General features: G+C 69.6%; 56 protein-coding genes and 3 pseudogenes (2 of these 59 running past the window's edge). 13 read left to right on the plus strand and 46 right to left on the minus strand.

The features are described 5' to 3' along the window. From MJQ72_RS30525 to MJQ72_RS30575, 11 genes and pseudogenes are all read right to left on the minus strand, one after another. Positions 1–247 carry the beginning of a serpin family protein gene (locus MJQ72_RS30525; RefSeq protein ID WP_240594502.1) on the minus strand. The gene continues 830 nt to the left of window position 1, outside the view, so only the first 247 of its 1,077 coding nucleotides appear in the window; it begins with the start codon at positions 245–247; its stop codon lies beyond the left edge, outside the window. Positions 248–522: 275 nt separating this feature from the next. Further along, positions 523–1,794, minus strand: coding sequence for a deoxyguanosinetriphosphate triphosphohydrolase (locus MJQ72_RS30530; protein ID WP_240594503.1), 1,272 nt, complete (start codon positions 1,792–1,794; stop codon positions 523–525). Positions 1,795–1,832: 38 nt separating this feature from the next. After that, positions 1,833–2,465, minus strand: coding sequence for a YdcF family protein (locus MJQ72_RS30535; RefSeq protein ID WP_240594504.1), 633 nt, complete (start codon positions 2,463–2,465; stop codon positions 1,833–1,835). Between the two features lie 32 nt (positions 2,466–2,497). Then, on the minus strand, positions 2,498–3,103 hold the full coding sequence (locus MJQ72_RS30540; RefSeq protein WP_240594505.1) for a response regulator transcription factor: 606 nt from the start codon (positions 3,101–3,103) through the stop codon (positions 2,498–2,500). Continuing rightward, positions 3,100–4,296 carry a sensor histidine kinase gene (locus MJQ72_RS30545; RefSeq protein WP_240594506.1) on the minus strand — a complete coding sequence of 399 codons (1,197 nt, stop codon included), beginning with the start codon at positions 4,294–4,296 and terminating at the stop codon, positions 3,100–3,102. Before MJQ72_RS30545 ends, MJQ72_RS30540 begins: the two co-directional genes overlap by 4 nt. A 15-nt stretch (positions 4,297–4,311) precedes the next feature. Then, complete coding sequence (locus MJQ72_RS30550) at positions 4,312–5,040, minus strand: ABC transporter permease (protein ID WP_240594507.1); 729 nt, start codon at positions 5,038–5,040, stop codon at positions 4,312–4,314. Further along, positions 5,037–5,959: pseudogene (locus MJQ72_RS30555) on the minus strand (ABC transporter ATP-binding protein). The gene MJQ72_RS30550 and the pseudogene MJQ72_RS30555 overlap by 4 nt, the downstream one beginning before the upstream one ends. A 168-nt stretch (positions 5,960–6,127) precedes the next feature. Continuing rightward, positions 6,128–7,516, minus strand: coding sequence for a glycine--tRNA ligase (locus tag MJQ72_RS30560; RefSeq protein ID WP_034316415.1), 1,389 nt, complete (start codon positions 7,514–7,516; stop codon positions 6,128–6,130). Between the two features lie 91 nt (positions 7,517–7,607). Then, entirely contained in the window at positions 7,608–8,270 is a 663-nt protein-coding gene (locus tag MJQ72_RS30565; protein WP_240594508.1) for a class F sortase, read from the minus strand. Between the two features lie 156 nt (positions 8,271–8,426). Next, complete coding sequence (locus MJQ72_RS30570; protein ID WP_240594509.1) at positions 8,427–9,056, minus strand: class F sortase; 630 nt, start codon at positions 9,054–9,056, stop codon at positions 8,427–8,429. An 8-nt stretch (positions 9,057–9,064) separates the two neighbouring features. Next, on the minus strand, positions 9,065–10,138 hold the full coding sequence (locus tag MJQ72_RS30575) for a hypothetical protein (protein ID WP_240594510.1): 1,074 nt from the start codon (positions 10,136–10,138) through the stop codon (positions 9,065–9,067). A 265-nt stretch (positions 10,139–10,403) separates the two neighbouring features. On the opposite strand from MJQ72_RS30575, the gene MJQ72_RS30580 reads away from it, so the two are divergent. Together MJQ72_RS30580 and MJQ72_RS30585 are read left to right on the plus strand one after the other, a co-directional pair. Continuing rightward, a complete protein-coding gene (locus MJQ72_RS30580) occupies positions 10,404–10,787 on the plus strand; it encodes a helix-turn-helix transcriptional regulator (RefSeq protein WP_240594511.1) in 384 nt (127 codons plus the stop codon). Between the two features lie 2 nt (positions 10,788–10,789). Next, a complete protein-coding gene (locus MJQ72_RS30585) occupies positions 10,790–11,203 on the plus strand; it encodes a Fur family transcriptional regulator (protein WP_034316411.1) in 414 nt (137 codons plus the stop codon). A 72-nt stretch (positions 11,204–11,275) separates the two neighbouring features. Here MJQ72_RS30585 and MJQ72_RS30590 read toward each other — a convergent pair whose 3' ends face one another. From MJQ72_RS30590 to MJQ72_RS30690, 21 genes are all read right to left on the minus strand, one after another. Continuing rightward, the gene (locus MJQ72_RS30590) at positions 11,276–12,001 is read right to left on the minus strand and encodes a TIGR03943 family putative permease subunit (RefSeq protein ID WP_240594512.1); all 726 of its coding nucleotides are present in this window, start codon (positions 11,999–12,001) and stop codon (positions 11,276–11,278) included. Next, on the minus strand, positions 11,998–13,014 hold the full coding sequence (locus tag MJQ72_RS30595; protein ID WP_240594513.1) for a permease: 1,017 nt from the start codon (positions 13,012–13,014) through the stop codon (positions 11,998–12,000). The genes MJQ72_RS30590 and MJQ72_RS30595 overlap by 4 nt, the downstream gene beginning before the upstream one ends. Before the next feature lie 37 nt (positions 13,015–13,051). Then, the gene (locus MJQ72_RS30600) at positions 13,052–13,474 is read right to left on the minus strand and encodes a hypothetical protein (protein ID WP_005158775.1); all 423 of its coding nucleotides are present in this window, start codon (positions 13,472–13,474) and stop codon (positions 13,052–13,054) included. Further along, positions 13,471–14,292 (minus strand): isoprenyl transferase, encoded by an 822-nt coding sequence (locus MJQ72_RS30605; protein ID WP_240594514.1) that lies wholly within the window; start codon positions 14,290–14,292, stop codon positions 13,471–13,473. The genes MJQ72_RS30600 and MJQ72_RS30605 overlap by 4 nt, the downstream gene beginning before the upstream one ends. 40 nt (positions 14,293–14,332) lie before the next feature. Beyond that, positions 14,333–15,094, minus strand: coding sequence for a DNA repair protein RecO (recO, locus tag MJQ72_RS30610; RefSeq protein ID WP_240594515.1), 762 nt, complete (start codon positions 15,092–15,094; stop codon positions 14,333–14,335). 49 nt (positions 15,095–15,143) lie between these two features. Continuing rightward, entirely contained in the window at positions 15,144–15,575 is a 432-nt protein-coding gene (locus MJQ72_RS30615; protein ID WP_125793224.1) for a CD225/dispanin family protein, read from the minus strand. A 38-nt stretch (positions 15,576–15,613) separates the two neighbouring features. Continuing rightward, a complete protein-coding gene (locus MJQ72_RS30620) occupies positions 15,614–16,087 on the minus strand; it encodes a CD225/dispanin family protein (protein WP_240594516.1) in 474 nt (157 codons plus the stop codon). A gap of 56 nt (positions 16,088–16,143) precedes the next feature. After that, the gene (locus MJQ72_RS30625) at positions 16,144–17,427 is read right to left on the minus strand and encodes an RDD family protein (protein ID WP_240594517.1); all 1,284 of its coding nucleotides are present in this window, start codon (positions 17,425–17,427) and stop codon (positions 16,144–16,146) included. A gap of 120 nt (positions 17,428–17,547) precedes the next feature. Continuing rightward, the gene (locus tag MJQ72_RS30630; protein ID WP_126729486.1) at positions 17,548–18,000 is read right to left on the minus strand and encodes a DUF2752 domain-containing protein; all 453 of its coding nucleotides are present in this window, start codon (positions 17,998–18,000) and stop codon (positions 17,548–17,550) included. Continuing rightward, a complete protein-coding gene (locus MJQ72_RS30635; protein ID WP_007034859.1) occupies positions 17,997–18,347 on the minus strand; it encodes a CD225/dispanin family protein in 351 nt (116 codons plus the stop codon). The genes MJQ72_RS30630 and MJQ72_RS30635 overlap by 4 nt, the downstream gene beginning before the upstream one ends. Before the next feature lie 25 nt (positions 18,348–18,372). Beyond that, the gene (locus MJQ72_RS30640) at positions 18,373–18,714 is read right to left on the minus strand and encodes a CD225/dispanin family protein (protein WP_007034858.1); all 342 of its coding nucleotides are present in this window, start codon (positions 18,712–18,714) and stop codon (positions 18,373–18,375) included. A 156-nt stretch (positions 18,715–18,870) separates the two neighbouring features. Next, positions 18,871–19,770, minus strand: a complete 900-nt coding sequence (gene era, locus MJQ72_RS30645) for a GTPase Era (RefSeq protein WP_016332464.1) — start codon at positions 19,768–19,770, stop codon at positions 18,871–18,873. Further along, positions 19,770–20,096, minus strand: coding sequence for a cytidine deaminase (locus tag MJQ72_RS30650; RefSeq protein WP_240594518.1), 327 nt, complete (start codon positions 20,094–20,096; stop codon positions 19,770–19,772). The genes era and MJQ72_RS30650 overlap by 1 nt, the downstream gene beginning before the upstream one ends. After that, complete coding sequence (locus MJQ72_RS30655; protein ID WP_240594519.1) at positions 20,089–21,441, minus strand: hemolysin family protein; 1,353 nt, start codon at positions 21,439–21,441, stop codon at positions 20,089–20,091. Before MJQ72_RS30655 ends, MJQ72_RS30650 begins: the two co-directional genes overlap by 8 nt. A 10-nt stretch (positions 21,442–21,451) precedes the next feature. Further along, positions 21,452–22,006 carry an rRNA maturation RNase YbeY gene (gene ybeY / locus MJQ72_RS30660; RefSeq protein ID WP_016332461.1) on the minus strand — a complete coding sequence of 185 codons (555 nt, stop codon included), beginning with the start codon at positions 22,004–22,006 and terminating at the stop codon, positions 21,452–21,454. After that, entirely contained in the window at positions 22,003–23,088 is a 1,086-nt protein-coding gene (locus tag MJQ72_RS30665; RefSeq protein WP_240594520.1) for a PhoH family protein, read from the minus strand. The genes ybeY and MJQ72_RS30665 overlap by 4 nt, the downstream gene beginning before the upstream one ends. Positions 23,089–23,202: 114 nt before the next feature. Then, positions 23,203–23,553 (minus strand): histidine triad nucleotide-binding protein, encoded by a 351-nt coding sequence (locus tag MJQ72_RS30670; RefSeq protein WP_240594521.1) that lies wholly within the window; start codon positions 23,551–23,553, stop codon positions 23,203–23,205. Positions 23,554–24,076: 523 nt separating this feature from the next. After that, positions 24,077–24,829, minus strand: coding sequence for a 16S rRNA (uracil(1498)-N(3))-methyltransferase (locus tag MJQ72_RS30675; protein ID WP_240594522.1), 753 nt, complete (start codon positions 24,827–24,829; stop codon positions 24,077–24,079). Between the two features lie 3 nt (positions 24,830–24,832). Beyond that, the gene (gene dnaJ, locus MJQ72_RS30680) at positions 24,833–25,996 is read right to left on the minus strand and encodes a molecular chaperone DnaJ (RefSeq protein WP_240594523.1); all 1,164 of its coding nucleotides are present in this window, start codon (positions 25,994–25,996) and stop codon (positions 24,833–24,835) included. Between the two features lie 42 nt (positions 25,997–26,038). Continuing rightward, entirely contained in the window at positions 26,039–27,064 is a 1,026-nt protein-coding gene (gene hrcA, locus MJQ72_RS30685; RefSeq protein ID WP_240594524.1) for a heat-inducible transcriptional repressor HrcA, read from the minus strand. Positions 27,065–27,147: 83 nt separating this feature from the next. Next, the gene (locus tag MJQ72_RS30690; RefSeq protein WP_240594525.1) at positions 27,148–27,756 is read right to left on the minus strand and encodes a DUF1707 domain-containing protein; all 609 of its coding nucleotides are present in this window, start codon (positions 27,754–27,756) and stop codon (positions 27,148–27,150) included. Between the two features lie 239 nt (positions 27,757–27,995). Here MJQ72_RS30690 and MJQ72_RS30695 point away from each other — a divergent pair, with 239 nt between their 5' ends. Beyond that, a complete protein-coding gene (locus tag MJQ72_RS30695) occupies positions 27,996–29,222 on the plus strand; it encodes a lipase family protein (RefSeq protein WP_240594526.1) in 1,227 nt (408 codons plus the stop codon). 62 nt (positions 29,223–29,284) lie between these two features. Here MJQ72_RS30695 and MJQ72_RS30700 read toward each other — a convergent pair. Beyond that, a pseudogene (locus MJQ72_RS30700) lies at positions 29,285–30,780 on the minus strand (CoA-acylating methylmalonate-semialdehyde dehydrogenase). A gap of 142 nt (positions 30,781–30,922) precedes the next feature. On the opposite strand from MJQ72_RS30700, the gene MJQ72_RS30705 reads away from it, so the two are divergent. Continuing rightward, positions 30,923–32,545, plus strand: a complete 1,623-nt coding sequence (locus tag MJQ72_RS30705) for a PucR family transcriptional regulator ligand-binding domain-containing protein (protein ID WP_240594527.1) — start codon at positions 30,923–30,925, stop codon at positions 32,543–32,545. Positions 32,546–32,604: 59 nt separating this feature from the next. Continuing rightward, positions 32,605–32,970: an SSI family serine proteinase inhibitor gene (locus MJQ72_RS30710; RefSeq protein ID WP_240594528.1), complete on the plus strand. Its 366-nt coding sequence runs from the start codon at positions 32,605–32,607 to the stop codon at positions 32,968–32,970. Positions 32,971–33,089: 119 nt separating this feature from the next. Here MJQ72_RS30710 and MJQ72_RS30715 read toward each other — a convergent pair whose 3' ends face one another. From MJQ72_RS30715 to MJQ72_RS30725, 3 genes are all read right to left on the minus strand, one after another. Next, complete coding sequence (locus MJQ72_RS30715; protein ID WP_240594529.1) at positions 33,090–34,643, minus strand: DUF4153 domain-containing protein; 1,554 nt, start codon at positions 34,641–34,643, stop codon at positions 33,090–33,092. Positions 34,644–34,773: 130 nt separating this feature from the next. Beyond that, positions 34,774–35,799 (minus strand): HAMP domain-containing sensor histidine kinase, encoded by a 1,026-nt coding sequence (locus MJQ72_RS30720; protein ID WP_240594530.1) that lies wholly within the window; start codon positions 35,797–35,799, stop codon positions 34,774–34,776. Then, a complete protein-coding gene (locus tag MJQ72_RS30725; RefSeq protein ID WP_038524060.1) occupies positions 35,796–36,479 on the minus strand; it encodes a response regulator transcription factor in 684 nt (227 codons plus the stop codon). Before MJQ72_RS30725 ends, MJQ72_RS30720 begins: the two co-directional genes overlap by 4 nt. A 241-nt stretch (positions 36,480–36,720) precedes the next feature. Here MJQ72_RS30725 and MJQ72_RS30730 point away from each other — a divergent pair, with 241 nt between their 5' ends. From MJQ72_RS30730 to MJQ72_RS30745, 4 genes and pseudogenes are all read left to right on the plus strand, one after another. After that, positions 36,721–38,292 (plus strand): NCS1 family nucleobase:cation symporter-1, encoded by a 1,572-nt coding sequence (locus MJQ72_RS30730; protein WP_240594531.1) that lies wholly within the window; start codon positions 36,721–36,723, stop codon positions 38,290–38,292. Then, positions 38,243–39,085 carry a nitrilase-related carbon-nitrogen hydrolase gene (locus MJQ72_RS30735; protein WP_240594532.1) on the plus strand — a complete coding sequence of 281 codons (843 nt, stop codon included), beginning with the start codon at positions 38,243–38,245 and terminating at the stop codon, positions 39,083–39,085. The genes MJQ72_RS30730 and MJQ72_RS30735 overlap by 50 nt, the downstream gene beginning before the upstream one ends. Then, positions 39,085–40,469: pseudogene (gene hydA, locus MJQ72_RS30740) on the plus strand (dihydropyrimidinase). The gene MJQ72_RS30735 and the pseudogene hydA overlap by 1 nt, the downstream one beginning before the upstream one ends. Positions 40,470–40,476: 7 nt before the next feature. Beyond that, the gene (locus MJQ72_RS30745; RefSeq protein ID WP_240601456.1) at positions 40,477–41,466 is read left to right on the plus strand and encodes a TIGR03842 family LLM class F420-dependent oxidoreductase; all 990 of its coding nucleotides are present in this window, start codon (positions 40,477–40,479) and stop codon (positions 41,464–41,466) included. A 53-nt stretch (positions 41,467–41,519) separates the two neighbouring features. Here the strand turns inward: MJQ72_RS30745 and MJQ72_RS30750 are convergent, their stop codons facing one another. Further along, entirely contained in the window at positions 41,520–43,007 is a 1,488-nt protein-coding gene (locus MJQ72_RS30750; protein WP_240594533.1) for an FAD-dependent monooxygenase, read from the minus strand. Between the two features lie 174 nt (positions 43,008–43,181). Between MJQ72_RS30750 and MJQ72_RS30755 the strand changes: the two genes are divergently transcribed. Continuing rightward, positions 43,182–44,639 (plus strand): alpha/beta hydrolase, encoded by a 1,458-nt coding sequence (locus tag MJQ72_RS30755; protein ID WP_240594534.1) that lies wholly within the window; start codon positions 43,182–43,184, stop codon positions 44,637–44,639. Between the two features lie 131 nt (positions 44,640–44,770). Here the strand turns inward: MJQ72_RS30755 and MJQ72_RS30760 are convergent, their stop codons facing one another. Genes MJQ72_RS30760 through MJQ72_RS30775 form a run of 4 tightly spaced genes read right to left on the minus strand, consistent with a single transcriptional unit; the run spans position 44,771 to position 47,612 of the window. After that, positions 44,771–46,006, minus strand: a complete 1,236-nt coding sequence (locus tag MJQ72_RS30760; RefSeq protein ID WP_240594535.1) for a serine hydrolase — start codon at positions 46,004–46,006, stop codon at positions 44,771–44,773. A gap of 10 nt (positions 46,007–46,016) precedes the next feature. Further along, entirely contained in the window at positions 46,017–46,817 is an 801-nt protein-coding gene (locus MJQ72_RS30765; protein ID WP_240594536.1) for a siderophore-interacting protein, read from the minus strand. A 28-nt stretch (positions 46,818–46,845) separates the two neighbouring features. Then, a complete protein-coding gene (locus MJQ72_RS30770; RefSeq protein ID WP_240594537.1) occupies positions 46,846–47,202 on the minus strand; it encodes a hypothetical protein in 357 nt (118 codons plus the stop codon). Next, complete coding sequence (locus MJQ72_RS30775; protein ID WP_240594538.1) at positions 47,199–47,612, minus strand: SgcJ/EcaC family oxidoreductase; 414 nt, start codon at positions 47,610–47,612, stop codon at positions 47,199–47,201. Before MJQ72_RS30775 ends, MJQ72_RS30770 begins: the two co-directional genes overlap by 4 nt. 112 nt (positions 47,613–47,724) lie before the next feature. On the opposite strand from MJQ72_RS30775, the gene MJQ72_RS30780 reads away from it, so the two are divergent. Beyond that, positions 47,725–48,402: a TetR/AcrR family transcriptional regulator gene (locus MJQ72_RS30780; RefSeq protein WP_240594539.1), complete on the plus strand. Its 678-nt coding sequence runs from the start codon at positions 47,725–47,727 to the stop codon at positions 48,400–48,402. A 25-nt stretch (positions 48,403–48,427) separates the two neighbouring features. Here the strand turns inward: MJQ72_RS30780 and MJQ72_RS30785 are convergent, their stop codons facing one another. Genes MJQ72_RS30785 through MJQ72_RS30805 form a run of 5 tightly spaced genes read right to left on the minus strand, consistent with a single transcriptional unit; the run spans position 48,428 to position 53,340 of the window. After that, positions 48,428–49,450: a GNAT family N-acetyltransferase gene (locus MJQ72_RS30785; protein WP_240594540.1), complete on the minus strand. Its 1,023-nt coding sequence runs from the start codon at positions 49,448–49,450 to the stop codon at positions 48,428–48,430. Then, entirely contained in the window at positions 49,444–50,487 is a 1,044-nt protein-coding gene (locus MJQ72_RS30790) for a GNAT family N-acetyltransferase (protein WP_240594541.1), read from the minus strand. The genes MJQ72_RS30785 and MJQ72_RS30790 overlap by 7 nt, the downstream gene beginning before the upstream one ends. Further along, positions 50,484–51,587, minus strand: a complete 1,104-nt coding sequence (locus tag MJQ72_RS30795; protein ID WP_396426886.1) for a hypothetical protein — start codon at positions 51,585–51,587, stop codon at positions 50,484–50,486. The genes MJQ72_RS30790 and MJQ72_RS30795 overlap by 4 nt, the downstream gene beginning before the upstream one ends. Then, the gene (locus MJQ72_RS30800) at positions 51,581–52,618 is read right to left on the minus strand and encodes a GNAT family N-acetyltransferase (RefSeq protein ID WP_240594543.1); all 1,038 of its coding nucleotides are present in this window, start codon (positions 52,616–52,618) and stop codon (positions 51,581–51,583) included. The genes MJQ72_RS30795 and MJQ72_RS30800 overlap by 7 nt, the downstream gene beginning before the upstream one ends. Then, positions 52,615–53,340: a hypothetical protein gene (locus tag MJQ72_RS30805; RefSeq protein WP_240594544.1), complete on the minus strand. Its 726-nt coding sequence runs from the start codon at positions 53,338–53,340 to the stop codon at positions 52,615–52,617. The genes MJQ72_RS30800 and MJQ72_RS30805 overlap by 4 nt, the downstream gene beginning before the upstream one ends. A gap of 321 nt (positions 53,341–53,661) precedes the next feature. On the opposite strand from MJQ72_RS30805, the gene MJQ72_RS44930 reads away from it, so the two are divergent. Then, positions 53,662–55,896 carry a glycosyltransferase gene (locus MJQ72_RS44930; protein WP_315860769.1) on the plus strand — a complete coding sequence of 745 codons (2,235 nt, stop codon included), beginning with the start codon at positions 53,662–53,664 and terminating at the stop codon, positions 55,894–55,896. Further along, positions 55,893–56,573, plus strand: the 5' portion of a protein-coding gene (locus tag MJQ72_RS30820) for a hypothetical protein (protein WP_240594545.1). Its footprint extends 597 nt past the window's final position; 681 of the gene's 1,278 nt are visible here — the first part of the coding sequence; its start codon is at positions 55,893–55,895; its stop codon lies beyond the right edge, outside the window. Before MJQ72_RS44930 ends, MJQ72_RS30820 begins: the two co-directional genes overlap by 4 nt.

Genomic DNA, 56,573 nt, shown 5'->3' on the forward strand with positions numbered 1-56,573 from the left:
TGTTCGCGACCGCGAGCTCGGGGCCGTCTTCGAGCAGGGACGAGGCCTTGCCCAGCAGGTCGGCTAGCTCGTCCGGGTCGCCGAGCAGCGCGATCAGTTCCTCCCGGGTCTTCCCCTTGGCGGCCTGGGTCACCAGGCCGAGCGCGCTCGCGATCGAGTACGGCGAGAAGCACGCGTTCTCCGCGCGGTTCGCCAGCACCCGATAGAGGTCCAGACCAAACCGGAGGTGGCTTTCGACAGCTCCCATGCCGCAGACCGTACCGTGCACGGGCCCGTCCGTCTCCTGTCCGAAGGTAGGTCCTCGTGAGTGGCAAGGACGGTTAGAACCGTCTTTACCACTCACGAGGACCTGTTTCGGTTCGGCGGTCGTGCGTGTGTGAGGGGACGGCGCGTGTGATCAGGTGGACGACACGCGTGACTGGACGGACGACACACGCGTAGCCGGAGCCGGCCCTCGAGCCGTCCGCCTGGACACGCATGTCGTCCGGCTGATCACCCGTGTCGTCCGGCTGATCACGCGCCTCAGCCGTGGCGGCCGGTGTGCCAGGCGTGCCACGCGTACGCCTGCGCGTCCGTGAGCGACGCGACCTGGTCGACGACCACGCGCAGGCGGGCCGCGTCGTCCGCGGCGGCCTCCCAGGCGGGCAGGAACAGGCCGTCCAGCGCGTCCGGCGCGCGGCGGCACAGCGCGCCGACCAGCTCGGCGAGCGTCTGACGCTGGCCGTCCTGCATCGCGAGGCGCCGTTTGTCGCTCATCACGTACCGCAGCGCGAGCGCCTTGAACAACGCGACCTCGGCCGCGACCTGCTCCGGGATGACCAGGCGCGCGGAGTAGCGGCTCAGTGGCCCCTCGCCGTACACCTCCCTCGTCGCGCCGACCACCGCCGTCGCGAACCGGCCGACCAGCTCACTCGTCAGCCGTTTCAACGCGACCTGTGCCTTGAGTGATCCGTCGAGCCCCGGTCCGGTGAGTTCGGCGACCACGGGCAGGTCGAGCAGTTCCTTCGCCGCACCTTCCAAAGTGGACTGAGACTGGTTCGAGAACCTTCGCGCCGCCTCGGCCACCGCCGCGCGTTCCTCCGCGTCGGCCAGCACCCGCAACGAGATCCGGCCCGCCAGCACCCCGTCCTCGACGTCGTGCACGGAATACGCGACGTCGTCGGACCAGTCCATGATCTGTGCTTCCAGACTGGTGCGGCGCTCCGGCGCACCGGCCCGGACCCAAGCGAAGACCTCGGCGTCGTCGGCGTACACGCCGTACTTCGGATTGCCTTCTTCACGGGGCCACGGATACTTCGTCGAGGCGTCGAGGCAGGCGCGGGTGAGGTTCAGCCCGCCGGCGGCCCCGCCTTCGAGCAGGACCTTGGGCTCCAGCCTGGTCAGGATCCGCAAGGTCTGCGCGTTGCCCTCGAAACCACCGCACGGCTGCGCGACCTCGTCGAGCGCGCGCTCGCCGTTGTGCCCGAACGGCGGGTGCCCGATGTCGTGCGCGAGACCGGCGGTGTCCACCAGATCCGGGTCCGCGCCCAGTTCGTCGGCGATGCCCCTGCCGATCTGGGCGACCTCCAGCGAATGCGTCAGCCGCGTGCGCGGTACGCCGCTGACCTCGGCACCTTCACCCGGGCCGACCACCTGGGTCTTGCCGGCCAGCCGCCGCAGGGCCGCCGAGTGCAGCACGCGTGCGCGATCACGGGCGAAGGCGCTCCGCCCGTCTTCCGCGCCCTCCAGCGCCGCGCCCTTGGGCCGCTCGGGCAGCAGGCGCGCCCTGTCGGCCTCGGTGTAGGTGTCGCTCACCAGCCAAGCTTAGGCGCGATCACCGACACTTATCGGGTTCAGACCTCCGCGGGGAACCTGGTGAGGCGGTAATACAGCAGCGCGCCGGTCTCACGGACGATGTAGCGCGCCTGCGTCTCGCGGGTCTGCACGATCGGGCCGCGGTGCGTGGGCGACGTCCAGGCGTCGAGCCCGAGGTCGTCGGCCATCACCCGCGCGCGGAACGAGTGCCAAGGGTCGCTGACCAGTACGGCGGTCTTCCAGCCCCGCTGCTGCACCTGTTCGGCGACCGCGCGGAGGCTGCGCAGGGTGTCGCTGCCCTCACCGACCGGCAGCGTCGCCGACACGGGCACACCCCGTTTGCGCAGCCATTGCGCGCCCGCTTGCCCCTCGGTGAAGTTGTCGTCGGCCTTCTTGCCGCCCGCGGTGACGATGACCTTGGCGACGCCCTGGTCGTACAGCGTCTTCGCCTTGGCCAGCCGGGCCTCGAAGATCCCCGACGGCCTGCCGTTGTACTGGGCCGCGCCGAGCACCACGATGACGTCGGCCCGGTCGCGCACGTCCTCCCGCGCCACCTGCCAGACCCGGAACGCCGTGCCGCCGATCAGCGCGACGACGATCAGCAGGAACCCCGCCAAGGTCCGGCGCACCCAGTTCGCGCGGGTGGGTTTGGTCCGTTCGGCGGTACTCACGGGGGTGATTCTCGCAGAGCGGCGGGACGATCTCAGAGCCAGCCGTGCTCTTCCGCGAGCCGTACCGCCTCGGCCCGCGTCCTCGCCCCGGTCTTGCCCATCGCGGCCGAAAGATGGTTGCGCACGGTGCCTTCGGAAAGGTGCAGCGCGCGGGCGATGTCGGCCACCGTGCTGCCGTCCTTGGCGGCCTTCAGGACGTCGTGTTCCCGTCCGGTGAGGGGGCTCGCGCCGGTGGCGAGCGATTCGGCGGCGAGCGCGGGATCGACCACCCGGAGCCCGCCGTGGACCCGGCGGACGGCGTCGACGAGCTGTTCGGGCGGGGCGTCCTTGACCACGAATCCCGCGGCCCCCGCCGCCATCGCCCGCGACAGGTAGCCGGGCCGCCCGAAGGTGGTGCAGATGATGATCCGGCACAGCGGAAGCGCGCCGTGCAGCTCGGCGGCGGCTTCGAGACCGTCCTTGCCCGGCATCTGGACGTCGAGCAGCGCGACGTCCGGGGCGGTCTCCTTCGCCCGCTGGAGCACTTCGTCGCCCGAGCCGACCTGGGCGACCACCTCGATGTCGGCTTCGAGGCCGAGCACGGTGGCCAGCGCCCCGCGCACCATCGCCTGGTCGTCGGCGAGCAGGACCCGGATCACGCGCAGCCTCCAGCGGGTTCGGAGAGCGGCGCGGGCACGCCACTCCGCAGCGCGGACTCGGGGACGTCCGCCCGGACGAGCCATCCTCCCCCAGGTGGCGTGGTGGCGGTCAAGGTCCCGCCGACCGCGTCCAGCCGTTCGGTGAGGCCGCGCAGGCCGTTCCCCGCCATCGCCTCGCCGCCTTCGCCGTCGTCCTCGACTTCCAGCCAGGTCTTGCCGAGACGGACCTTCACCCGCTTCGCCCCGGAATGCCGGATCACGTTCGTGACCGCTTCCCGCAGCACGTAGCCGAAAGTGCGCTGCAGGGCCGGGTCGACGTTGTCCACCGCGTGCGGCAGATCCGCGTCGATCTCGGCCGCCCGCAACGCCGCCCGCGCCCCGGCGACCTCCGCCGACAGCGACACCTCGCGATACTCGGAGACCGTGGCGCGGATGTCCGAAAGCGCGCTGCGGGTCAGGCCCTCGACCTCGCGGATCTCCTGCAGCGCACGGGAGTCGTCCTTGCCGCTCTCCAGGATCCGGCGGGCGAGCCCGGCCTTGACCGTGATGGTGGTGAGGCTGTGGCCGAGGATGTCGTGCAGATCCCGCGCCAGGCGCTCGCGTTCACCCGCCACCGCGAGCGTGGCGATCTCCCGGTTCGCCGCCTCCAGTTTCCGCACCGCGCGGACCAGGTTCGCCATGAAGAACATCGCCGCCGTGATCGAGGTGACCGCGACGATGTCCCCGAAGTCGTCCTTCCCGAGGACCAGGTGGACGGCCAGCACCAGCAGGAGCGCGCCACCGTCCAGGATCACCGCCCACGCCGGTGGCAGCGTGAAGGCCAGCACCGCCGTCGCGTAGATCAGGATGTACGGGTTGTTGCCGTGCAGGAACACCAGGGTGAGACCGATGAGCAGCATCACCACCGAGAAGACGTAGGTCAGCTTCCGGCGGGACGGCCGCAGGCTGAGCGGGAACAGCACGTAGCAGGAGCCGTAGAAGAGCAGGAGCGCGGCGATCACCAGCTCTTTCCCGGTCACCCCGTCGGTGGCCAGATCGACCGCCGCGGGGACGAGGCTAGGCCCGATGAAGGCGAGACCGAAGAGCACCCACCGCCTCGGCCGGGGACCGCGGCCGGTTCGCGGCGGCATGTCCGCCCACCAGTTCTCCCGGGTGTTCAAGCCCGTCTCGACCTTGCCCGGGTAGTCGCTCACCGGTTCACCCATCTCTCAGACCCGCGCACTGTCCTTACGGTAACGCCTGATCACCAGCGCCCCGAGGACCGCGGTCCACGCCGCCAGCACGCCGAGCGCGGCCGGGAGGCTCACCGTCAGCTGGTCGGTGACCACCGGGCGGACCAGCTGGATCAGCCAGTACGTCGGCGTCACCTGGGCGATGTCGGCCATCCACGACGGCATCCCGTCGATCGGGATCCACAGACCGCCCAGGAAACCCATGCCCATCATGACGATCATGTTCAGCGGCTGCATCGACTCCGGTGTGCCGAACTGGCCGAGCAGCAGGCCGAGCAGCACCAGCGGGATCGCACCGAGCCAGATACCGAGCACCAGCCGCAGCCAGCCCGCGGCGTCGAGGTGGACACCTTGGAACAGGACGCCGACCAGCGGGACGACGAGCAGTGACGGGAGCGCGACGAGCATCGCCGAGAGCGCCTTGCCGCCGAGATAGCCGGCGCCGGTCAGCGGGGTCAGCCGCAGCTGGCGCTGCCAGCCCGTGGACCGCTCGATGGCCAGTTTCGCGCCGCTCGTCATCGCGGCGGAGAAGGCGCCGAAGGCCATCATGTTGACCATGATCACGCCGGCGATGTTCACCTGACCCGAGGCGAAAACGTTGGCCTGCAACAGGAACATCAGTACCGGGAAGGCGACGGCGAAGAGCACGAACCGGGTGGAGCGGAAGGTGCGGACGATCTCGGTCTTGAGATAGGTCGGGTTCATCGGACGGTTTCCTCGGTGGCTTCGGTGGTCAGGGAAAGGAAGGCGCCTTCGAGGCCGACGGCGCTGATTTCGATGTCGCTCGCTTCGGGCACGCGGCTCAGCAGCGCCCGCAGCGTGGCGTCGGAATCCGAACTGGAGATCGCGGCGCGGCCGCCGCGGAATTCGTAACCGGTGACCGCGGGCAGCCCCGCGATCGCCGCCTCCCCCGCCGCGGGCACCACCGCGCGGATCGTGCGTCCCCGGCCAGCGCACGGACCTGCGCGACCGAACCGTCCGCGACGACCCGCCCCGACCTCATCAGCACCACACGGTCGGCGAACTCTTCGGCCTCTTCGAGATAGTGGGTGGCGAACAGGACCGTGCGGCCGGTGTTCGTGTACTCGTACATGGACTTCCAGAACTCGCGGCGCGTGCCGACGTCCATCGCGGCGGTCGGCTCGTCGAGGATCAGCAGATCGGGGTCGCTCACCAGCGCGACGGCGAACCGCACCCGCTGCTTCTGCCCGCCGGAAAGCCTGGTGGAGCGGCGGTTCGCGAGGTCCTCGATCCCGGCGCGGCGCAACGCCTCCCGTACCGACATCGGCTCGCGGTGCAGCGCCGCGACCATGCCGACGGTCTCGGCGACCGTGAGATCTTCGAGGAGCGCGCCGCCCTGCAGCATCGCGCCGATCATCCCGTCGCCGACCGCGTCCCCCGGCTCGCGGCCGAACACGGTCACCGTGCCGCTGTCGGGCACGCTCAGGCCCAGGATCATGTCGACGGTGGTGGATTTGCCCGCGCCGTTGGGGCCGAGGAGCGCGACCACCTCGCCCGGCGCGATCGTCAGTTCCACGCCGTCGACGGCGTGGACGTCGCCATAGTGCTTACGCAGCCCGGAAAGCCGTACCGCCGCCCCTGCGGTGATGTCTTGTTCTCGCATGCCTTGAGCTTGTCGCGCGGGGGCGCCGCGGACGTGGGCCGCGCGTCATGACCTGAGGGTGACAGTTGTCAGGGGTGGCCCGGCACCTCGCGGCGCAAGTACGTGAAGGCCCCCTTCACTGCGCTAGACGCAATGAAGGGGGCCTTCACGTACTTCCCAAAGCGGAACTCAGGCGCCGATCAGCCGGCCCGCCAGATAAGACTCCAGCTTGTCGATCGCGACCCGCTCCTGCGCCATGGTGTCGCGCTCCCGCACGGTCACCGCGTGGTCGTTGAGCGAATCGAAGTCGACGGTGACGCAGTACGGCGTCCCGATCTCGTCCTGGCGCCGGTAGCGGCGGCCGATCGCACCGGCGTCGTCGAAGTCGACGTTCCAGTGCTTGCGCAGCGCCGCCGCGACGTCGCGCGCCTTCGGCGTGAGATCGGCGTTGCGGGACAACGGGAGGACGGCGACCTTGAACGGCGCGAGCCGGTAGTCCAGCTTGAGCACCGCGCGGGTGTCGGTGCTGCCCTTGGCGTTCGGCACCTCTTCCTCGTGGTACGCGTCGACGAGGAACGCCATCATCGACCGGCCGACACCGGCCGCGGGCTCGATGACGAACGGGCGGAACCGCTGCTTCGTGGCCTGGTCGAAGAACGACAGGTCCACACCGGAGTGGTTCGAGTGCGTCGTGAGGTCGAAGTCGGTGCGGTTCGCGATGCCTTCGAGCTCGCCCCACTCCTGGCCCGCGTTGAACGCGAAGCGGTACTCGATGTCGACGGTGCGCTTCGAGTAGTGGGAGAGCTTTTCCTTCGGGTGCTCGTAAAGGCGGAGGTTGTCCGCCTTGATGCCGAGGTCCTTGTACCACTCGGTGCGCGCGTCGATCCAGTACTGGTGCCAGGTCTCGTCCTCGCCCGGCTCGACGAAGAACTCCATCTCCATCTGCTCGAACTCACGCGTGCGGAAGATGAAGTTGCCCGGCGTGATCTCGTTCCGGAACGACTTGCCGATCTGGCCGATGCCGAACGGCGGCTTCTTGCGCGCCGCGGTCTGCACGTTGAGGAAGTTGATGAAGATGCCCTGCGCGGTCTCCGGGCGGAGGTAGTGCACGCCTTCCTCGGACTCGACCGGGCCGAGGTAGGTCTTGAGCATCATGTTGAAGTCACGCGGCGCGGTGTACTGCCCGCGGGTGCCGCAGTTCGGGCACGGCACCTCGGACAGGTCGTCCTCGGACACCTCCTTGCCCGAACGCGCGGAGAAGTCCTCGGCCAGCTGGTCGGCGCGGAACCGCTTGTGACAGGAGAGACATTCGATCAGCGGGTCGGTGAAGACGTCCAGGTGACCCGACGCGACCCACACCTGGCGGGGCAGGATCACCGACGAGTCGAGGCCGACGACGTCGTCGCGGCTCTGCACGACGGTCTTCCACCACTGCCGCTTGATGTTGTCCTTGAGTTCGACACCGAGGGGCCCGTAGTCCCACGCCGACTTGGTACCGCCGTAGATCTCTCCACACGGGAAAACGAAGCCTCGACGCTTGCACAGGCTGACGACGGTCTCAATGGTGTTGGCGGGCACTCCACGCTCCGAAGCATGCGGGGACGGGTATGGGCTAGAAGGACAAGACTAACCGCCCGTCCCCGCACGACCTCCGGCGAGGTCGGACCGCTCAGGGCCTGCTGACCAACGAGGCGGTGACGACGCGGTTGTCCTCGTAACCGTCGGTCCCGCCGACGTACTCGCCACCGCAGGTGACCAGCACCAGCCGATGCGGCCCGTCCGGCCCGAACAGTTTCTCCGCCTGTTCGGCGAGTTTCGTCTTGTGCACGGTGACGATCTCGCCGATCTTGTACACCCACCTGCCGCCGTCGGTGTCGACGACGTTGACCTCCTGGCCGGTCTTGAGCCGCCACAATTCGTCGAACGGGCCCTTCTTCCCCTTCCAGTTCACATGCCCGGAGAGCAGGGAAGCGCCCTGGTCGGCGCCCAGTTTCGCGCCCCACCAGGTGGCTTCGTCGAGTCCCTCGGGGATGGGGAGGGTCCCGTCCGCGGTCAGTTCCTTGCGGATCAGTTTCGCCGTGCCGCCGCCGGGGAGTTTGACCGTGCCGGGCGCCTGTCCCAGGTCGGCCGGGGTCTGGGGCGTCTGTCCCGCGGACGTGTTCGCCTGGTCCTGGATGGCCGCGACGACAGGATCACTCGTTCCGGTGAACACGAACACCGCGACCACGGCCGCCACCACGAAGATCGCGGCGCCGATGAGGATGAACCCCAGGCTGGAGCGCTTTTTCGGCTGCTCCTCACTCGCCGTACCGTCGTCGAACTGTCCCACCATCGGGTATTACTCCTTGCTCGCGTCTGGCCGCCGGAGCGGCCGGTGTCGCTAGACACGCGACGCGAGCTGACCTGGGTTGCATGGCATTCCGCGTTTCGTCCTCTGAATGCGGTCCTTGCGCGTGCAACTACCGCATTCAGAGGACGAAACGCGGGGTCAGGCGGGCGGCCCGGAAACGGGGGTCGCGACGATCACCTGGTTGTCCCGGTAGCCGTCGGTCCCGCCCAGGTAGTCGCCACCGCAGGTGACCAGGACCAGCCGATGCGGCCCGCTCTGCGCGAACAGCTTCGCCGCCTGCGCGGGCAGGTCGTTCTTGTGCACCGTGACGATCTCCCGCACGCGATAGACCCAGATACCGCCCGCCGCGTCGCTGACGGCGACCTCCTGGCCCTCCCGCATCCGCCACAGCTCGTCGAACGGTCCTTTGACGCCGCCCCAGTTCACGTGCCCGGAGATCAGCGCCGTACCCGCTTCGGCGCCGAGCCGCGCACCCCACCAGGCCGCGTCGCCGAGCCCGCGCGGGATCGGGAGGACGCCGGTGGAGTTGACCTCGGAGCGCACGAGCCTCGCCGATCCGCCTTCGGGCAGGCGGATGGTGCCGGGCCGCTGCCCGCGTTTCGAACTGTCCGCGGGCAGCGCCAACGGAGCGCCGTCCTCACCGGGCAGGACCGCGGGTTCCGCGAACGACACCGTCTGTTCCGACGGGATCCAGGTCAGCACGATCACGCCCGCGGAGATGGCGAGCGCCGAGACGACGGCGGACAGTGCCGCCAGCCATGGCCGCACGGGAGGAGCTACTTCTCCCGCACCGGAACGGGCTTGCGACGGCGGAAGAGCAGCATGGCCGCGGCGCCGATCACGATGCCGCCACCCAGCAGCCCCAGCCCGACCACGGTCCGCGTCGAATCCTCGGCCTGCGGCGGGATACCGCCCGCGGGCACCGTCCCCGGCACCGCGGGCTGCTCGGGCGCCGCGCCCGGCCCAGTACCGCCGGCGGGCTTCGCGACGAAGTTCTTCGGGATCGAGCAGCTCACGCCGCCGAGCACGAGCGTCGTGCGGGCCTCGCGAAGGTCCTTGCCCGCGTCGTCGCGCACGTGCGTGACGATGTCCACCTTCCAGCCCGCCACCGCGGTGACGTCGCCGCTGCGCCAGCCGTCCTGCCGGATGAGCTGGTCGAAGGCGGTCACGCGGGACACGGTCAGGTCGGAGGTGGTCTTGTCCTTACTGGCCGTCTTGTCGATCTCGCCGATCGAGGGCGGGCCGAGCTTGAGCCCCTTGACGTCGACACCCGAGGCGCCGGACGGCTTGAGCGTGCCGGTTTCGTCCCGCACCCAGATCTTGCCGACACTCGTCGACGACGTCGCCTTGCCCGGCGACGAGCAGTCGACGGAGCTCTTCGCGCCTTCGAGCACGAGCACGGTGTTGTCGGCGGGCTTCGCGCCGCCGCGCCCGTTGTCGAGCAGGGCGTAGTTGCTCTCCGCGACCGCCGTCGGGACCGTGGTCTGCTGCAGCGCGGCGACCACGTTGTGGTCACGGCTGGCGATACCGGGCGGGAACGGGCTCTGCGCGCCGAAACGGCCCAGGTTGACGGCCCATTTGTCGCCGAAGGTGTTCTTCTCGCCGTCGTCGCGCGGGACGACGGTGCGGTCCGGGGAGAGTTTCGACTGTCCGGGCGTCAGCGGCGAGCGCTGGGTCTCGGTGATCAGCGATCCCGGGTTCCCGATGCGCACCGACGCCACGTTCGCGAACGACACGGGGCCGGTCTTCTCATCGACGGCCTGCGTCGTCTGCGCCGAGGCGAGCCCCGGAACCGACGCCAAAGCGAAGGCCGCCGTCGCGGCGGCCAGCTTCGTCACGAAACGAGTCATGTCTCCCCACTGCCTCTCCGGGCCCTCAGAGCGCGGTCGTCAGCGTACGAGAAGCGACGAAACGCTCCGCGACAACCTTGCACCGTTGGCGACCACATGCGAAGTGGAATGGTCATTTCTTTGCGAAGTCACCCGAATGGAGCAGTAACATCGCCGCCAAGTGGTCGCCCGGTCGGCGAACAGACCACCGGGGGCGGGAACACTAAGATGGGCTGGACTGTTACTGGCAATGACTTCGGAAATCATGATGGACATGGAGGCGGCGATGGCTACGGTGACCCCGGACTCTGCCGCCCCGGGCCTCACGGAGGACCCCGGACCGCATTCGTCGGCCCGTCCCCCCGCCGAACCCGCCACGTCGGCCTCGCCCGCCGTCCTCGCGGACGCCGGCGACCTGCTCAGGGCGCTCGCCGCGCCCGTGCGCATCGCCATCGTCCTGCAGCTGCGTAACGCGGACAGGTGCGTGCACGAATTGGTGGACACGCTCGATGTCGCGCAGCCGCTGATCAGCCAGCACCTGCGGGTGCTGAAGACCGCGGGTGTCGTACAGGGTGAGCGACGCGGCCGTGAGGTGGTGTACCGGCTGGTCGACGATCACCTTGCGCATATCGTGGTGGACGCCGTAGCCCACGTTCAGGAGGGGAAGTGAGCATGAGTCCGACGACGGCCAACAGTTCCGCGCCGGTGCCGGGACGCCGGTCGACGAAACAGCGGGCCGCCGTGGTCGAGCTGCTCAAGGAGATCGACGACTTCCGTTCCGCCCAGGAACTGCACGACGAGCTGCGCAAACGTGGCGACGGCATCGGGCTCACCACGGTGTACCGGACGCTGCAGTCGCTGTCGGAGGCGGGCGAGATCGACGTCCTGCGCACCGACACCGGCGAGGCCATCTACCGGCGCTGCTCGTCGCACCACCACCATCACCTGGTGTGCCGGATCTGCGGCAGCACCGTCGAGGTCGAGGGGCCCGCGGTGGAGCGGTGGGCCGAGAAGATCGCTTCGGAGCACGGGTTCTCCGACATCAGCCACACCGTGGAGATCGTCGGGACCTGCTCGAACCACTGACGAGCTGTCCGTCTCGTGAGTGGCAAGGACGGTTAGAACCGTCCTTGCCACTCACGAGGTGACACAGTCCGCTCAGTACTCGTACGGGTCCTTCGGCGCCGGCACCTGCCGCACCGACGTGAGCGTCAAGTCCGGCATGTAGCTGTTCTCCCGCACCGCGGTCCCCGGCACGACCGTCCCGGTGACCTCCAGCCACGTGTCGTTCCCGTAGCCCGACACGCCCTCGCCGACCATCCGCACGGTGATCGGGAAGGCGTCGGCGGCGCAGCAGCCGATCACCATCCGCGCCAGCATCGTGTTGCCCTCGTTGTGCACGACGAACCCGGACAGCCGCACCGTCCGCCCGTTCAGCGAGCCACTGGAATCCCACCCGGCCCGGCTGACGAACTCGTTGACCTCCAGCGGCACCACGTCGCCGGCGGGCAGCGGCGGGAAGGCGGCCGCGTTGCTCGCCGAAGCGCTCTGCGGTGCCCTCGCCTCGGTGCGGGTCACCGAATCGGCGCCGAGCGCGGGCGGCGCGACCAGGAACACCGCCAGCACCGGCACCATCAGCAGCCAGGCCGACCGGGTGTTGTGGTCGTGCGCGTGGATGTCCCCGGACACGACGGCGGCGGCCCGCGCGGCCAGCAGGTCGCGGACGATCGCGACCGCGCCCAGCGCGACCATCACCGCGCCGCCCGCGATGATCCACGGCTGCTGCGCGGGTTTGACGTAACGCAGGTAGTCGCCGTTGATCGTGATCTTGAGCAGCGCGCCGCCGAGCAGGATCAGCAGGATGTTCTGGGTCTCGCGTTTCACACGCCACCTCCGAGGATCAGCACACCCGAGACCACCGCGCACGACAGCGCGACCACGAACGTCACGGGCGCGAACCGCAGCGCGAACGATTTGCCGAAGGTGCCGGTCTGCAGGGCGAACAGCTTCACGTCGATCGCGGGCCCGACCACCAGGAACACCAGTTTCGGCAGCAGCGGCATCGCGGTCAGCGACGCGGCGACGAAGGCGTCGGCCTCGCTGCACAGCGCCAGCACGACGGCGAGCACGGCCATCACCAGCACCCCGAGCACGATCTGCTCGCCCAGCACCCCGAACCACTTGGCGGGCACCAGCACGTTCATCGCGGCGGCGATCATCGCGCCGAGCACGAGGAACCCGCCCGCCTCGACCAGATCCGCCCGCGCGGTCTCGGCGAAGGTCTTCCAGCGCGAACCGTGCTGGACCTCGGGTAGGCGCCGCAGAGCCCGCTCCGCGATCCAGTCGAGCTTGCCCCACTTCGCCCACAGCCAGCCCATCACCATCGCCGTGGCGAGCGAACCGGCGAACCGCGCGAACACCATTTCCGGGTTCCCGGGGAACGCCACCGCCGTGGCGACCAGCACCACCGGGTTCACCGCGGGCGCGGCGAGCAGGAACGTCAGCGCGGCCGCGGGCGCGACCCCCTGGCCGATCAGCCGCCGCGCGACCGGCACCGACGCGCATTCACACCCCGGCAGGGCGACCCCGGCCAGCCCCGCGACCCCGACCGCCGCACCGGCCCGGCGAGGGAGCACCTTCTCCAGTACCCGCGCGGGCACGAACGCCGCGATCGCGCCGCTGATCAGCACCCCGAGCACCAGGAACGGCAGTGCCTGCACGCAGACGGCGACGAACACCGTCGAGCCGGTCCGCAGCGCGGGCACGTCGAACACCTGCTGGAGCCAGCTCTGCCCGAGGATCGCGATCAGCAGGATCGCGCAGAGCACCTCGATCGAGGTGATCTTGAACCGCCGGGCCGGCTTCTTCTCCGGGGCGCTCCTGGAAATGGTTTCCATGCGCGCGATGATGCCAGGTGACCCTGTGTTCCGGCGGTCACTCCCCGGGAGCGGTGCCCAGCAGGTCCGAACGCAGCTGCGACGCCGTCGAGACGACCAGCATGAGCAGCGTTCCGAGCGGCGAGGGGTCCATGCCCTCGGCCGGGAACGCGTACCTCAGCGTGATGTCGATGCCCTTCTCCGAACGCACGACCCCGAGCGTCCCGAACAGGCCCTGCCCGGCGCGTTCGGCCGCCGAGGCCGCGATCGCCGGGTCGTCCGGCAGATCCCAGGCGACGACGCAGGTCAGGCTCAGCACGGTCAGCCCTTCGGCCAGCCGGGTCGCCTGGATGACGCACGGGACGTCCGCGTGCGAGAAGGTCAGTGCGCCGTCGTCGTCGACGTGGACTTCGAGATAGCGCTCGAGGGCTTCCCGTGCCGACGTCAGCAACGCCGCCGTGTCGGCTGCTTCGGTGGTCATGCCTTCCCTTCGGAAGCTTTGTCGACGGCCCCGCCGAAGCGACGGTCCCGTTTCGCGAATTCGAGGCAGGCCCGCCACAGGTGGGTGCGGTCGAAGTCGGGGAAGAGCGTGTCCTGATAGACCATCTCGGCGTAGGCCGACTGCCAGAGCAGGAAGTTCGACGTCCGCTGCTCCCCCGACGGCCGCAGGAACAGGTCCACGTCCGGCATGTCGGGCTGGTACAGGTACTTGCCGATGGTCTTCTCGGTGACCTTGTCCGGGTTCAGCTTCCCGTCGGCGACGTCCTGGGCGATCCGGCGCATGGCGTCGCCCAGTTCGGCACGGCCGCCGTAGTTGACGCACATCGTCATGTTCAGCGCCGTGTTGTGCTTGGTCTTCTCCTCGGCGACCTGGAGTTCCTTGATGACGCTCGCCCACAGCTTGGGGCGGCGCCCCGCCCAGCGGATGCGGACGCCGATCGAACCGAGGTAGTCGACCTGGCGGCGGATGGTGTCGCGGTTGAAGCCCATCAGGAAGCGGACCTCTTCCGGGCTCCGCTTCCAGTTCTCGGTGGAGAACGCGTACACCGAAAGCCATTTGACGCCGAGTTCCACGGCGCCGCTGGCGACGTCGATCATCACCGCTTCGCCGCGTTTGTGGCCCTCGATCCGCGGCAGCCCCCGCTGGTTGGCCCAGCGGCCGTTGCCGTCCATCACCAGCGCCACGTGTTTCGGGAGGAGTTCCTTGGGGATCTCCGGCGGCCGGGCACCGGACGGATGCGGCTCCGGCGCGCGAAGTTCGAATTGTGACGCCTTGTTCTCGCGTCCCCTGCGCAGCACCTTCGAGCCTCCTGATCGAGTGAAACCTGTGCCTGCGACCCTACTGCGCTCCGGTGGCGCTCTCCCGTGCACGCCTCTCCACCAGGGGCAGCGACCGCAACTGGCGCTCCAGATGCCACTGCAGATGCGCCGCGACCAGGCCGGACGCGTCCCGCCGCGGCACCGGCAGCGACGCCTCGGCCACCGGCCACTCGCCGTGCAGGAGCGCCGCGAGCAGTGTCAGCACCTCTGGGGACGGGTGGACACAGCCGGGAACCCGGCAATCCGGGCACATCGACCCGCCGGCGGACACGCTGAACGCCTTGTGCGGCCCGGGCAGGCCGCAGCGGGCGCATTCGGTGATCGCGGGCGCCCAGCCGGCGTAGGCCATGGCCCGCAGGAAGAAGGCGTCGAGGATGAGGGAACTGTCCCGTTCGCCGCCCGCCAGCGCCCGTAGCGCGCCGACGACGAGCATGTAGAGCTTGAGCACCGGCTCGCCTTCTTCGGCGGACAACCGGTCCGCGGTCTCGGCGATGGCGCTCGCGGCGGTGTAGCGCTGGTAGTCGGCCACCAGCGGCAGCGCGAAGGCGTCGACCGTCTCGACCTGGGTGATCACGTCGAGGGAGCGGCCGGTGTAGAACTGGACGTCGACGTGCCCGAACGGCTCCAGGCGCGCCCCGAAGCGCGATGACGTCCGACGCACGCCCTTCGCGACCGCACGGACCTTGCCGTGCCGCCGCGTGAGCAAGGTGACGATCCGGTCGGCCTCACCCAGCTTGTGCGTCCGCAACACCACTCCGGTGTCGCGATAGAGGTTCACCACCCCGACATCGTCCCACCCGGGACCGACATCGGGGTGGTGTGCCCCGGAATCAGCAGTAGCGGCCGTAGCAGCTCGGCACCGACGAGGCCGCGACGATCGAGATGATGATCATCACGATGGCGAACACGCAGCCGAGGCCACCGATGATCGAGGCGATCATGCACATGGTCCTCGTGGACCTCGACGCGTCCGCGGCGGCGGCGTAGTTGCCCTGCATCTTGTAGGTGTTGACCTCGTTGGACTTCATGATCGCGAAGATCGCGATGATCCAGCAGAGGAAGATGCAGCCGATCGCCCAGCCCTTGTAATCCTTGATGGCGTTGATGTCGCCGCCGCCACCGGGCATGCCGCCCGGCGCGCCGTAAGGGGAAGGCTGGCCGTACGGGGCCGGCTGGCCGTAGGGGGCGGGCATGCCACCGGACGGCGGACCATAGCCAGGCTGCTGTCCGTAGGGCTGCTGCTGGCCGTAGGGGTTGGTCATGAAAGTGGTCCTCGTTGTTCTTTCGGCTACGGGTCGGGCTAGATGCTCGCGGCGACCAGGACGATCCAGAGAATGGAGAACAGGCAGCCGACACCGCCGATGATCGAGGCGATCATGCACATGGTCTTCGTCGACTTCGACGCGTCCGCGGCGGCGGCGTAGTTGCCCTGCATCTTGTAGGTGTTGACCTCGTTGGACTTCATGATCGCGAAGATCGCGATGATCCAGCAGAGGAAGATGCAGCCGATCGCCCAGCCCTTGTAGTCCGGGATCGAGTTGATGTCACCGCCGCCACCGGGCATGCCGCCCGGCGCGCCATACGGCGCGGGCTGACCGTACGGCGCGGGCTGGCCGTAGGGCGCCGGCTGGCCGTACGGCATCGGGTTCGGCCCGGAGGGCTGGCCGTACGGCGCGGGCGTGGCGCCGGACGGGGGTCCGTATCCGGGCTGAGGCTGCTGGCCATAGGGCGGTTGCTGGCCGGGGCCGGGCTGCTGGCCGTACGGGTTCGTCATCGGGGTTCCCCACTTTTGTCGCATTTGCCGGCGGGTGGATCCCGCCGGTTTTTTCCTTACTGTTGCGGTGTTCCAGGCCCGTTCGGCCCATCCGCTCCGGGCAGCTGCTGCCTCAGCTGTTCCGGGGTGATCTTCTGCGTCGGCTCGGCTTCGTCGAACCCTGACGGTGCCTGCTGAGGCTGCTGCCCCGGGCGAAGGACCTGAGTCGGCTCGGCCTCACCCAGGGCCGGCCCAGGCTGGGACTCCGGTGACGGCGCCGCGGTTCCCTGCGCCTGCTGCCCGAACGGCTGCGGCGGCTGGGGCTGCTGCGGCGCGCCGAACGGCTGCTGCTGCGGCTGCTGCCCGAAGGGCGAGGGCTGGGCCGGGAACGGCGATGACGGCGGCGGCGCGGGGAATCCCGGCGACTGGCCGAACGGCGCCGACGCGGGCGCGGCGTCGGCCTCGCCCGGCACGACGACGGTGCTGAGGATCTTGTCGGCGAACGTCTGCTTCTTCTCGTCCCACAGCGGCCAGAGGTAACCGAGGCCGCAGACCCAGCCGTCCAGGTTGTGGCACAGATCCCGGACGAAGGCCATCAGCGGGCCGATCGGCTGGCCGTCGCTCTCGCGGACGAGCTTGATCTTCAGGATCTTCTTGCCGAGCGACTGGCCGGTGGTGCCCATCTTGATCCACCGGTTGTAGACGGTCCAAGCGAAGCCCGCGAGGTAACCGAGACCGGCGATGAACAGGCCGAGTGTGTCCGGCCCCGCCGCCGAGATGATCGCGCCGATGATCGGCAGCACGACGATCGGGCCGAAGTCGATGAGCGTCGCGCCCGCGCGCAGGCCCCAGTGGGCGTAGTCGGTCTGCGGACCGAACTGGGAGGCCTGGCCCTGCTGGCCGAACGGCGAAGGCTGTCCCGGCTGCTGCCCGAACGCGGATTGCGGCTGCGCACCGAACGGCTGGCTCGGCTGCTGGCCGAAAGGAGAGGGCGGCTCGCTCTGCTGCGGCTGCTGCCCGAACGGCGAAGGCTGGTCACCCTGCGGCGGGGACTGCTGCTGACCGAACGGCGAAGGCTGCGCGCTCTGCTGTTGCCCGAACGGCGAAGACGGCTCGCCCTGCTGCGGCTGCGAAGGCTGCTGACCGAACGGCGAAGGCTGGTTTCCCGGGGCCTGCTGTCCGAACGGCGAAGGCTGGTCCCCCGCCACCGGCTGCTGAGGCTGTTGCCCGAACGGCGAGGGCTGTTCTCCCGACGGCTGCTGTCCGAACGGCGATTGCGGCTGCGGTGACTGCTGCCGCCCGTCCCCGGATCCGGGCGGCGGCTGCTGTCCCGGCGGCTGCTGGCCGTAGGGAGTGGTCATCGAAATCCCCTCGCTGGTTGCGGCGACCCGGGCTGAATGTACGGCATGGGTACACACCGAGCAGACCGGTGCGCGGGAGCGTACTCGGTACCACCGACGATCCGGGCCTCGGCCCGGCACTCACACGTAGAGCGAGGTGAACGGGGCGAAAGGCAGGTTACGGATGACGAACCAGACGACGAACACGACACCGAACGCGAGCGGCGTCCAGCGCCAGTGCAGCCAGCTGTTCACCGCGCGGCCGCGGAGCCTGCCGACCGCCCAGGCGACGGTGCTCCAGACGAGCAGCAGAAGGACCACAAAGGACACCGCGTTGTAGTGCAGTGCGGCGGGGATGTCCCCGTGCAGCGCGCTGTAGACCATGCGCATGCCGCCGCAGCCGGGACAGGCGATGCCCAGCAATGTCTTGGTGGGACAGACCGGAAGCGGCCCGCCCGGAGTGGTGGGATCACCCAGCCAGAGGACGACGCAGCCGAGGCCCGCCCCGGCCGCGATGGCGAGGGGCGGCCCCAGCGCGCGGGCCTTCGCCTTGAACCCGCGCGCCGGGAATCCCGTGTAGACGGACGACGTCACGGCGTGAAGCTTCCCGCCGACGCGCCGATGATGACCATCACCACGATGAAGATGATGTACAGCAGGAAAAGACCGCCGGTGGCGATCGCTCCCCACATGGACCACTTCTTCGCGTCGTCGGCGGCCTTCTGGGCTTCGGCGTGGAAGCCCTGCGACCACAACGTCTGCACCTGGCTCGACTTCACGATCGCGACGATACCCAGCGGCAAGCAGCACAACACCGTGCAGAGGATGGCCCACACCAGGTTGTTGTCCGGCGGGGGTCCGTAGTTCGGCATGCCGCCGTAGTACGGCTGCTGCGGCGGTGGCCCGCCGGGAGGCGGGTAGTTCGGGTACTGGTCGGTCATGAGGTCTCCCCCTCGAGCGCCGGGATCAGCGGTAGTTGTTCACGTCCACCGAGGCCGCGAAGACGCCCAGGACGACGACGAGGACAACGTACAGAACGATGAGGACGCCACCGACGATCGCCGCGATGATCGACCACTTCTTGGCGGCGTCGGCCGCTTCCTGCGCCGCGGCGGGCTGGCCCTGCGCCCAGAGGGTGTTCACCTGGTTCGCCTTGACGATGGCGACGATACCGAAGGGCAGGCAGCACAGGATCGTGGTGAGGATGGCCCACACCAGGTTGTTGTTGGGCGGCGGGCCGGGGTTGTTGAAGCCGCCACCGCCCTGAGGGTCGCCGGAGTAGTTGGGCAGGCCCTGGTTGTCGGTCATTTACCGCTTTCCCTTCACGAATGAGATGTGGAACTCCGACCCGGGCGCGCCGCCCGATCAGCGATCCCCGGAGTCAAGGGTTGAGACTCTAAGGTCACCCGTCCGGTTCCACATCATCAACCGGTCTCCGCGACCGAATCGAGACATTCCGTTCAGTCAGAAGCCCAGCCGTCGCAACTGACGGGGGTCGCGCTGCCACTCTTTGGCGACCTTGATGTGCAGGTCGAGGTACACCTTCGAACCGAGAAGGCCCTCGATCTGCTGCCGGGCGCGCGCGCCGACGTCCTTGAGCCGCTCACCCTTGTGCCCGAGGATGATGCCCTTCTGGCTCGGCCGTTCCACATAGAGGAACGCGTGCACGTCGATCATGTCGTCTCTGCCCTCGTGGGGCAGCATCTCCTCGACGGTGACGGCGATCGAGTGCGGGAGTTCGTCCCGGACCCCCTCCAGTGCCGCCTCGCGGATCAGCTCGGCGACCAGGGTCTGTTCCGGCTCGTCGGTGAGTTCACCGCCCGGATACAGCTGCGGCCCCTCGGGAAGGTGGCGCACCAACAGGTCCGAGAGCGCGCCGACCTGGAAACCGTCCACAGCGGACACCGGGATCAGCTCGGCGAACTCCATGACCTCCTGCAGGGCGAGCAGCTGCTCGGCGACCTGTTCGGGTTTCACGAGATCCGTCTTGGTGACGACGCCGATCACGGGGGTCCGTTTGGCGATCTTCTTGAGTTCGGCGGCGATGAACCGGTCACCGGGACCGACTTTTTCGTTGGCGGGCACGCAAAGCCCGACAACGTCCACTTCGGACCAGGTCGAATGGACGATGTCGTTCAGCCGCTCGCCGAGCAGGGTCCTCGGGCGGTGCAGCCCCGGTGTGTCGATGATCACCAGCTGCGCGTCGTCACGGTGGACGATGCCGCGGATGGCGTGCCGGGTGGTCTGCGGTTTGCTGGAGGTGATCGCCACCTTGCTGCCGACGAGCGCGTTGGTCAGCGTCGACTTGCCCGCGTTGGGCCGCCCGACGAAGCAGGCGAATCCGGAACGATGCGGCTCGGCCATCAGCTCAGCACCTTGCCACTGGGATCCGCGAGATGGACCGGGGCGTCTTCGGCGATGTCCCGCACCGCCTGGAGCGAAGCGTCGTTCAGGACGGTGTCACCACTGACCACGACGGCGGCCTCGATTCCTTCGGCTCCGCTCGAAACGGCGGCGGCGACGGCGGCCTGCAACGCGGTGAGCTTGAACGACGGCTGGTCGACGGTGCTCGCCGCGTAGGTGCGGCCGTCGGTGTCGCGGAGCGCGGCGCCTTCGGCGGCCTGGGTGCGGGCTCGCGCGGACCTGGCCAGGGTCACCAGCTTCTGGTCCTCGGCGTCCAGCTCAGGCATGTTCGACACTCCTGTCACTTTCATCGGGCTGCGGGACCCGGGTCCGGCGCCTGCCCTGGGCTGCGTCGGTCACCGCGTCCGCGTCGGCGGGGTGGACGACCACCGTGGTGATCCGCATCCGCCCGCGCCGGTCCTTACCGCCTTCGGCGAACAGCCGAAGTCCGGCGACCTCGGCTTCGGCCCCCGGCAGCGGGACCCTACCCAGTCGCTCGGCGAGCAGCCCGCCCACGGTCTCCACGTCGTGGTCTTCGAGGTCGATCCCGAACAGTTCGCCCAGGTCGTCGATCGAGAGCCGGGACGAGACGCGGACCGCGCCGTTTTCGAGTTCTTCGACCTCGGGGCGTTCGTCGGTGTCGGATTCGTCGGTGATCTCGCCGACGATCTCCTCGAGGATGTCCTCGATGGTGAGCAGGCCGGCGGTGCCGCCGTATTCGTCGACGGCGATCGCCATGTGGTTGTGCGAAAGCTGCATCTCCTTGAGCAGGTCGTCGAGCCGTTTGGAGTCCGGCACGAAACTCGCCGGGTTCATCAGCTCCTCGACCTGCCGCTGCGAGCCGCCCTCGGCCATGTACGCGGGCATGAGGTCCTTGATGTTCACCACGCCCACCACGTCGTCGACGGAGTCGCCGATCACCGGCAGCCGGGTGAACCCGGTGCGCAGGGCCAGCGCGAGCGCCTGCCGCACGGTCTTGTCGTGCTCGATCCAGACGATCTCCGTGCGCGGCACCATGACCTCGCGCGCGACGGTGTCGCCGAGCTCGAACACCGAGTGGATCATCTCGCGTTCGGATTCCTCGACGACGCCGCGCTCCTGGGCGAGGTCGACCAGCTCACGCAGTTCGACTTCGGAGGTGAACGGGCCCTCGCGGAAGCCGCGGCCGGGGGTGATGGCGTTACCGAGGACGATCAGCAGCCTGCTGAGCGGCCCGAGGATCGACCCGAGGACGCGGACGGGGCCCGCGACGACGAGGCCGATCCGGTACGGGTGCTGGCGGCCGAGGGTGCGCGGGCCGACCCCGATGAGCACGTAGCTCACCACGACCATCACGCCCGCGGCTACGACGATCGCGAGCCACAACGGCTCGATCCAGCCGAGGATGTCGACGGTGACCAGCACGGTGGCGGTCAGCTCGCAGGTCATCCGCAGCAGCAGGATCAGGTTGATGTGGCGGCGGCGTTCGGCGATGACCAGCGACAGCTGGCGCGCGCCGGGGCGGCCGAGCCGGACGAGGCCGTCGGCGCGGGCCTTGGAGACCGTGCTGACCGCGGCGTCGGCGGCCGCGAACACCCCGGCGAGCAGGATCAGCGCGATGGCGATGACCAGCAGGGCCGTGGGACTACCCATGTCCGCGAACCTAGGCGGGGGGTTCTTCGGCGGGCGCGGCGTCGAGGCCGGCGGTGCCGAGGAGCCTGTCGTCCGCGGAGCGCTGCGCGTCGCGCTTGTTGTGCGCGGCCACGGCGGCCTGGAACTCGCCGAGGATCCGCTTCTGCAGGCCGAACATCTCGCGTTCCTCGGCGGGTTCGGCGTGGTCGTAGCCGAGCAGGTGCAGCACGCCGTGCGTGGTGAGCAGGTGCAGCTCGTCCATCAGCGCGTGACCGGCCGTCTTGGCCTGGTCCTTCGCGAACGCCGGGCACAGCACGATGTCGCCGAGCAGCGCGGGCGAGGCGTCGGGCGCGTCGGGGCGGCGCGACGAGTCGAGCTCGTCCATCGGGAAGGCCATCACGTCGGTGGGACCGGGCAGGTCCATCCACCGCTCGTGCAGATCCTCCATCACCTCGAGGGTGACGAGCAGGATGGACAGCTCGGCGAGCGGGCTGACCTCCATCTTGTCGAGCGCGAAACGGGCGGCCGACACGATCGAGGTCTCGTCGACGTTCACGCCCGATTCATTGGCGATCTCGATGCTCATGAACGGCGTTGCCCTTTCCAACCGCTGCCCTGGTCCTTGCTGTCCTGCAGCGCCTGCCACTTCTCGTACGCGTCGACGATGTCGCCGACGAGCTTGTGCCGCACCACGTCCTGGCTGGTGAGCTGGGCGAAGTGCAGGTCCTCGACGCCGTCGAGGATGTCGCGGACCACCCGCAGGCCGCTCTTCTGGCCGTTGGGGAGGTCGACCTGCGTGACGTCGCCGGTGACGACGATCTTGGCGCCGAACCCGAGCCGGGTGAGGAACATCTTCATCTGTTCCGGCGTGGTGTTCTGCGCTTCGTCGAGGATGATGAAGGCGTCGTTGAGGGTGCGGCCGCGCATGTACGCCAGCGGCGCGATCTCGATGGTGCCCGCCTGCATCAGCCGCGGGATCGACTCGGGCTCGACCATGTCGTGCAGCGCGTCGTACAGCGGGCGCAGGTACGGGTCGATCTTCTCGTTGAGCGTGCCCGGCAGGTAGCCGAGGCGCTCGCCGGCTTCGACCGCGGGGCGGGTCAGCACGATGCGGGTGACCTGCTTCGCCTGCAGCGCCTGGACGGCCTTGGCCATGGCGAGGTACGTCTTGCCGGTACCGGCGGGGCCGATGCCGAAGACGATCGTGTGCTTGTCGATGGCGTCGACGTAGCGCTTCTGGTTGAGCGTCTTGGGCCGGATCGTCTTGCCGCGCCGGGAGATGATGTTCATGCTCAGCACTTCGGCCGGTGACTCGTGGTCACCGGTGGAGAGCATGCCGACGGTGCGGCGGACGGTGGCCGGGTCGACCTGCTGGCCGCGGCCGGCGAGCGTCACGAGTTCGGCGAAGACACGTTCGGCGAAGGCGACGTCGGCGGGGGCTCCGGTCAAGGTGACCTCGTTGCCCCGGACGTGGACGTCGGCGGCGAGGAGTTCTTCGGCGACCCGGAGGTTTTCGTCCCTCGAGCCGAGCAGGCTGAGCGCGGCGGCGTCGGGGATGGGGAATCGGGACTGGGCCGCCTCGGTGATCGCGGCGTCGTCGGTCTTCGTCGGGGTGACGTCCGCGGGAACGTCGGGTCGGGCGGCTTCACCCGGTACGGTTCCGGCCACGTGGCCTCGGGCCTACTTCCTGCGCTTACGCTGCGATTTTCAACGACAGTGACGAGTTCGATGTTACTGGTTGCGGGTGGCGGCACGCAGTCCGGTTTCCGCAGGCCGCGCGCTTCAGCGCCCGAAATGCCCCAGCTGCTCGCCGCCGAGCACGTGCGCGTGCACGTGGAAGACGGTCTGCCCGGCGTCACCGTCGGTGTTGAACACCACCCGGTAACCGGACTCGGCGATCCCCTCGATCTCCGCGACCTTACGGGCCGTCGAGGCCACATCGGCGAGGAGCTGCGGGTCCCCCGAGGCCAATTCGGCCAGATTGCGGTACTGCTTCTTCGGCACCACGAGCACATGCACCCGCGCTTGCGGCGCTATGTCCCGGAACGCATACGTCGTCGCGTCCTCGTACACCTTGTCGGAGGGGATCTCCCCCGCGATGATCCGCTCGAACAACGTCTCCGCGTCACTCATCCCCCACCCTATCGCCCACCCGGCCCACCCCTCGCTACGCGCTTCTCTCACCAGGCAAGGGGCCCGTTCGCGAAGACCACCCGCCACCCCGCCACGAGAGCCCCACGCGGACGGGGCGAAGGGAACTTTCGCCGCGTCGCATGCGAGGAAAGTCCCCTTCGCCCTAACCCGAAACGCCACTCACGACCACCCCGGCCGTCGACCTCACCGTGGGGCCGAGGGCTCGGCCCCGGGTCAACACGCGGAACCGCGCCGCGGCGCGAATTCGGGGCGCGGCAAGGAGCGAAGCGCTTTGCGAAGGCCGGAAATGAAGATGCCGCGGCGCGGTGGGCCCTGGGGGTCGGCCCACCGCCGCCGCGGCTCCGCCGGACCGAGGGGGGAGGTGCCCGGCGGGGATTCACGCGCGCGACTGGGCTTCATCCCCAGTGGCGCGCCGAAACCGTGTGTTGCGCGTCAGTTAACGAGAGTAACGGCTGTTTGCGTGATCGCGCCATAACTCGCCGCAAATTAGTGGGGTGTTTTTTCACTTCCAGCGGTCGGTGAGAACCCCTAGCGCGCCGAGTGCCACGGCGGCGGCGGTGGAAGTGCGCAAAACGGTGGGGCCCAACCGGATGGCGGTGGCGCCGGCGTCGGTGAGGGTGGCGAGTTCGTCGTCGGTGATGCCGCCTTCGGGGCCGACGACGAGAAGGATGTCGCCTTGTGCCGGGAGTTCGATCTCGGTGAGGCGGGTGGTGATGCCGGATTCGAGGACGAGTGCGCGGGAAACGGTCTGGGCGAGTTCGGCGAGTTCGCGGGTGGTGACGGGCTCGGCGACTTCGGGGACGTGGGCGCGGCGGGCTTGTTTGGCGGCGGCGCGGGCGGTGGTGCGCCAGCGGGTGAGGGCTTTGTCGCCGCGCGTTCCTTCTTCCCAGCGGGCGACGCTGCGGGCGGCGCGCCAGGGGACGATGGCGTCGGCGCCGGCTTCGGTGGCGAGTTCGACGGCGAGTTCGCCGCGGTCGCCCTTCGCGAGGGCCTGGGCGACGATGACGCGCAGCGCGGGTGGTTCCTCGGTCCAGTGTTCTTCGATGGCGAGGGTGAGTGCCGCGTCGCGGCCGGCCTGGACGGCTTCGACTACGCAGCGCGCCATGCCGCCTTCGCCGTCGGAGAGCACGAGACGTTCGCCGACGCGCAGGCGGCGGACGGTGGCGGCGTGCCGGGCTTCCTCGCCGTCGAGGGTGGTGCGCCCGGAACCGGGCAGCGCGGCGGTGAGGAAGACCGGCAGTGTCGTCTCGGGCACGGGTTACCGGTGGTTCTTGGTGCGCAGCTTGGAGAACAGCCCACCGGGCTTGGAGCCGTTCGAGGACAGCGAAGGCACGTCTTCGCCGCGCTGCTGGGCGAGTTCGACGAGGAGGTCGCGCTGGGCGTCGTCGAGTTTGGTCGGCACGACGACGTCGATGTGGACGTGCAGGTCGCCGCGGCCGTCGACACGGCCGGAGGACCGCAGCCGCGGCATGCCCTTGGCGGTGAGCACGAGTTCGGTGGCGGGCTGGGTGCCCGGCTCGATGTCGAGTTCGTAGTCGCCGTCGATGAGGGTCTCGATGGGCACCGTGGCGCCGAGGGCGGCGGTGGTCATCGGGATGCGGAAGTTGCAGTGCAGGTCGTTGCCCTGCCGGACGAACACCTCGTGCGGTGCTTCGTCGATCTCGACGTAGAGGTCGCCGGCGGGGCCGCCGCCGGGGCCGACCTCGCCCTGTCCGGAGAGGCGGATGCGCATGCCGTCGCCGACGCCCGGCGGGATCTTGGCGGTGACGTTGCGGCGGGCGCGGACCCGGCCGTCGCCGCCGCATTGGCGGCAGGGGTCCGGGATGACCTCGCCGAAGCCGCGGCAGACCGGGCAGGGGCGGGCGGTGACGACCTGGCCGAGGAAGGAGCGTTGCACGGACTGGACCTCGCCCGCGCCGCCGCAGGTGTCGCAGGTCTTGGTGCTCGTGCCCTCCGCCGCGCCGGCGCCGCGGCACAGGTCGCAGACGATGGCGGTGTCGACGGTGATCTCGCGGTCGACGCCGGTGGCGCATTCCTCGAGGGTGAGGCCGAGGCGGATGAGCGCGTCGGAGCCGGGCTGCACGCGGCTGCGCGGGCCACGGCCGCGGCCGCCGCCACCTCCGGCGGCGCCGAAGAAGGCGTCCATGATGTCGCCGAGGCCGCCGAAGCCCGAGAACGGATCTCCCCCGCCGCCGCGGGCGCCGCCGTCCATCGGGTCGCCGCCGAGGTCGACGACCTTGCGCTTCTGCGGATCCGACAGCACCTCGTACGCGGTGGTCACCTCGCCGAAGCGGTGCTGGGCGTCCTCCGACGGGTTGACGTCGGGGTGCAGTTCACGGGCCAGTTTGCGGTACGCGCGCTTGATCTCCTGATCCGTCGCGTTCTTCGCCACCCCGAGAATGCCGTAATAGTCCCTCGCCACCGTCTTCGCCTTCTCCTTCTGACTTCGACCTCACCGCCGCGTTCAGCGACCGGAGAGGATCTGCCCCACGTAGTTCGCCACCGCGCGCACCGCGGCGATGGTGTTCGGGTAGTCCATCCTGGTGGGCCCGACGACGCCCATCCCGCCCAGCAGCAGGTCGTCCATGCCGTAGCCGATGGACACCACCGAGGTGCTGCGCATCTGCTCGTCCTCATTTTCCTCACCGATGCGCACCGTGATCGCACCGGGGTTGCGGGCGGCCGCGAGCAGCTTGAGGACGATGACCTGCTCCTCGAGCGCTTCCAGCACCTGCCGCAGCGATCCGGGGAAGTCCGAGACGTTGCGGGTGAGGTTCGCCGTGCCGCCGAGCACCAGCCGCTCCTCGGGGTGCTCGACCAGCGATTCCACCAGCACGGTGCAGACGCGGGTGAGGCTGTCGCGCAGCTCGCCCGGCGACTTCTCCGGCAGTTCGGCGACCGCCGCCGCGGCCTCCGAGAGACGGCGGCCCGCCAGTGCCCCGTTGAGCACGGTGCGCAGCCTGCCGACGTTCTCCTCGGTGATGACGTCCCCGAGGTCGACGGTGCGCTGGTCGACCCGGCCGGAATCGGTGATCAGCACGAGCATCAGCCGGGCCGGGGTGAGCGGCACCACTTCCAGGTGGCGGACGGCGGAGTTGGTCATCATCGGGTACTGGATGACCGCGACCTGCCTGGTCAGCTGCGCGAGCAACCGGACGGAGCGGCGCAGGACGTCGTCGACGTCGGTGCCGCTGTCGAGGAACGCGGTGATGGCCCGGCGCTCGGCCGCGCTGAGCGGTTTGACCTCGGCTATCCGGTCGACGAACAGCCGGTACCCCTTGTCGGTGGGGATCCGGCCCGCACTCGTGTGGGGCTGTGTGATGTAGCCCTCTTCTTCCAGTGCCGCCATGTCGTTGCGCACGGTGGCGCTGGACACACCGAGGTTGTGTTTGTCGACGATCGCCTTGGATCCGACGGGCTCCTGGTTGGCCACGTAGTCGGCGACGATCGCGCGCAGCACTTCGAAGCGGCGCTCTTCCGCGTTGGCCACCCGCACACCTCCCTCGGCTCGTCCTCACAACGAGTTTACGGAAGGTGGAGTGCCCGGCGAGCCACCGGACTTCTTTGGCCCCCTCAGCCGCGCCCCCGGAGGGAGCGCCGCCGCGGCTCCAGGGGCCTTCGGATCACCTTCACCGACCCCCACCAGGCGAAACCCGTGACGCGCAGCACCGGCGCGCCCGTCTCCGGCCGTCGCCGCCCCGTGCCGCGGCCGGTGCCGAATCCGCCCATCAGGCCGACGCCCCGGACGTCGAGGGCGAAATCCTCGGGCACGACGATCTTGACGCCGCCCATGATCGCCACCGCCCTGATCGTGCAGGACCCGGCCGTGATCCTGGCGCGCCGCAGATCGAGGCGCACACTGCCCCAGAAGGCGCGGCTGACGTGGTTCGGCGGCAGTGGCCCGTCGAACCGTCGCGTGGTGCCGGACATGACGGCGAACGAGCGCCGTCCGCCTTGCTCGCCGTCGCCGGTGTGGGACAGCGCGAGCGCCCCGCCGGGCGACAGATCCGCGACGACGGGTTCGAACTCCGCGAAGGTCTTGGCCGCGTAGACGGCGTCCAGTCTCGTTTCCAGCTCACCGGCGCTGATCCGTCCCGCGCCCATGGCCTCGTACAGCAGTTGCGCGACGTTTTCGCGATCGGAATCGGCCACCCGCATCGCCGACCGCTTCGGTTCCGACATGACGGCGACGATAACCGGGATCGGCGAATTCCGGAAATTGCGCGAACACCGGACGGGCCACCGTGAGCGAATTCGGTTTCCGCACGCTGACAGGAATGACAAAATCGCCGCGTCTGACAATTCCGGACGCGAACAGCCGTCCGGACGTGACAATTCGGCGAACGGTCATTGACCGCGCGGGGCCACGTGCGGGAGTTTTCGTCCACCGGCCCACTTCCCGACTCAGTGTGGAGCGCGATATGACTTCTTCCTTTCGCCATGTCCTGATCGCCGCCTTGACCGTGACGCTGGTCGCGGTCGGCGCGGCGCCCGCGAGCGCGGACACGAATTTGGTGTACACCTCTTCTTCACCGCTTCCCGCCGGCGAGAACGGTGACGTAATCAAGTCGCAGCCCTCGACCTACAACGGGGCGAAATCGACCAGGATCCAATATCTGTCCCGGGACAACAAGGACAAGCAAGTCGCGGTGAGCGGCACCGTTCTGGTGCCGGACAAACCGTGGAACGGTCCCGGCGAACGGCCGATCGTGGCCTACGCGCCCTTCACCTTCGGCATGGGGCCGGACTGCGCCCCCTCGAAGACCCTCGCGGGCGAGGGCGCCTCGGACCTGGTCTCCGGTTTCCAAGGCGGTTTCGTCACCGCGTTGCTGGGCGCCGGGTTCGCCGTGGCGCAGACCGACTACATCGGACCGTGGGTGGAAGGCAGCGGCGATCACCCGTACGTCGTCCGGTTGTCCGAGGCGCACACCGTGCTCGACGTCATCCGCGCCGCGCAGCGGCTGCCCGGAACCGGTCTGCCCGCCGACGGCCCGGTGGGCATCGCCGGCTACTCCGAGGGCGGCAGTGCCGCCGCGGCCGCCGCCGAACTGGCCGCCACCTACGCACCCGAACTGAACGTCATGGGCGTCTACTCCGGCGCACCGCCCGCGGACAAGGCCGCGCTGTCGAAGTCGCTCGACGGCGGAATGTACTTCGGGTTCCTCGGCTACGCCCTGATCGGCATCAACCAGGCCTACCCCGAGGCCAAGCTGATGAACCTGGCCAACCCGACGGGTGCCGATCTGTTCCTGAAGGCCCGCCAGACCTGCACCATGAACGCGGTCCTGCAGTTCATGTTCAAGCAGTCCAGCTCGCTGACGAAGGAGGGCAAGCCGGTGTCCGCCTACCTGTCCCAGCCGCCGTTCGACGCGATCGTGGCGGAGAACCGGATCGGCACCATCAAACCGGCCATGCCGGTCCTGGTCGAGCAGAGCCCGATGGACGACGTCATCCCGGCCGCCGTCGGCAAGCAGATGGCGAAGGACTGGTGCGGCAAGGGCGCCAACGTCCAGTGGAAGGACTTGCCGACCTTCACGCCGTTCTTCTCCCACGCGCTGGGCATGACGACCGCGTCCACCGACGCCACCGAGTGGCTGAAGAGCGTGTTCAACGGGCAAGCGGGCAACGGCAACTGCGGCCGGTTCTGACCCACCCCTCGTGAGTGGCAAGGACGGTTAGAACCGTCCTTGCCACTCACGAGGCGCTGTCGTCAGCTGTTGCGCGGGAACCCGAGGTTCACCCCGCCCTGCGAAGGATCGGGCCACCGCGAGGTGACGACCTTCGTCCGTGTGAAGAAGTGGAACCCTTCCGGCCCGTAGGCGTGGCTGTCCCCGAACAGCGAGTCCTTCCACCCGCCGAACGAGTAGTAGCCGACCGGCACCGGGATCGGCACGTTCACGCCGACCATCCCGACCTCGACCTCGTTCTGGAACCGCCGCGCGGCCCGCCCGTCGTTGGTGAAGATCGCGGTGCCGTTGCCGTAGGGGTTGGCGTTGATCAGCTCCAGTGCCGCGTCGTAGCCCTCGGCCCGCGCGACCGCCAGCACCGGCCCGAAGATCTCGTCGGTGTACACGGACATGTCCGGGGTGACCTGGTCGAACAGTGTCGGGCCCAGCCAGAACCCGCCGTCCTCACCGTCGACCTCGATACCGCGGCCGTCGACGACGAGCCGGGCGCCCGCTTCGACACCGGCCTCCACATAGGACTCGACGCGTTCGTGGTGGGCGGCGGTGACGAGCGGCCCCATCTCGGAGGTGGGCCGCATACCGTCGCCGACGCGGAGCCGCTTGATCCGCTCGGCGATCTTCTCGACCAGTTCGTCGCCGACCGGGTCGACCGCGACCACGACCGACACCGCCATGCACCGCTCCCCCGCCGAGCCGAAGCCCGCGGACACGGCCGCGTCGGCGGCGAGGTCGAGGTCGGCGTCCGGGAGGACGACCATGTGGTTCTTCGCGCCGCCGAGCGCCTGCACGCGTTTCCCGTGCCGGGTCCCGGTTTCGTAGACGTACTTCGCGATCGGCGTCGACCCGACGAACGAGATCGCCTTGACGTCGCGGTGTTCCAGCAGCCCGTCGACGGCCACCTTGTCGCCGTGCAGGACGTTGAGGACGCCGTCGGGCAGGCCGGCCTCGGCGAACAGCTCCGCGATGAACACGGCCGCGGACGGATCCTTCTCGCTCGGTTTGAGCACGACGGTGTTGCCGCAGGCGAGCGCGTTCGGCACGAACCACAGCGGGACCATCGCCGGGAAGTTGAACGGCGAGATCACGCCGACCACGCCGAGCGGCTGCGAGATCGAGTACACGTCGACGCCGGTGGAGGCGTTCTCGCTGAACCCGCCCTTGAGCATCTGCGCCGCGCCGCAGGCGTACTCGACGTTCTCGATCGCGCGCGCGACTTCACCCGCGGCGTCGGACTCGACCTTGCCGTGTTCGCTGGTGACGATCTTCGCGAGTTCGTGCCGCCGCGCCGAAAGCAGCTCACGGAAGGCGAACAGCACCCGTGTCCGCCCGCCAGCGACGTCCCGCGCCAGCCCGGCAGCGCCCGGGAGGCGGCCGCGACGGCGGCGTCGACGTCGTCCTGCGCCGCGAAGGCGACCTTCGCCCGCACCTGGCCGGTGGCCGGATCGAACACGTCACCGGATCGTTCGCTCACGCCTTCGCACGGTTTGCCGTCAATCCAGTGGTTGATGCGGTCGGTCACGGTTCCGCCTTCCTGGTCCTGATGCCTGCTCCCGGTCGAGTCTGAGTGCGCGCGCCACACCGACGCCATCGTCAACGTGTACGGACTCCCGGTCCCGCCCGTACAGTCTGTCTCCAGCGTTGTCGAACCGGGTGGGAGGCCGATGTACCCGACCGTCGCCGAGGTGCTCGCGCTGCCGGTGCTGCGTCAGGGCAGGCCCCATGTGGTGGCGGGGGCGGCGGGGCTGGACGCGCCGGTCCGCTGGGCGCACGTGGCCGAGGTCGCGGACATCGCCCCGTTGCTGCGGGGCGGGGAACTCGTGCTCACCACCGGGGTCGCGCTGCCCGACGACGGTGCCGCGCTGGCCCGGTACGTCGGCGACCTGGCGGGGATCGGTGTCGCCGGGATCGTCGTCGAACTGGTCCGGCATTGGAGCGAGAAGCTGCCGCCCGCGCTGGTCGACGCCGCGGACCGCCACGGTGTCCCGCTGATCACCCTTTCGCGCGAGACGCGCTTCGTGTCGGTCACCGAGGCGGTGAACGGGCTGATCGTCGACGCCCAGGTCGACGAACTGCGCGCGGCCGAGCGGGTCCACGAGACGTTCACCGCGCTGACGGTCGCCGGCGCCGAGCCGGGCGACATCCTGCGGGAGGTCGCGAGGCTCACCGAACATCCCGTCGTGCTGGAGACGCTGTCGCACGAGGTCCTCGCCTACGACACGGCGGGGACCGATCCCGGCGAGCTGCTGCCCGGCTGGCCGTCCCGGTCGCGGCCGGTGCAGGTCGGCGAGCGGACCGGCTACCACCAGGGCGCGGGCTGGCTGATCACCGTGGTCGGCGCGCGCGGGCACGACTGGGGACGGCTGGTCGTCGTCTGCGGGGACCCGCCGCCGCACCGGCACGTCGTGGTCGCCGAACGGGCCGCGTCCGCGCTCGCGGTCCACCGGCTGGTCGCCAAGGACACCGACAGCCTCGAACGCCAGGCGCACCGCGCGATCCTGACCGAACTGCTGGCGAACCCGGTGCCGCCCGCGGAACTGACCGCGCGGGCCTCCGCGCTGGGTGTCCCGCTGACCGGACGGCTGCTGGTCGGGGTCGCCGTGCGGCCCCGGATCACCGTGACCGCCAAGACGGCGCAGTCCACTCCGGTGCTACTGCGGGAACTCGCGGAGGCGACCGTGCTCGCCGCGCGGCACGCCAAGGTGTCCGCGCTGGTGGCCACCGACGACACCCAGGTGCGCGCGCTGATCGCGCTTTCACCGGAGGCCGGGGTCGACGCGGTACTGAAGCGGCTGGCCACCGACGTCCACGAGGCCCGCGCCGGCGCGCCCGCCGTGGTCGCGGTCGGGACCACCGGCAGCGGACCGGCGGAAGCACGGCGGACGCTCGTCGAAGCCGCGCAGGTCGCCGCCGCGGCGCTCGCCGAGAACGTCGAACGGGTGGTCCACCGGCTCGACGACGTCCGGTTGCGCGGACTGCTGCATCTGCTGGCGGGCGACGAGCGGATCACCGCGTTCGCCGCGCGGGAGCTCGGCCCGCTGCTGAGCCGGGACGCCGCGCAGGGCAGCAGACTCGTCCAGGCGTTGAGGCATTACTGCGAGCACGGCGGCAACAAGTCGGCGGCGGCCGCCGCCGCGCACACCTCCCGCACCGCCTACTACCAGCAGCTGGCCCGGATCGAGCAGGTCCTGGGCGTGCGGCTCGAAGATCCGGAGTCGATGCTCTCGCTTTATGTCGCTTTGCTCGCCCACGACATTCGAAAAGCGGACGACCACACGTCCGGGTGAGCAAATCTCACCCGAGCGTGGAACACAGTGATCGGGCCACGTCAGCCGATAGGGTTGATATGGCTTTCTTCGAACCGATCGGCGCCTGCGTACTCGCGTTGGCCTGTATGGCCCCGGCGCAACCCGCCGAATCCACGTTTCAGCTGACCAGCCACGACACCAGGGGCCGGATCGGCACCGTCTCGCTCACCTGCGGGCCCACCGGGGGTTCCCACCCCACCCGCGGGAACGCCTGCGGCAAACTGTCCGAAGTGGACGGAAAGTTCGACAAGCTCCGCCCCGAACCGCGGGCCTGCACCCTGGAGTACTCGCCGGTGGACGTCTCGGCGGTGGGCAAGTGGCGCGGCGAACCGGTCACCTTCCGCACCTCGTACGCCAACCGTTGCGTCGCCGACGCCGAGTCGGCCGGCGTCTTCACCTTCTGACCGAGGCACTTCCGTCGAGGTGACCGCCGGACCTCCCCCTCGGTGGCCCGGCGGCGCCGTTCACCGCCGCCTTGATCGCCCTCACCCCCAAGAGGGCGATCAAGGCCGTGGGTCACGGCTCAAGGACGGGTCAGGTACCGGCAGCCGATCCCGTCCTTCGCGGTAACGGGGGTCTGACGCGCGAGGGACCGGCTCAGGTTCCATTCGCGCCAATCATCTTCCGGGATTCCTCGCACGACCGGCCCGAGCACACAGGACCGCAGCGGCTCGGGCAGCCGGTCCGCCGACGGCACCACGTCGGCGGAAAACCGTGACAGGTAAGTGGTGTCGAGCGTCTTGCCGTGTGCGAGCCGATCGATGTTGCGGTCGGCGATGAACCGTTCCGGATCGAGCACGGCCAGCCCGAGCAGCGCCGCGACGGCGGCCCCGATGGCCGCGCGCGGCAGCCAGGACGGCCGCAGCGGGATCAGGGACGCGAGCACCAGCAGGAAGATCAGGCCGATCCAGAGTTCGCAGACCTCGACGAGCAGCCGCAGCACGGTGAACCCGTACGCCTGCTGGTATGTCCACATGCGACTCAACGCCGACGCGACCAGCACCAGGCTGAGCACGCTCAACGCGCCGAGCAGCCCGCGCTGCCAGGCACGATCGGCCACCGAGGTCTTCGGCGCCCAGCGCAACGCGGCGGCGACCAGCAGCAGGGTCAGCACGGTGATGGCGGAGAGCTGCCAGAACCCGCTCCTGGCGTACTCGGCGGCCGTCAGCCCGCTCGTGGCCAGGACGTATTCGGTGCCACCGAACAACACGACCAGGCGGACCACGACGAAACTCGTGAACAGCAGCACCAGCACGCCCAGCGGCAACGTCCATTCGAGCCGGTGCGCGAGCCGTTTGCGCGGCGCGTCGTCGGCTGCGGGCAGCGGGGGCGCCGCCAGCAGGTAACACGCCCCGGCGACGGCGAACGCGGCCACCACGAACAGGAAACCCCAGCGCACGAAGGTCCCCGGGTTCAGCTCGGGGATCACCGCGTCGACGACGTTCGCGAACGCGGCGTCCGCGCCCCGCAACAGCGGCACGAACACCAGCAACAGCACGGCGCTCGCCAGCACCGGCACGAGGAACCTGGGCCTCGTGCGGCCTTCCTGTTTCTTGCCGAGCTTCGTAAGCCCGCGCCCGATCCACGGGATCGAAAGCAGCGCTTCGATGGGGACCGCGAAGACGTCGTAAATGATCGTGTTCACGGTGCGTTTCCCGACCACCGCGAGGGATCCCGCGACAAGGGCCGCCAGGACGCACAACACGTTCAGCCATACCGACGCGCGGAACATGCCGACGGCGAGCAGCCCGAGGGCCGCCGCCGCCCACAGCGCGTTGACCAGCCGGAAGTGCGGTTCGGCGTCGCCTCGGGCGCGCTTGTCGGCGAAGTAGACAGCCACGGCGAAGGCGAGCCCGGCCACGAACCAGCCCGCTCCGGGGTCGTCCGGCATGACGAACGCGGTGACCAGCCCGGCCGCGACCGCCGCGGGCAGCACGGAGGCGGGCAGCGGGACGATCGCCGACTTCGGCGGCACCCGTGGCCGCATCAGGATCGGCACCTGTGGGGCGGGTGGCATGGGCGGCAGGGTGGTCGTCGCCGAGGGCGGCGACGCGTGCGCCTGCTTCTCTTCGCTCATCTAAACCTCCAGTTTGCGAAAGCACATATCGTCGGGTGTGGGGACGGCTGAAAGCGTCCTTCACCTCATCTCACGCGGTGAAGGACGCTTTCGCCCCGTCACATGCGGGGAAAGTCCCCTTCAGCCCCCGCTAGGGAACGGGGATCACGACGCGGATGACACAGCCCGGCCGGCCCTCGGGGGTGACGACGGCGATGCTGCCGTCGTGCAGGTCGACCACCCACCGCGCGATCGCGAGGCCGAGGCCGGTGCCCCCGCCGCCCGCCCGCTCACCCCGGGTGAACCGCTCGAACACGCTGTCCCGCTCCCCCGGCGGGATCCCGGGGCCTTCGTCTTCGACCTCGATGACGACGTCGGCCTCGCGGGCCTCCGCCCGCACCCGGACCTGTCCCCCGGCGGGTCCGTGCCGGACGGCGTTGTCGAGCAGGTTGACCACGACCTGGTAGAGCCGGCCGCGGTCGGCGACGGCGGTCGCGCCGGGTGGCTGGACGTCGACGGAGAAGCACACTCCGCGACCCGTGGCCCCGGCTTCGGCGGCGACCTCCTCCAGCAGCAGTTCGAGATCGAACTCCTCCAACTGCAGCGGGAAAGCACCCGCGTCGATCCGCGAGAGATCGAGGAGTTCCGAAACCAGCCTGCCGAGCCGTTCGGTCTGCTGCAGCGCGGTCTTCAACGTCGCCGGGTCGGGTTCGGCGACGCCGTCGACCAGGTTCTCCAGCACCCCGTTCAGCGCGGTGATCGGCGTGCGGAGCTCGTGGGAGACGTTCGCGATCAGCTCGCGGCGGCGCTGATCCGAGGCGTCGAGGTCGGCGGCCATCTGGTTGAAGGCGTGCGACAGCTCCCCGACCTCGTCGCGGGCGGTCGCCCGGACCCGGCGGGTGTAGTCGCCCTTGGCCATCGCCCGGGCCGCGGCGGTCATCTCCCGCAGCGGCCTGGTCATCCCGTGCGCCAGGATCTGCGACGTGACCACGGCCAGCACCATGGCGGCGATCGTGGTGCGCGGCGGCAGCCAGCCGATCTGCCAGTTGAAGAAGGCGAACGCGATCCCGCCCGACGACACCAGCAGGATCGCGAGCTTGAGCTTGATGGAGCGGACCGGGTCGAGCGGTCTCGGGAGCGCGTCGACGACGCGGCCGAGCAGCGGGCGGAGCTTCACGATCCCACCTCCAGGGCGTAGCCGACGCCGTGCACGGTGCGGATGAGGTCCGCGCCCAGTTTGCGGCGCAGCGCCTTGATGTGGCTGTCGACGGCGCGGGTACCCGAACCGGTGCCCGCGACGTCCCAGTCCCAGACCTCGCTGAGCAGCCGTTCCCTCGGCTGCACCGCCCTCGGGCGTTTCGCGAAGTGGACGAGGAGGTCGAATTCGATCGGCGTCAGCTGGGCCTGGGTGCCCGCCCGCGTGACCCGCCGCTGGTCGACGTCGATTTCGAGGTCGCCGAGCACGATCTTCGTGCCCGCGTCCTCGCCCTCGGCGCGCGCGGACCGTTCGACCCGGCGCAGCAGCGCGTGCACCCGCGCCGAGAGCACCCGCATCGAGAACGGTTTGGTGAGGTAGTCGTCGGCGCCGACACCGAGGCCGATCAGCATGTCCGTCTCGTCCGACCGGGCGGTCAGCATGAGCACCGGGACCGGGCGGCGGGCCTGGATCCGGCGGCAGACCTCCAGCCCGTCGAATCCCGGCAGCATCACGTCGAGCACCACCAGGTCCGGCTCCCGTTCGGCGTCCGCCTCGACGCCGGAAGGCCCGTCGTGCGCCAGATCGACCGAGAATCCTTCGGCCCGCAAACGCGCGGCGATGCTCTCCGCGATGGTCACGTCGTCCTCGACGACCAGCACCCGGCGTCCTCCCAGTTCCATGGGGATGACTGTAGGCATCGGCCGTGGAGACCATCCGGGTGAGCTGTGGAGATCCTGTGGAGATGTTTCGGCCGGTTTGCCGGATCACTACGTCCGTATGTGTGACGCAGGTCATGCACTCGGACCCGTCGAGCGCAATCGACAGTCTGCGCTCCGACGCCATCAACAGTGAACAGTCTGCCAGTCCCACCCGCGCGGCGCGGGCGAGCACGATTCCGCAATGGAGCCGACGGCACGCGGTACGCAGCACGTGCATCCTGATGGCCGGGTGGAACTCGGCGAGGTCGAGTCCTTGAAGGACAGCCGCTTCTACAACGAAGAACTCGCCCCGGTCCCGGTCGAAAAGCGGACCTGGACCACGTACACCTACTTCGCGCTGTGGATGGGCATGGCGCACAACATCCCGTCCTACGCTCTCGCGGCCTCGCTGATCGCACTCGGCATGGACTGGGTCCAGGCACTGCTCACGATCACCATCGGCAACCTGATCGTGCTGATCCCGATGCTGCTCAACAGCCACGCCGGGACCAAGTACGGCATCCCGTTCCCGGTGTTCGCCCGCGCCTTCTTCGGGATGCGCGGCGCGAATCTGGCGGCGTTGCTGCGGGCGTTCATCGCGTGCGGCTGGTTCGGCATCCAGACCTGGGTCGGCGGCGAGGCGATCTACATCATCGTCGGGCGGCTGGCCGGATCCGGCTGGAAGAACTCCACCGTCGTCCTCGGCCAGCACTGGACGCTGTGGCTCTCGTTCGGCCTCTTCTGGCTGTTCCAGATGCTCATCATCTGGCGCGGCATGGAGGCGGTCCGGAAGTTCGAGAACTGGACGGCGCCGCTGGTCTCGGTCGGCTTCCTGATCCTGCTGGGGTACGTGCTGATCAAGGCGGGCGGCCTCGGCCCGATCCTGGCCGAGCCCGGGAAACTCGGCTGGGGCCCGGACTTCTGGAAGGTGTTCGCCCCGGCGCTGATGGCGATGATCGCGTTCTGGTCGACGCTGTCGCTGAACATGCCGGACTTCACCCGGTTCGGCGGCAGCCAGGGCAAGCAGATCCGCGGCCAGATCCTCGGCCTGCCGACCACGATGACGTTCATCGCGATCGTGGCCATCCTGACCACCTCGGGCGGCAGCGTCCTCTACGGCGAGCAGATCTGGGATCCGGCGAAACTGGCCGACCGGTTCGATTCCCCGGTCGTCGTGGTGGTCGCGCTGATCGCGCTGGTGCTGGCGACCGTGTCGGCGAACCTCGCGGCCAACGTGGTCAGCCCGTCCTACGACTTCTCCAACGCCTTCCCGAAGAAGATCACCTTCGCGGTCGGAGGGCTGATCACGGGCATCATCGGGATCGTCATCCAGCCGTGGCGGCTCTACTCCGACCCGAACATCTACATCTTCGCGTGGCTCGGCTTCTACGGCGGCCTGCTCGGCGCCGTCGCCGGGGTGATGGTCGCCGGCTACTGGGTCGTCTACCGCACCAAGCTGCGCCTGCGGGATCTGTACACCGAACGCGGCGTCTACTGGTTCAACGGCGGCTGGAACTGGCGCGCGCTCGTCGCGACGCTGGTCGGCGCGGTGCTCGCGGTCGGCGGCGCGTACGGCGGGCCGTTCCCCGCCGACGGGCTGATCCCGTTCCTGAAACCCCTCTACGACTACAACTGGGTCGTCGGCCTGGCGGGCGCTTTCGTCGTCTACCTGCTGCTGTCCCTGCCCGAACGCAAGCGCACCACCGAAATCGAGGAGGATGCAAGTGAGCGACGTGGTCCGAGCCGGATTGATCCAGCAGCGGTGGACGGGTGACAAGGAGTCCATGATCGCGAACGCGGTCGATGCCATCGGCAAGGCCGCTTCGCAGGGCGCGCAGGTCGTCTGCCTGCAGGAGTTGTTCTACGGCCCGTACTTCTGCCAGGTGCAGGACACCGACTACTACTCCTACACCGAAGGCATCCCCGACGGGCCGACGACGAAGCTCATGCAGGAGGTCGCCGAACGGCACGGTGTCGTGCTGATCGTCCCGATGTACGAGGTCGAGCAGCCTGGCGTGTACTACAACACCGCCGCGGTGATCGACGCGGACGGCACGTACCTCGGCAAGCACCGCAAGAACCACATCCCGCAGGTGAAGGGCTTCTGGGAGAAGTTCTACTTCCGGCCCGGGAACATGGGCTACCCGGTGTTCGACACCGCCGTCGGCCGCATCGGCGTCTACATCTGTTACGAGCGGCATTTCCCGGAGGGCTGGCGCGCGCTGGGCCTGGCCGGGGCGAAGATCGTGTTCAACCCGTCAGCGACCAGCCGTGGCCTTTCGGAGTACCTGTGGCGGCTGGAGCAGCCCGCCGCCGCCGTCGCGAACGAGTACTACGTCGGCACGATCAACCGGGTCGGCGTGGAACCCTTGGGCGACAACGACTTCTACGGCCAGTCGTATTTCGCCGACCCGCGCGGCCAGCTCGTCGGCGAAGCCGCGTCCGACACCGAGGAGGAGATCGTCGTCCGCGATCTCGACATGGGCAAGCTCGCCGAAGTGCGGGATCTGTGGGCCTTCTACCGCGACCGGCGGCCCGACAGCTACGGACCCCTCGCGGAGGCGTGATGACCACCCTCATCAGCGGCGGGCAGGTGCTGTCCACGATGGGCGCTTCGGCGGCGGACGTCCTCGTCGACGGCGAGACGATCTCGGCCGTCGGCGCCCCGGGCACGCTCGGGCCCGCCGACTCGGTGATCGACGCCACCGGGAAGTACGTGCTGCCCGGCGGGATCGACGCGCACACCCATATGGAGATGCCGTTCGGCGGGACGCATTCCGTCGACACCTTCGGCACCGGGACGACGGCCGCGGCGTGGGGCGGGACGACCACGATCATCGATTTCGCCGTCCAGGCCAAGGGCACGTCCTTGTTGTCCACTATGGACAAATGGCACGAGAAGGCCGACGGCCACTGCGCCATCGACTACGGCTTCCACATGATCGTCTCCGACGTCAACGACTCGTCGTTGAAGGAGATGCAGGCCTGTGTCGACGGCGGAGTCGGCAGCTTCAAGATGTTCATGGCCTATCCGGGGGTCTTCTACTCCACGGACGGCGAGATCCTGCTGGCCATGCAGAAGGCGCGCGAGATCGGCGCGACGATCATGATGCACGCGGAGAACGGCATCGCGATCGACCAGCTGGCGGCGCAGGCGTTCGCCGCCGGGAAGGTCGACCCGGTGCAGCACGGGCTCACCCGCCCGCCGGAGCTGGAGGGCGAGGCGACCTCGCGCGCGATCCAGCTGGCCAAGGTGACCGGGGCGCCGCTGTACATCGTGCACCTGTCGGCGTCGCAGGCGCTGGCGGCGGTCGCGGAAGCACGTGACGACGGGCAGAACGTCTTCGCGGAGACGTGTCCTCAGTATCTCTATCTGTCCATCGAGGACTTGGCGAAACCCGATTTCGAGGGCTCGAAGTACGTCGCCTCTCCCCCGCTGCGCGAAAAGTCGCATCAGGCGGATCTGTGGCGAGGTCTGCGCACCAACGATCTCTCGGTGGTGTCGACGGACCACTGCCCGTTCTGTTTCAAGGACCAGAAGGAACTCGGCCGCGGCGACTTCCGCGCGATCCCCAACGGGATCCCCGGCGTCGAGCACCGGATGGACCTGCTGCACCAAGGTGTCGTGGCGGGCGAGCTGACGCTCGGGCGCTGGGTCGAGACCTGCTCGACCACCCCGGCGCGGATGTTCGGGCTGTACCCGCGCAAGGGGTCATCGCGGCGGGTTCGGACGCGGACATCGTCGTCTACGACCCGGCGGCGAAGCAGACCCTTTCGGTCGAGACGCACCACATGAACGTGGACTACTCGGCTTACGAGGGGATGGAGATCACCGGCAAGGTCGAGACCGTGCTCTCGCGCGGGCGCGTGGTGGTGTCGCCGTCCGGTTTCTCGGGCAGTACGACGCACGGGAAATTCCTCTCGCGCGACCTGAACCAGTACCTGAATTGAGGTGGCCGTGGACTTCGGGATAGTTCTCCAGACCGATCCGCCCGCGCGCGACCTCGTGCGGCTGATGAAGGCCGCCGAGGACCAGGGGTTCCGTTACGGCTGGACCTTCGACTCGTGCGTGCTGTGGCAGGAACCGTTCGTCATCTACTCGCAGATCCTCGCGGCGACGTCGTCGATGATCGTGGGCCCGATGGTGACCAGCCCGGCCACGCGGGACTGGTCGGTGATGGCGTCGACCTTCGCCACACTTAACGACATGTACGGCAACCGGACGGTCTGCGGCATCGGCCGCGGCGATTCGGCGCACCGGGTGGTCGGCATGCCACCGTCCACTTTGGCCACCGTGCGCGAGTGCATGCACGTGGTCAAGGAACTGGCCGAAGGACGCGAAGTCCTGTTGCGGGACAAGCCGGTGCAGATCCCCTGGATCCGCAACGGCAGGCTCGAGATGTGGATGGCGGGATACGGGCCGAAGGCGCTGAAGACCGTCGGCGAACACGCCGACGGCTTCATCCTCCAGTGCGCCGATCCCGCGATCGCCCGGTGGACCATCGGTTCCGTCCGCGAGGCCGCTCGCGCGGCGGGCCGGGATCCGGCCGGGATCACGATCTGCCTCGCGGCCCCGGCCTACGTCGGCGACGACCTGGCGCATCAGCGGGAGCAGCTGCGTTGGTTCGGCGGGATGGTCGGCAACCATGTCGCGGATCTCGTGGCACGGTACGGCGATTCCGGGCCGGTGCCGCACGAGCTGACCGACTACATCCGGGAGCGGCAGGGTTACGACTACTCGCACCACGGGCGGGCGGGGAATCCGTCGACCGACTTCGTCCCGGACGAGATCGTGGACCGGTTCTGCCTGCTCGGGCCGTCGTCGGCGCACGTCGACCGGCTGGAGGAGCTGGCTTCGCTCGGTGTCGACCAGTTCTCGCTGTACCTGATGCACGACCAGCGCGAGGAAACCCTGAAGCGGTACGGCTCCGAAGTCATCAACCGCTGACAAGCTCGTGAGTGGCAAGGACGGTTAGAACCGTCCTTGCCACTCACGAGACGTCACCCGAACCAGGCGGCGAGGGCTTCACGCAGGCCCTCGGCGTCGTCTCCGGCCCAGGCGACGTAGCCGTCCGGGCGGATCAGGAGGACGTCGGCGGGCCGGTCCTCGGCCTTCGCGGTGTGGACGTCCACGTGCCCTCGCGCGAGTTCGCGGAGTTCCGGTCGCCCGGCGAGGTCGAGCAGGACCGGCCGCGCCGCCCGCAGCAGCCCGGCGACGCTGGTCGGACCGTCGTCGGTCTCCAGGGCGAGCTCCGGGACGAACGTGCCGGCGAGCGCGTGCGCGGAACCGGGCATCGGGTAGCGCGTGTCGGTCCCGGCGACATGGGAGGCCAGGCGTCGCGCGGCCTGCTCGTCGTCCAGCAGTTCCTGGAAGACCGCGCGCAGCGCTTCGGCGGCTTCGTCGTGCCCTCGCCGCAACGCGACCTGCGCCCGGGACTGCAGGAGCGCACGCGCACCGGCGGCGTGCCGTTCCGCGTGATAGGTGTCCAGCAGCCCTTCCGGCGCCCGGCCCTGGATCTCGGCGGCCAGCTTCCAGGCGAGGTTGACCGAGTCGGACATGCCGACGTTGATCGCCGTGCCGGTGGAGGGCAGCAGGTGGGCCGCGTCGCCCGCCAGCAGGATCCGGCCTTCGCGGTAGCGCTCGGCCTGGCGGGCGGAGAACTGGTAGCGCGAGAGCCGGACCGGTTCGCCCAGCGGGACGTCCCCGCCGAGCACGCGGCGGATGCTGTCCCCGAGTTCGGCCAGGGTCATCGGCACGTCGTCGTCGACCTCGCCGGGATCGTCCTCCGTGGTCTGGATGAACAGGATCCCCGGTGTCAGCGAACCGAGCGCGAACACGCCCGCGTCGGTGCGCGTGAAGCCCGCCTTGATCCGGCCCAGCTCCGGCGTTTCGATGTCGCCGTCGTCGTGCACGGTCAGCCCCTCGGGGATCTTGACCTGCCCGATCCGGTTGACCTCGGGATAGGTGGTGCCGGGGAACCCGATCCCCGCCATCGACCGGACGGGACTGCGCCCGCCGTCGCAGCCCACCAGATACGGGGCGGTGACCTCGTACGCCCCGTCCGGGCCGCGTACCTCGGCGGTCACCGATTCGTCGTCCTGGCGCAGCCCGACGACCTCGTGCCCGCGCCGCACTTCCGTGCCGAGTTCCGTGGCGTGCTCCTCCAGCAGCCGCTCCAGCGACTGCTGCCGGACCGAAAGCGCCTTCAGCGGCGGCTCGTCGAACCTGGTGAGGTCGACGTGGACCCCACCGAAGGGGAAGCGGTGCGGCGGCACGGGGTCGGTGAAGAGTCCCCGCACCTTCTCCAGCAGGCCGCGATGATGCAGCAGGTCCAGGATCTGCCCGCTGAGGCCGTGGGCCTTCGGAGTCTTCCCCTGTTCCGGCCGCCGTTCCAGGACCAGCGGGCGCGCACCGGCCAGCCGCAGTTCGGCGGCCAGCATCAGACCGGTCGGGCCGGCACCCACGATGATCACGTCGACGTCCGTCAAATCTTCACTCCTGTTCGGCCTGTTCTGGCTACGGCCGAGGATTCTGCGGTATCACCGGGGTCTTGCCGCAAGCCCCCCGGTGCGCTATATGTTGAACATGGAGGGGCGTACCCCACCATTTTTCCGGGTACGAGCACCAGGGATCGCGCGCCCGCGAGGCGAGACGCTGGCCCGGTGACCAGAATCCGCATCGCCACTGTGCTCACTCTCACCGCGCTCGCCGCCGTCACGCTCACGCCCGCGGTTTCGGCCGCGCCGAAAGGTCTCGCCTGGGGTCCCTGCCCGTCCGGCTCGCCACCGGGCTACGACTGCGCCGAGATCGAGGTCCCGTTGTCCTATCAGGACCCCGGCGGACCTCGGATCACCATCGCGCTCGGCCGTCTTCCCGCGACGGACCAGAAGCACAAACGCGGCACCCTCTTCACCAATCCCGGCGGCCCCGGGAATCCCGGCCGGTTCACCAAATTCCAGACCCCGTCCCTGCACCGGCAGTTCGACATCGTCGGCTTCGACCCGCGCGGTGTCGGCGCCAGCACCCCGGTCCGCTGCTTCGCGTCCGACGCCGAGACCGAGCCGCTCAAACGGGTTCTGGGGAACTTCCCGATCACCGCGGAGCAGGAGACCCGGCATTTCGCCGACGTCCGTGAAGTCGCCGCCTCCTGCGGCCGCAACGCCGGGCCGCTACTGGGACACCTGTCCACCGCGAACGTCGCCAGGGATCTCGACAGGCTGCGCGAAGCCGTCGGCGAGCCCCGCCTGCGCTACTACGGGCTTTCCTACGGCACCTATCTCGGTGAGGTGTACGCCAACCTGTTCCCGCATCGCGTCGGCGCCTTGGCGCTGGACGCCGTCAACGATCCGATCGCCTGGTCCACCGGGCACCGGCCGGAGGACGCGAACGTCCCGTTCAGCACCCGGCTCGGCGGCTTCCGGGACGCGGACCGCGCGCTCCAGGCGTTCCTCGACGCGTGCGCGGCCGACACCCGGTGCGCGTTCCGCGAACCCGGGACCGATCTACGGGCCAAGTACGACGCGCTCCTCGACCGGCTCGAAGCCACGCCGGGTCCGGTCACCTATCAGGAGGTCATCCGGCGCACCCACAGCGCGCTCACCGACGAGGCCCGCTCCCCCGCGCTGGCGGAATTCCTCCAGTCCGCGACGAAACCCGCCGCGGCCGTCGCGACCCCTTTCGATTCCGCGATGGGTGGCGGCGGGACGATCTGCGCGGACACCACGAACCCGCGTGACCCGGCCGCCTGGCCTCGCGCGGCCAAGGCGAGTGACCGGGAAAGCCGCGGTTTCGGTTCGTACGACGCGTATCTCTCCCTGCCGTGCGCCTTCTGGCCCGCCGCCGATCCGGCGCGGTACACGGGACCGTGGAACCGGCCGACCGCGCCGATCCTGTTGCTGGCCAACGGCAAGGGCGACCCGGAAACCCCGTACGCCGGGGCGAAGCGCACCGAACGCATCCTCGGCAACGCCCGGCTCCTGACGCTGGACGCCTGGGGGCACGGCGCCGCGAACCGCAGCGCGTGTGTCGACGCGGCTCTCGACGCCTATCTGGCCCATGGCCGTCTTCCGGAGCGCGGCACCGTCTGTGCCCCGGATCACGCGCCTTTCGACGCCAGGTAGACCAGGGTCGTGTCCTCGCCGGCGAGCCCGGACGACGCGCCGAGCCGTCCCAGAAATTGCTGCCCAGACACGCACTGGTTCGAGATAGGCCCGAGGCCAGGGCCAGCCCGGCCCCGGCCACGTGGCTCCCCTCAGTCGAGCAAGGCTTGGTACACCAGGTTCCTCAGTTCGACGCGGATCGGGTAAGTGGAAGAGGGCAGCAACTGGGTGAAGAACAGGACCGTGATGTCCTCGTCCGGATCGACCCAGAACGCGGTGCTCGCCGCGCCGCCCCAGGCGAACTCCCCGGCGCTGGCCAGCGTCTTGGCCTTCACCGGATCGTCGAGCACGGAGAAGCCCAGCCCGAAGCCGAAACCGTGGTACGGCGCCTCGGAGAACCCGGTGCGTCCGCAGGTCTCCAGGTCCACCCCGCCGGGCAGATGGTTGGTCGCCATGAGCCGCAGCGTGCGCGGGCCGAGCAGGCGGACACCGTCGAGTTCGCCGCCGCGCACCAGCATCTGGGCGAAACGGTGGAAGTCGCCAGCCGTGGAGACCAGCCCACCGCCTCCCGAGAAACACGTGGGCGCGACTCGGCCGAGCGCGCCCATCTCGTCGTGCCGGAAGGGCTCCTTGGTGACCGGATGCGGCACGTAGAGCGCGGCCAGCCGGTCGAGATCGCCGGCGGCGGCCTGGAACCCCGTCTCGTGCATGCCGAGCGGTGTGAAGATCCGCTCGGCGAAGAAGACGTCGAGCGGCTGACCGGAGACGACTTCGATGAGCCTGCCGAGGATGTCCGTCGCGACCGAGTAGTTCCATTCCGAACCCGGCTCGAACAGCAGCGGCAACCGCGCGATCGCCTCGGAGACTCCGGCCAGGTCGAGCCCCGGCGCGGTGCCGAAGTCGAAGCCGGCTTCGCGGTAGACCGCGTCGACGGGATGCGTGCGGTGGAACCCGTAGGTGAGCCCCGAGGTGTGGGTGAGCAGATGCCAGAGCCGGATCGGTTCGGTGGCGGGCACGGTCGCCTGTTTCACCGACGATCCACCGGCGAAGACCCGCGGCTCCGAGAACTCCGGGAGCCAGCGGGCGATCGGATCCTTGAGATCGATGAGCCCCTCTTCGACGAGCATCATCGCGGCGACCGACGTGACCGGCTTGGTCATCGAGTAGACACGCCAGATGGTGTCGGTCTCGACCGGCAGCCCGGCCTCGATGTCCCGCTGCCCGTTCGCCGCGAGATGCGCGACCTTCCCGTTCCTGGTCACCACGGCCAGGTACCCGGGGAGCCGGTTCCGCTCCAGGTAGCCGTCGAAATGCTTGTCGATCCGTCGCAGCCGCTCCGCGTCGAAACCCACCTCGGCCGGGTCGACGTCCACCTTCAGCTCGATCATGCGACCGAGGCTACGCGTTCCGCTCGGCCTGTTTCTCCAGCCGCCACGCCTCGTCGGTCTTCCCGATCCGCCAGTAGCCGGAGATCGACAGCAGGTCGCGCCGCATCCCCCGGTCGTCCAGCAGATGACGCCGCAGGTCCCGGACGAATCCGGCCTCGCCGTGGACGAACGCCTGCACCACCCCTTCACGCCACTCGAGCTCGCGGACGGCGGCGGCGAGATCGTCGCCCCGGCTCCGGTGCAGCCAGGTGATCCGCGCGTCGCCCTTGGTGGTCAGCGACTGCTCTTCGGCGGCGTCCTCCACGAGGATGAACGCGTGCACGGGCACACCCGCCGGCATCGCTTCGAGGGAAGCGGCGATCGCCGGCAGGGCGCTCTCGTCACCGGCGAGCAGATGCCAGTCCGCCTCCTCGCCCGGCGCGTACGCCCCGCCGGGCCCGGAGATCAGCAGCTCGTCGCCGGGTTTCGCGGCGGCGGCCCACGGCCCGGCGACACCGTCGTCACCGTGGTGGACGAAGTCGAGCACCAGTTCGCCGAGATTCGCGTCGAACGCGCGGACGGTGTACGAACGCATCCGCGGCCACTGCTCGCGCGGCAACTCCTCGCGGACACGCGCCAGGTCGAACGGCTCGGGATAGGTGACGCCGGGCACCCGGAAGTGCACCTTGACGTAGGCGTCGGTGAAGTCGTTGGGCCGGAACGAGGCGATCTCTTCGCCCCCGGCGACGATCCGGACCATATGCGGGGTGATCCGCTCGGTGCGCAGCACACGCAACCGGATCGACGACACCGCCCTCCGCGCCTCGGCCATGCACACTCCCTTTCCTGGTTAGGTGAACCTAACCGAGCGTACGCCTCTCCCCGTCGGGGCGGGCCAGGTCTCCCAGCATCCGATCGAAGCCCTCCCCGACCCGCTCGGCGAAGCCGACGAAGAACCGGTTCGCCAACGGGACCGCCCATCGGCTCCAGGTGGCGACGTTGTACACCCGGTGGGTCACCCGCGCCCCCAGCGGATCCTCCTCGACGGTGTACTCGCCGCGGTACCACCAGCCACCCTGCTGAGCGAGGAAACGGCGATCGGCGTCCATTTCGAAGCCGGGGTTGTACGGCCGGGCTCGCAGCGTCGCCGCGAGCCGGGCGAAGACCTCGGCGGTCGGCGCGCGGACCACGCCGGAGACCTCGACGAGGAGCTTCACGAAGCCCTCGCGGCCGGATCGCTCACCCGGGTGTTCTGGAAGGACGCGACACGCCAGCCTCCGGGCTCCTCGACGAGGACGTAGGTCAGCGTCGATTCCCGGCCCGGCTCGGGTTCGCCACCCGAGAGCGACGACCCGCCGCCGGACACGACGATCGCGACGTCCGGCCGGACGAACCGGACCTTGGGCTCACCGCCGCCCGCGACCAGTTTCGACCCCTTGAGCGGCCCCTCGAACAGGGCACGGTGCGCGCTTTCGATGACCGCGCGGCCGGGCATGTTCATCCCGAAGAAGGTCACGTAGTCGGCGTCTTCGGTGAAGTGCGAGGCGTACGCGGCCGCGTCGCCGTCGTTCCATGCGTCGGCGAGCTCGCCCAGCACGGCCAGCACCGCGTTCTGTCGTTCGGTCATGACTTCCTCCAGCTAGACGAACACTGTTCGTTTGACGAACACCGTTCTACAGTCGAACGGTGTTCGCGTCAAGTAGAGTTCGCGGCGAACCCCGGATCAGGAGGCGAACGAAGTGAGCAGGCCCCGGCGTCGCGCCGAGAAACCCGTGCTGTCCCAGGAGCTCGTGGTGAAGACGGCACTGGACCTCCTCGCCAGGGAAGGGCTGGAGGCGGTGAGCATGCGATGTGTGGCCAAGGCGCTGGAGACCGGCCCGGCGTCGCTCTACGCCCATGTCGCGAACAAGGAAGAGCTCCACGAGCTGATGGTCGACCACGTCCTCGCCTTCGGCCCGTTCCCCGAGCCGGATCCGGATCGCTGGGTCGAGCAGGCGAAGGAGCTGCTGCGCGACAACGTGCGCGCGCTGACGTCGGTCCCCGGGATCGCCAAGATCGCGTGGGCCATCCCCGTCCCGGTCGGCGCGAACGCCCTGCAGCAGGCCGAAGCGATGCTCGCGGTCCTGCGCGCGGGCGGCCTCGACCTCAAGCGGGCTCTGTTCGCCGCCGACGCTTTATGGCTCTATGCCAAGGCTTTCGCCTACGAGGGCGCCGGCTGGCAACACGGCGACATCGACCTCGCCGAGCAGGAACAGCGCGGCAGGCGGATGGTCGAGTACATGACGTCGTTCCCGCCCGGCGCCTTCCCGAACCTGCTGGGCGCGGGCGAGTACTTCACCGCGGAGACCGCGCAGGAGCGGTTCGAGTTCGCCATCGACCTCTTCCTGCGCGGCCTCGTGAGCGGCAAGGACGGTTAGAACCGTCCTTGCCACTCACGAGGGCTCAGAGCAGCGCGACCGCCGCCGCGTACTGCGGCACGAGATGCGCCCCCAGCGAGGCCTTCATCTCCGACATCTTCTTCCCGAACACCACCTGCGGCCGCCCGGTCTCGATCGCCCAGCGCACCACTTCGCCGTAGAAGTGGAAGTACAGATTGGGGCGTCCGCCGAGCTCCGGTGGCAACGCCGCCCAGTGCCGCGCGACCGGCAGGGCCGGGTGGTCGAGCAGGGTCGCGACGGCGATCGCCCGTCCGGTGGCGGTCTCGCGGTACTCGATGACGTGCACATCCGGCTGGCGCAGCAGCGCGCCGACGTAACCCACGAACGCCGGCAGCGGCACGATCGGCACATCGTGGTGTTTGGTTTCGTTGTGCCGCAACAGTTCCGCGATCTCGACCGGATCGGCCTCGGCCCCCGGCCGCACCCGCACCCCGAGCGACGGATCGGCCTCGAAGGTGCGGAAGATCTTGCGCAGGTTCTGTTTGCGCTTCCTGGCCAGCGAATGCATCCAGTCGTCCCGGCCGGAGAACGGCGAGACGTCGAGGACGGCCACGTCCTCCGTCCGGCGCACCATCTTCGGCCCGCCGCGGACACTGTCCACTCCGGACTCGCCGACCTGGCGCACCAGCAGTGCGCGCAGACCGAACCCGAGTTCCGCGCGCATGGCGGGGACGAAGGTGTCCAGCAGCCTGCCGACGCCGCCGTCGTCGTCCTCGCCGTCGAACCACCAGCCCGGCATGGCCCCCGCGCCCGGGGACCGGACGTCGAGCCCGCCGAGCCGTCCCCGGCCCGCCGTGCGGGCGAACCGGTGCCGCCGGGTGAGCCCGGTGACCCACGCGGAGCTGACCACGCCACGCGGTTCGCCGCCTTCGAGCAGGACCGTGACCGGTTGCTCGGTGCGCGCCGACCACGCCTGGGTGGTGAGCACCTCCCAGCTCCAGTCCGCCCGCAGTCCCGCCTTGGCCCGCAACGGTTTCCAATACGCGGGCTCCGGGTCGCGGCGGGGGTCCAGCACCTCGATCACCATCGCGTCACCGGCCTCGGCACGATGACCCCGAGCAGCGGCACCGGCTGGAACCCCAGCGTCGCCTTGAGGTCGGTCAGCCCCCGGCCCATCGAGAGGGACTTCCGGTTGCCCTCGATCATGTAACGCACGTTGCGGACGACCGCTTCGAAGTAGAGGTGCTTCGGCCGTCCTTCCTCCGGGGCGAGCGCGGCCCAATGCTGGTGCAGCGGCGCGACCGGGTGGTCGAGCACGTTGGTGAACGCGAGCAGCCTGCCCTCGCCGTCGTGGTAGGTCGAGGTGATCACGTCCGGCCTGCGCACGAGTTCGCCGAGGTATTCGGCGGTGACGGGACCGCGCCGGTCGAATTTCACCGGCCCCATCCGCTCGCGGTGCTCCCGCAGCAGCGTGGCCAGTTCCAGCGCGTCGAGGTCGGTGCGGGCGGCTTCGGTGCGGACGACCACGTCCGGGTCGGCGGCGATCTTCTTCGACTGGCCGCGCAGGCTCAGCCGCCTGCTCCGGCGCAGGGACGCCAGCCATCCCTCGACGTCGACGAAACGGTTCTCCAGCACCGACGTCGGCATCGTGTCGCGAACGGGCCTGCCCCGTCCGGTCAGCATGTCGAGCGACTCCGGCGGGACGGTGCGGTAGACGACGCCGAGACAGCCCGGCCCGGTGAAACGGCCGACGGCCCGCTCGAACCGGCGCATGATCTCCCGCCGGTCGGCGGCGTCGACGCCGTCGGCGAACAGCCACGGCGGGTATCCGGAAAGCCACGCGTGCTGCACCTCGACCCAGCGCGGACCCAGCCGGGCCAGTCCGCGCACGGCACCGGGACCTTCCGGGGAGATCGGGGCGCACAGCATCGCCAATACCGCGGCGACGATCTCGCCGCCGTCGCTGATCACGGTGAGCACGGTGGGGCTGCGCGAAAAGCGGGACTCCACCCGCAGCAACCCGTAGTCCCAGGGGACCGGGGCCTGCTGCGCGCCGAGGAATCCGGCCCAGCCCTCGGGTTCCGGATCGGTCCGCGGGTCGAGCACCCGCACTTCCCAGGTCATCGGCCCAGCACCGGTCTCGGTACCGCGACCGACACCAGGGACCTGGTGCCGAAGCCGAGCGGGGTCTTGTTCTCCAGCATCGCCCGGCCGGCGGTCAGCTCGGGGCGCCGACGCGTGATCATGTGCTCCACTCCCCTGGCGTAGAAGTCGACATAGAGCCCTTTCCGTCCACCGGCCGCGCTCGGCAGCGCGGCCCACTGGTGCAGCGCGCAGCCGTCGTCGGCGTCGAAGATCGTGCCGAATCCCAGCAGCCGCCCGGATCCGTCGCGGTAGGTACGGGTGAGGACGTCCGGGCGGCTGATCAACGCGTCCAGATAGGACGGCGCGATCGGGCTCCGGGTGTCCATGTGCAGCCCGCCGAACCGCGACCGTTGCCCGCCGGCCCAGGCCCGGTCGTCCTGCCTGCCCCGATGGGCATTGAGCAGCACGGCGAGTTCGTGGCAGTCCAGGTCCCGGCGGGCGGTGGCCGCCTCGGTGCGCAGGTCCCCGTCTTCCCGCAGTTCGTGCAGCGTCTTCCGGGTCTCGTCGCCGAGCACCCGTTCCCAATCGTCCACAGTGGAGTATTCGTTGGCCAGCACGGCGGCCGGATCGATCTCCCGGGACATCCGGCCGCGGCCGTCCAGCGCCGGGAGGAGCTCCGGGTTCATCGCGCGGTAGATCAAGCCCAGCAATCCGGGGCCGAGGTGGGCGCACAGGGCCCGTTCGAACCGGCGGACCACCTCCCGCCGTTCGGCCTCGTCCAGCCGTTCGTCGAGTACGCCGGCCGGGTAGCCGCTGAGCTGCCAGAGGTAGGCCTCGGCCCAGCGCGGGCGGAACCGTCCACCGAGGACGGACAACGGCGCGAAGTCCCCCGCCCGCCAGCTCCGGCACACCATCACGGTGAACGCGCCGACGATCGTCCCGTTCCGGCGGAGCACCGCGAGTACCGCGGGATTCTTCGCCATCCAGGCTTCCCGGCGCAGGACGTCGTACTCCCAGACCGGCCACAACCTCGCCCGCCGCAGGAACCCGCTCCAGCCCTCGGGTTCGGCGGCCGTCCTCGGATCGAGCACCTCGGCCTCGAACACGGTGCTTCTCTCCGCCACCTTCATCGTCACCATCCCAGTACCGGTCTCGGCACGGCCGCGGAGTACACCGGGCGCGCCCGGAAACCCAGCGTGGCCTTGAGTTCGGGCAGCCCGCGCCCGGCGGTGAGCTCCTTGACCCCGCGCCGCGTGACGTAGCGCATGGCGTGGATGTAGGAGTCGAACAGCAGTCCCCGCCGCCCGCCTTCGTCCACCGGCAAGGTGCCCCAATGCTGTTTCACCGGGCTGTCCGGATGATCGAGCAAGGTGTTCACCGCGAGCAGCCTGCCGTCCGCGCCGGTGTAGGTCAGCGTGTGCACATCGGGCCGGCGGAGGAACCGGCGCAGGAACGCGGCGGAGGGCGGCGTCCTGGTGTCGAGCGCGAGCTTGCCGTGCCGGTCGCGATGTCGCTGGAGGAGGGCCGCGACCTCGGCGCTGTCGAGGTCTTCCCGGCCGGCACCACCGGCGACCACGACACCGGGATCGTCGGCGAGCCTGCGCCGTTGCCGTCGCAGCCCACCCCGCCGCGACTTGGGCAGCGAAGCGATCCATTCGTCTTCCGAGGCGAAGCGGTTTTCCAGCACCGCCACCGAATCGACGGCCTTCACCAGCCGGCCGCGGCCCTGGAGGTCACGGGCGATGTCGTGCCCCAACGCCCGGTACAGCACTCCGAGCAGCGCGGGACCGAGCTTCCGGCGCAAGGACCGTTCGAATTCCCGGATCAGCGGACGCCGGTCGGTGTCGGTGATCCCCGGCGCGAACGCGAGCCCCGGGTAGCCGCTCAGCCAGGGCTGGCACACCTCGGCCCAGAACGGGCGCAGCAACCGATGCCCCGGCGTCGGCGCGAAGCGGGATCGCAGCCGGGGACGGCACACCAGCACCGAAAACGCCGCGACGATCCGGGCACCGTCCGTGACGGTGGCGAGCACCGGCGGATTCCGCGCGGTCCAGGCGTCGAGCCCCAGCACGTCGTAGTCCCACACCGGATGCAGGCGGGCGGCACGGAAGAAGTCCGGCCAGCCCGCGGGAACGGGATCGGTGCGAGGGTCGTGGAAAGCCGTCTTCACGTGAGCACGACCGGCGTCCCGTGTCGCGGGCACGGCGCGATCTCACCACGGACGCCACCGGCGGGCAGCACGTCCACGAACCGCGGGGAATCCTGTCGCAGCAGCGTGAACGCGAGACCGCCCGTCGTCGGGCGCGCGTAGACACGCGGCCAGTCGAGGTGCCAGCGACCGCACGCTTCGATCGCGCCCAGGTAGCCCAGCGCGGGATCGTGGAGCACCCCGTACGGGCCGGAGTCCATTGTGTCCAGTTCCCGTCGCGGTACGGATTCGACCCGGTACGCACGGTCTTCGGGCAAGGCCGCGGCGAAGACGGCCAGCTGCTTGTCTTCGCCGACCGCGAGCACGCGACGGCCGCGGCGAAGCGCGGAGGACAGTTCCGCCAGCACGCTCGGCGCCGGGACGTCGGGATCCACCACACAGCAACGAACCCCGCGCGGCAGATCCGACGGCGGACGCACCCCGTCCCCGCCGAGCACCACGACCAGTGCGTCCCCGCTCACCGAACGTGCCTTACGCAGCACGGGCCCCAGGCCCCGGCTCGGCTCGATCCGTTGCGCGCCACCGGCGAGCGGTACCAGGTCGACGATCTTGTGCACCGCCTCGGCCAGTGGCGCCGCGCCGGAATCCGTCCCGGTGCGACCGGGCACCAGCACGGGATCCGTTCTGCCGTCCAGAGCCCAGCGTTCCCGGTAGAACGGCACAGTCGCGAAGGCCGACCGCACGGACCGCCGATAGGCAGCCCGCCAGGCAGCACTCACCCCCACAGTCCACATGGCGCGCAAGCCTGCGTCATCGTCGCCGGTTTGGGAATACCCCGCGCCGGGTTCATCCGGTTTTCGGCCGACTTCCCACCTTTTCGACTGAGCTGAAAGGACGAACTTGCGGAATCCGCTGGCGGGAACAAAGCGAGTCTGCCTATAACACGGGAACTTTCGAGCCGGCACGACCTGCCGGACGCCTGGGGCAAGGGGACTCATGAACCGTGAAAACACAACGCGTGACGCTACGAACACAATAGCGCACTCACCGCAGGGATTCGATAGATGAGCTGGTCGATCCCCGGCCCGGCGGAAAGCGGACTCACCGTAGTCGTCCCGTGCTTCAACGAAGTCGACAACGTCGAGCCCTCATACCAGGAGATCGTCGCCGAGTTGGGAAATCTCCCACTCGAACTGCTCTACGTGGACGACGGGAGCACCGACGGGACACTGGACGTCATCCGGGCGCTCGCCCACACCGACCCCCGGGTGCGGTACCTGTCCTTCACCCGGAACTTCGGGTTCGAAGCGGCCTTTTCCGCGGGCTATCGGTACGCGGGGAAACCCTGGCTCCTGCACATGGACGCCGATCAGCAGTTCCCGGCCGCCGAAGCGGGGAAACTGATCACCGCGGCCGAGGCGGGCAACGACGCCGTTTTCGGAGTTCGCACCAATAGGAAAGACCCCTTACTAAGACGGTGGGGTACCGCCGCCTTCCATTTCCTCGGCCGCCGTGTCCTGCGTATCGAGATCCCGCCAGGCGCGACGGCGTTCCGCCTGGTCCGCACGGAGCTTGCGCGCAAGATCGTCGATCTCCGGCTGGGCACCCCGTACTTCCTCGCCACCGTGCCGAAGCTGACCAGCCGCTACACCACCGTCCAGGTGGCACACCGGGCCCGCGAACGCGGCGAGTCCAAAGTCGGTTTCGGGTTTCTTTCCTCGCACGCCATCGAGTTGTTCGTCGGCTTCACCCGGCGGCTGACGACGGTGGCCTCGGCCACGGCGGTGCTGACCGCCGGGATCTCGGTGCTCGCCGGGATCGCGGCCGCCACCGGGCTGCTCGGGCTGACCGCCGCGTCGGCGCTGACCTTCGTCATGTTCTCCGTGCTGCTGACCGTGCTCGCGTTGTCCGTCCGCTACCTGGTCGTGGTCGGCGCGGGGCAGGCGCGGCCACGGCAGTTCTACATCAGGGAAGCCAACTTCCCGGTCGACGAGGACGACCGGCTCTACACCTCGGCCACGGCCGGGATCCATCCTGGGGAAAGGCAAGCGGCAGTGAAGAACACCGAAGACACGGCGGCGGTACGGAGCCTGGTGATCCTGGGCGGCGCCGACGGCTCGGTCAGCACGTATCACCGGGCGCGGGAACTGGGGTTCCGCACCATCTGCGTGGACGTCCGCGCGAGCGCGCCGGCGGTGGCACTGGCCGACGAGTTCGTCCAGGTCAGCGTCCGCGCGCCGGAACAGATCGCGGCGGCGCTCGAGGGCCGGGACGACATCGCCGGCGTGCTCTGCCCGGCCAGCGACGTCGGGCTGCCCGCGCTCGCCTGGCTCACCCGGCACTGGAACCTGCCCGACCCGTTGCCCGAAGCCGCGGTCGCCGCTTCCGTCGACAAGTCCGTCTTCCGTGAACTCTGCGACAGGCTGCGTCTGCCGACGTACCGCAGCGTCGGCGGGAAGCCCGGCCCGGATCTCGCGCTCGCCGCGCAGCAGTTGCGGTTCCCGACACTGGTGAAACCGGTCGACTCCTCCGGGAGCCGCGGTGTCGTCTCGTGCGCCAGCCCCGGCGGCCTCACCACCGCGTTCTCCGACTCCCTCGCGTTCTCGCCGTCCGGCAAGCTGGTCGTCGAGGAACACCTCGACGGCTCGCACTACACGATCGAAGCCCTCGCCGTCGACGGCCGGATCGTGTTCCACGCGGTCACCCGGCGCACGCTGACGCCGCCGCCGTTCTTCGTGACGGCGTCGCATCTGCTGCCCGCCGGGCTGCCGCCGGTGGTCGACCGCGCGCTGCCGGTGATGCTGGGCGCGTTGTGCGCCGAGCTCGGGTACCGCACCGGGCCGCTCACCCTCGACGCGGTTTTGGGCCGTGACGGGAAGTTCTACCTGATCGAGATGGGCGCCCGGATGGGCGGGAACGGCCTGGCCGAAGCGATCGAGCACAGCACGGGCGTCGACCTGATCGCCGCGGGGATCGCCGCCGCGACCGGTGGCGAGGTCGTGCTCTCCCCGCGCGACCCACGACCGACGCTCATCCACATCCTCGCCTCCGACCGCGCCGGCCGGATCGTGCGCATCGAAGGCACGGACGAGGTCCGCGCCATGCCCGCGGTGCACAACCTGGAACTGTTCGCGGAGGAGGACTCCTACGTCAAACCGTACGAGCAGGCCGGCTACAAGATGGGTTACGCCGTGCTTTCGGCGCCGACCGTGCCCGAGGTGCTCGCCGCGGAGGACGAATTGCGCGGCACGCTGAAGTTCCTGCTCGACGAGCAGGGTGCGGCGGTACCGCTCCCTTGACCGGCACTTCGCTCACCGGCGCCGGCACCGCGTCGATCGCGGCGCCGAAGCCGTCGATGGTGCTCCGGCTGCTCGCCGGACGCGGCGTGTTCCGGCTGGCGATCCAGGCGATGGGCCTGGTGCTGGTCACCGCGTGGGGCGCGCACGACTACGGCCGGTTCGCCACCGCGCTCGGGCTGATGACATGGCTCAACTTCGTGCCGTCGGCGGCGGAGAAGTCGGCGCTGAAGTGCTTGCCGCGCCTGCGGATGACCCGGGACGCGGTCGCGGCCCTCGCCGTTCGCGTCGCCGTCGTCCCGGTGCTGGTGGTGCTGGCGGCGATGGCGGTGGCGCTGATCGCCGCGCCGGACTCGGACGCCGCGCTGTACCTCACGGCCGCGGGCTGGTCGATCTCCGGTGGCCTGCTGATGACGGTCTCCGGCCTGCACCGGTTCACCGGTAAGTCCACTTTGGACGCTCTCGCGTTCACCGCGGGCGCGGTGGTGGTCGGCGCGGTGACGGTGGGCACCTGGTTCATCGGCTGGTCGCCGTTGACACACCTCGGCCTGTTGCTCGGCGGGATCCTGCTCATCCTCGGCTTCTCCGCGGCGCTGCTGCCGAGAAAGTGGCTTCGGGTGCACAAGATCGACGGGCACCGGCTCCTGCCCGCGTTCGGCCGGACCACGGTGCTGCTCGGG

The sequence above is a fragment of the Amycolatopsis sp. EV170708-02-1 genome (assembly GCF_022479115.1).
Taxonomy (GTDB): Bacteria; Actinomycetota; Actinomycetes; order Mycobacteriales; family Pseudonocardiaceae; genus Amycolatopsis.

What these genes read in the sequence shown, in the direction of transcription:
- MJQ72_RS30550 (WP_240594507.1), bottom strand. Translation starts at nt 5,040, where the DNA reads ATGAACCCGACCTATCTCAAGACCGAGATCGTCCGCACCTTCCGCTCC.
- MJQ72_RS30565 (WP_240594508.1), bottom strand. Translation starts at nt 8,270, where the DNA reads ATGGTGGGACAGTTCGACGACGGTACGGCGAGTGAGGAGCAGCCGAAA.
- MJQ72_RS30575 (WP_240594510.1), bottom strand. Translation starts at nt 10,138, where the DNA reads ATGACTCGTTTCGTGACGAAGCTGGCCGCCGCGACGGCGGCCTTCGCT.
- MJQ72_RS30580 (WP_240594511.1), top strand. Translation starts at nt 10,404, where the DNA reads ATGGCTACGGTGACCCCGGACTCTGCCGCCCCGGGCCTCACGGAGGAC.
- MJQ72_RS30585 (WP_034316411.1), top strand. Translation starts at nt 10,790, where the DNA reads ATGAGTCCGACGACGGCCAACAGTTCCGCGCCGGTGCCGGGACGCCGG.
- MJQ72_RS30595 (WP_240594513.1), bottom strand. Translation starts at nt 13,014, where the DNA reads ATGGAAACCATTTCCAGGAGCGCCCCGGAGAAGAAGCCGGCCCGGCGG.
- MJQ72_RS30600 (WP_005158775.1), bottom strand. Translation starts at nt 13,474, where the DNA reads ATGACCACCGAAGCAGCCGACACGGCGGCGTTGCTGACGTCGGCACGG.
- MJQ72_RS30615 (WP_125793224.1), bottom strand. Translation starts at nt 15,575, where the DNA reads ATGACCAACCCCTACGGCCAGCAGCAGCCCTACGGACAGCAGCCTGGC.
- MJQ72_RS30620 (WP_240594516.1), bottom strand. Translation starts at nt 16,087, where the DNA reads ATGACGAACCCGTACGGCCAGCAGCCCGGCCCCGGCCAGCAACCGCCC.
- MJQ72_RS30625 (WP_240594517.1), bottom strand. Translation starts at nt 17,427, where the DNA reads ATGACCACTCCCTACGGCCAGCAGCCGCCGGGACAGCAGCCGCCGCCC.
- MJQ72_RS30635 (WP_007034859.1), bottom strand. Translation starts at nt 18,347, where the DNA reads ATGACCGACCAGTACCCGAACTACCCGCCTCCCGGCGGGCCACCGCCG.
- MJQ72_RS30640 (WP_007034858.1), bottom strand. Translation starts at nt 18,714, where the DNA reads ATGACCGACAACCAGGGCCTGCCCAACTACTCCGGCGACCCTCAGGGC.
- era (WP_016332464.1), bottom strand. Translation starts at nt 19,770, where the DNA reads ATGGCCGAGCCGCATCGTTCCGGATTCGCCTGCTTCGTCGGGCGGCCC.
- MJQ72_RS30650 (WP_240594518.1), bottom strand. Translation starts at nt 20,096, where the DNA reads ATGCCTGAGCTGGACGCCGAGGACCAGAAGCTGGTGACCCTGGCCAGG.
- MJQ72_RS30655 (WP_240594519.1), bottom strand. Translation starts at nt 21,441, where the DNA reads ATGGGTAGTCCCACGGCCCTGCTGGTCATCGCCATCGCGCTGATCCTG.
- ybeY (WP_016332461.1), bottom strand. Translation starts at nt 22,006, where the DNA reads ATGAGCATCGAGATCGCCAATGAATCGGGCGTGAACGTCGACGAGACC.
- MJQ72_RS30670 (WP_240594521.1), bottom strand. Translation starts at nt 23,553, where the DNA reads ATGAGTGACGCGGAGACGTTGTTCGAGCGGATCATCGCGGGGGAGATC.
- MJQ72_RS30690 (WP_240594525.1), bottom strand. Translation starts at nt 27,756, where the DNA reads ATGTCGGAACCGAAGCGGTCGGCGATGCGGGTGGCCGATTCCGATCGC.
- MJQ72_RS30695 (WP_240594526.1), top strand. Translation starts at nt 27,996, where the DNA reads ATGACTTCTTCCTTTCGCCATGTCCTGATCGCCGCCTTGACCGTGACG.
- MJQ72_RS30705 (WP_240594527.1), top strand. Translation starts at nt 30,923, where the DNA reads ATGTACCCGACCGTCGCCGAGGTGCTCGCGCTGCCGGTGCTGCGTCAG.
- MJQ72_RS30710 (WP_240594528.1), top strand. Translation starts at nt 32,605, where the DNA reads ATGGCTTTCTTCGAACCGATCGGCGCCTGCGTACTCGCGTTGGCCTGT.
- MJQ72_RS30715 (WP_240594529.1), bottom strand. Translation starts at nt 34,643, where the DNA reads ATGAGCGAAGAGAAGCAGGCGCACGCGTCGCCGCCCTCGGCGACGACC.
- MJQ72_RS30730 (WP_240594531.1), top strand. Translation starts at nt 36,721, where the DNA reads ATGGAGCCGACGGCACGCGGTACGCAGCACGTGCATCCTGATGGCCGG.
- MJQ72_RS30760 (WP_240594535.1), bottom strand. Translation starts at nt 46,006, where the DNA reads ATGATCGAGCTGAAGGTGGACGTCGACCCGGCCGAGGTGGGTTTCGAC.
- MJQ72_RS30765 (WP_240594536.1), bottom strand. Translation starts at nt 46,817, where the DNA reads ATGGCCGAGGCGCGGAGGGCGGTGTCGTCGATCCGGTTGCGTGTGCTG.
- MJQ72_RS30775 (WP_240594538.1), bottom strand. Translation starts at nt 47,612, where the DNA reads ATGACCGAACGACAGAACGCGGTGCTGGCCGTGCTGGGCGAGCTCGCC.
- MJQ72_RS30785 (WP_240594540.1), bottom strand. Translation starts at nt 49,450, where the DNA reads ATGGTGATCGAGGTGCTGGACCCCCGCCGCGACCCGGAGCCCGCGTAT.
- MJQ72_RS30790 (WP_240594541.1), bottom strand. Translation starts at nt 50,487, where the DNA reads ATGACCTGGGAAGTGCGGGTGCTCGACCCGCGGACCGATCCGGAACCC.
- MJQ72_RS30795 (WP_396426886.1), bottom strand. Translation starts at nt 51,587, where the DNA reads ATGGTGACGATGAAGGTGGCGGAGAGAAGCACCGTGTTCGAGGCCGAG.
- MJQ72_RS44930 (WP_315860769.1), top strand. Translation starts at nt 53,662, where the DNA reads ATGAGCTGGTCGATCCCCGGCCCGGCGGAAAGCGGACTCACCGTAGTC.